Annotated in this window: 55 protein-coding genes and 2 pseudogenes (1 of these 57 only partly in view); 22 read left to right on the top strand and 35 right to left on the bottom strand. The window is 74.9% G+C overall.

Annotated features, from left to right (window positions below; genetic code table 11):
• A protein-coding gene (locus AMK13_RS38910) for a hypothetical protein (protein WP_074006287.1) crosses the window boundary here: on the top strand, positions 1 to 609 show its 3' portion. Its footprint begins 336 nt before the window's first position; only the last 609 of its 945 coding nucleotides appear in the window; the start codon falls outside the window, past its left edge; its stop codon occupies positions 607 to 609.
• A 28-nt stretch (positions 610 to 637) separates the two neighbouring features.
• On the opposite strand, the gene AMK13_RS38905 is transcribed toward AMK13_RS38910, so the two are convergent.
• The 5 genes from AMK13_RS38905 to AMK13_RS38885 form a co-directional block, all read right to left on the bottom strand.
• Positions 638 to 1207 (bottom strand): GNAT family N-acetyltransferase, encoded by a 570-nt coding sequence (locus AMK13_RS38905; protein WP_074006286.1) that lies wholly within the window; start codon positions 1205 to 1207, stop codon positions 638 to 640.
• A 23-nt stretch (positions 1208 to 1230) separates the two neighbouring features.
• The gene (locus tag AMK13_RS38900; protein WP_074006285.1) at positions 1231 to 1542 is read right to left on the bottom strand and encodes a hypothetical protein; all 312 of its coding nucleotides are present in this window, start codon (positions 1540 to 1542) and stop codon (positions 1231 to 1233) included.
• A 100-nt stretch (positions 1543 to 1642) separates the two neighbouring features.
• Positions 1643 to 2518 carry an ABC transporter permease gene (locus tag AMK13_RS38895; protein WP_074006284.1) on the bottom strand — a complete coding sequence of 292 codons (876 nt, stop codon included), beginning with the start codon at positions 2516 to 2518 and terminating at the stop codon, positions 1643 to 1645.
• Entirely contained in the window at positions 2478 to 3365 is an 888-nt protein-coding gene (locus AMK13_RS38890; RefSeq protein ID WP_074006283.1) for an ABC transporter ATP-binding protein, read from the bottom strand. The genes AMK13_RS38895 and AMK13_RS38890 overlap by 41 nt, the downstream gene beginning before the upstream one ends.
• On the bottom strand, positions 3362 to 3844 hold the full coding sequence (locus tag AMK13_RS38885; RefSeq protein ID WP_074006282.1) for a MarR family winged helix-turn-helix transcriptional regulator: 483 nt from the start codon (positions 3842 to 3844) through the stop codon (positions 3362 to 3364). The genes AMK13_RS38890 and AMK13_RS38885 overlap by 4 nt, the downstream gene beginning before the upstream one ends.
• Positions 3845 to 4138: 294 nt before the next feature.
• Here AMK13_RS38885 and AMK13_RS38880 point away from each other — a divergent pair, with 294 nt between their 5' ends.
• The 6 genes from AMK13_RS38880 to AMK13_RS38855 all read left to right on the top strand — a co-directional run bounded on the left by AMK13_RS38880 (position 4139) and on the right by AMK13_RS38855 (position 8262).
• Positions 4139 to 4636 (top strand): hypothetical protein, encoded by a 498-nt coding sequence (locus tag AMK13_RS38880; RefSeq protein ID WP_143204761.1) that lies wholly within the window; start codon positions 4139 to 4141, stop codon positions 4634 to 4636.
• A gap of 75 nt (positions 4637 to 4711) precedes the next feature.
• Entirely contained in the window at positions 4712 to 5038 is a 327-nt protein-coding gene (locus AMK13_RS38875; protein ID WP_074006280.1) for a hypothetical protein, read from the top strand.
• 88 nt (positions 5039 to 5126) lie between these two features.
• Positions 5127 to 5486, top strand: a complete 360-nt coding sequence (locus AMK13_RS38870; RefSeq protein WP_074006279.1) for a hypothetical protein — start codon at positions 5127 to 5129, stop codon at positions 5484 to 5486.
• Between the two features lie 237 nt (positions 5487 to 5723).
• Positions 5724 to 6257 (top strand): pyridoxamine 5'-phosphate oxidase family protein, encoded by a 534-nt coding sequence (locus tag AMK13_RS38865; RefSeq protein WP_074006278.1) that lies wholly within the window; start codon positions 5724 to 5726, stop codon positions 6255 to 6257.
• A gap of 102 nt (positions 6258 to 6359) precedes the next feature.
• Positions 6360 to 7316 carry a helix-turn-helix transcriptional regulator gene (locus AMK13_RS38860; RefSeq protein WP_074006277.1) on the top strand — a complete coding sequence of 319 codons (957 nt, stop codon included), beginning with the start codon at positions 6360 to 6362 and terminating at the stop codon, positions 7314 to 7316.
• A 106-nt stretch (positions 7317 to 7422) separates the two neighbouring features.
• Positions 7423 to 8262: an alpha/beta fold hydrolase gene (locus AMK13_RS38855; protein ID WP_074006276.1), complete on the top strand. Its 840-nt coding sequence runs from the start codon at positions 7423 to 7425 to the stop codon at positions 8260 to 8262.
• A 43-nt stretch (positions 8263 to 8305) separates the two neighbouring features.
• Here the strand turns inward: AMK13_RS38855 and AMK13_RS38850 are convergent, their stop codons facing one another.
• Positions 8306 to 9046 (bottom strand): GbsR/MarR family transcriptional regulator, encoded by a 741-nt coding sequence (locus AMK13_RS38850; protein WP_074006275.1) that lies wholly within the window; start codon positions 9044 to 9046, stop codon positions 8306 to 8308.
• 233 nt (positions 9047 to 9279) lie between these two features.
• Between AMK13_RS38850 and AMK13_RS38845 the strand changes: the two genes are divergently transcribed.
• From AMK13_RS38845 to AMK13_RS38835, 3 genes are all read left to right on the top strand, one after another.
• Entirely contained in the window at positions 9280 to 10488 is a 1209-nt protein-coding gene (locus AMK13_RS38845) for a serine hydrolase domain-containing protein (RefSeq protein WP_074006274.1), read from the top strand.
• 67 nt (positions 10489 to 10555) lie between these two features.
• A complete protein-coding gene (locus AMK13_RS38840) occupies positions 10556 to 11515 on the top strand; it encodes a LysR family transcriptional regulator (RefSeq protein ID WP_198959519.1) in 960 nt (319 codons plus the stop codon).
• 67 nt (positions 11516 to 11582) lie between these two features.
• Complete coding sequence (locus AMK13_RS38835) at positions 11583 to 12812, top strand: MFS transporter (protein ID WP_079272908.1); 1230 nt, start codon at positions 11583 to 11585, stop codon at positions 12810 to 12812.
• Positions 12813 to 12950: 138 nt separating this feature from the next.
• Here the strand turns inward: AMK13_RS38835 and AMK13_RS38830 are convergent, their stop codons facing one another.
• Positions 12951 to 13628 carry an NAD(P)H-binding protein gene (locus tag AMK13_RS38830; protein WP_074006272.1) on the bottom strand — a complete coding sequence of 226 codons (678 nt, stop codon included), beginning with the start codon at positions 13626 to 13628 and terminating at the stop codon, positions 12951 to 12953.
• A gap of 125 nt (positions 13629 to 13753) precedes the next feature.
• On the bottom strand, positions 13754 to 14548 hold the full coding sequence (locus AMK13_RS38825) for an MBL fold metallo-hydrolase (protein ID WP_074006271.1): 795 nt from the start codon (positions 14546 to 14548) through the stop codon (positions 13754 to 13756).
• A 272-nt stretch (positions 14549 to 14820) separates the two neighbouring features.
• Between AMK13_RS38825 and AMK13_RS38820 the strand changes: the two genes are divergently transcribed.
• Complete coding sequence (locus AMK13_RS38820) at positions 14821 to 15315, top strand: hypothetical protein (protein WP_074006270.1); 495 nt, start codon at positions 14821 to 14823, stop codon at positions 15313 to 15315.
• 170 nt (positions 15316 to 15485) lie between these two features.
• On the opposite strand, the gene AMK13_RS38815 is transcribed toward AMK13_RS38820, so the two are convergent.
• The 12 genes from AMK13_RS38815 to AMK13_RS38760 all read right to left on the bottom strand — a co-directional run bounded on the left by AMK13_RS38815 (position 15486) and on the right by AMK13_RS38760 (position 26837).
• A complete protein-coding gene (locus AMK13_RS38815; RefSeq protein ID WP_241853219.1) occupies positions 15486 to 16418 on the bottom strand; it encodes an alpha/beta hydrolase in 933 nt (310 codons plus the stop codon).
• The gene (locus AMK13_RS38810) at positions 16415 to 17116 is read right to left on the bottom strand and encodes an indole-3-glycerol-phosphate synthase (RefSeq protein ID WP_049656707.1); all 702 of its coding nucleotides are present in this window, start codon (positions 17114 to 17116) and stop codon (positions 16415 to 16417) included. Before AMK13_RS38810 ends, AMK13_RS38815 begins: the two co-directional genes overlap by 4 nt.
• Positions 17113 to 17829, bottom strand: coding sequence for a phosphoribosylanthranilate isomerase (locus tag AMK13_RS38805; RefSeq protein ID WP_074006269.1), 717 nt, complete (start codon positions 17827 to 17829; stop codon positions 17113 to 17115). The genes AMK13_RS38810 and AMK13_RS38805 overlap by 4 nt, the downstream gene beginning before the upstream one ends.
• Entirely contained in the window at positions 17826 to 18971 is a 1146-nt protein-coding gene (locus AMK13_RS38800; RefSeq protein WP_049656704.1) for an acyl-CoA dehydrogenase family protein, read from the bottom strand. The genes AMK13_RS38805 and AMK13_RS38800 overlap by 4 nt, the downstream gene beginning before the upstream one ends.
• Before the next feature lie 172 nt (positions 18972 to 19143).
• Entirely contained in the window at positions 19144 to 19518 is a 375-nt protein-coding gene (locus AMK13_RS38795; protein WP_049656703.1) for an ectoine synthase, read from the bottom strand.
• A complete protein-coding gene (gene trpA / locus AMK13_RS38790; protein WP_074006268.1) occupies positions 19512 to 20447 on the bottom strand; it encodes a tryptophan synthase subunit alpha in 936 nt (311 codons plus the stop codon). The genes AMK13_RS38795 and trpA overlap by 7 nt, the downstream gene beginning before the upstream one ends.
• The gene (locus AMK13_RS38785; RefSeq protein ID WP_074006267.1) at positions 20440 to 21468 is read right to left on the bottom strand and encodes a hypothetical protein; all 1029 of its coding nucleotides are present in this window, start codon (positions 21466 to 21468) and stop codon (positions 20440 to 20442) included. The genes trpA and AMK13_RS38785 overlap by 8 nt, the downstream gene beginning before the upstream one ends.
• Before the next feature lie 5 nt (positions 21469 to 21473).
• Positions 21474 to 21770, bottom strand: coding sequence for an acyl carrier protein (locus AMK13_RS38780; protein ID WP_074006266.1), 297 nt, complete (start codon positions 21768 to 21770; stop codon positions 21474 to 21476).
• A 75-nt stretch (positions 21771 to 21845) separates the two neighbouring features.
• On the bottom strand, positions 21846 to 23366 hold the full coding sequence (locus AMK13_RS38775; protein WP_079272907.1) for an AMP-binding protein: 1521 nt from the start codon (positions 23364 to 23366) through the stop codon (positions 21846 to 21848).
• 5 nt (positions 23367 to 23371) lie between these two features.
• On the bottom strand, positions 23372 to 24271 hold the full coding sequence (locus tag AMK13_RS38770) for a MaoC family dehydratase (RefSeq protein ID WP_074006265.1): 900 nt from the start codon (positions 24269 to 24271) through the stop codon (positions 23372 to 23374).
• A complete protein-coding gene (locus AMK13_RS38765) occupies positions 24268 to 25503 on the bottom strand; it encodes a beta-ketoacyl-[acyl-carrier-protein] synthase family protein (protein ID WP_074006264.1) in 1236 nt (411 codons plus the stop codon). The genes AMK13_RS38770 and AMK13_RS38765 overlap by 4 nt, the downstream gene beginning before the upstream one ends.
• A gap of 122 nt (positions 25504 to 25625) precedes the next feature.
• Positions 25626 to 26837, bottom strand: coding sequence for an aminotransferase class I/II-fold pyridoxal phosphate-dependent enzyme (locus AMK13_RS38760; RefSeq protein WP_049659474.1), 1212 nt, complete (start codon positions 26835 to 26837; stop codon positions 25626 to 25628).
• 485 nt (positions 26838 to 27322) lie between these two features.
• On the opposite strand from AMK13_RS38760, the gene AMK13_RS38755 reads away from it, so the two are divergent.
• Both AMK13_RS38755 and AMK13_RS38750 read left to right on the top strand, forming a co-directional pair.
• Positions 27323 to 28195 (top strand): AfsR/SARP family transcriptional regulator, encoded by an 873-nt coding sequence (locus AMK13_RS38755; protein WP_049659476.1) that lies wholly within the window; start codon positions 27323 to 27325, stop codon positions 28193 to 28195.
• Between the two features lie 697 nt (positions 28196 to 28892).
• Positions 28893 to 29192 (top strand): ArsR/SmtB family transcription factor, encoded by a 300-nt coding sequence (locus AMK13_RS38750; protein ID WP_375874208.1) that lies wholly within the window; start codon positions 28893 to 28895, stop codon positions 29190 to 29192.
• Positions 29193 to 29235: 43 nt separating this feature from the next.
• Here AMK13_RS38750 and AMK13_RS38745 read toward each other — a convergent pair whose 3' ends face one another.
• A complete protein-coding gene (locus AMK13_RS38745; RefSeq protein WP_074006263.1) occupies positions 29236 to 30231 on the bottom strand; it encodes a zinc-dependent alcohol dehydrogenase family protein in 996 nt (331 codons plus the stop codon).
• 184 nt (positions 30232 to 30415) lie between these two features.
• Here AMK13_RS38745 and AMK13_RS38740 point away from each other — a divergent pair, with 184 nt between their 5' ends.
• A complete protein-coding gene (locus AMK13_RS38740; RefSeq protein WP_074006262.1) occupies positions 30416 to 31384 on the top strand; it encodes a phosphotransferase family protein in 969 nt (322 codons plus the stop codon).
• 137 nt (positions 31385 to 31521) lie between these two features.
• Here the strand turns inward: AMK13_RS38740 and AMK13_RS38735 are convergent.
• From AMK13_RS38735 to AMK13_RS38715, 6 genes and pseudogenes are all read right to left on the bottom strand, one after another.
• Positions 31522 to 32241 (bottom strand): annotated as a pseudogene (locus tag AMK13_RS38735) (SUKH-3 domain-containing protein); the annotation flags it as partial.
• A 19-nt stretch (positions 32242 to 32260) separates the two neighbouring features.
• Positions 32261 to 32413: a hypothetical protein gene (locus AMK13_RS45620; RefSeq protein ID WP_241853218.1), complete on the bottom strand. Its 153-nt coding sequence runs from the start codon at positions 32411 to 32413 to the stop codon at positions 32261 to 32263.
• 79 nt (positions 32414 to 32492) lie between these two features.
• A pseudogene (locus tag AMK13_RS46505) lies at positions 32493 to 32684 on the bottom strand (YwqJ-related putative deaminase); the annotation flags it as partial.
• Positions 32685 to 32911: 227 nt separating this feature from the next.
• Positions 32912 to 34174 carry an MFS transporter gene (locus tag AMK13_RS38725; RefSeq protein WP_074006259.1) on the bottom strand — a complete coding sequence of 421 codons (1263 nt, stop codon included), beginning with the start codon at positions 34172 to 34174 and terminating at the stop codon, positions 32912 to 32914.
• 101 nt (positions 34175 to 34275) lie between these two features.
• On the bottom strand, positions 34276 to 34593 hold the full coding sequence (locus tag AMK13_RS38720) for an ArsR/SmtB family transcription factor (RefSeq protein WP_198959518.1): 318 nt from the start codon (positions 34591 to 34593) through the stop codon (positions 34276 to 34278).
• 106 nt (positions 34594 to 34699) lie between these two features.
• Complete coding sequence (locus AMK13_RS38715; protein WP_049660971.1) at positions 34700 to 35086, bottom strand: VOC family protein; 387 nt, start codon at positions 35084 to 35086, stop codon at positions 34700 to 34702.
• A gap of 395 nt (positions 35087 to 35481) precedes the next feature.
• Between AMK13_RS38715 and AMK13_RS38710 the strand changes: the two genes are divergently transcribed.
• The gene (locus AMK13_RS38710) at positions 35482 to 35844 is read left to right on the top strand and encodes a hypothetical protein (protein ID WP_049661667.1); all 363 of its coding nucleotides are present in this window, start codon (positions 35482 to 35484) and stop codon (positions 35842 to 35844) included.
• 201 nt (positions 35845 to 36045) lie between these two features.
• On the opposite strand, the gene AMK13_RS38705 is transcribed toward AMK13_RS38710, so the two are convergent.
• Positions 36046 to 36726, bottom strand: coding sequence for a TetR family transcriptional regulator (locus AMK13_RS38705; RefSeq protein WP_074006258.1), 681 nt, complete (start codon positions 36724 to 36726; stop codon positions 36046 to 36048).
• An 82-nt stretch (positions 36727 to 36808) separates the two neighbouring features.
• Between AMK13_RS38705 and AMK13_RS38700 the strand changes: the two genes are divergently transcribed.
• Complete coding sequence (locus AMK13_RS38700; RefSeq protein WP_079272903.1) at positions 36809 to 37792, top strand: oxidoreductase; 984 nt, start codon at positions 36809 to 36811, stop codon at positions 37790 to 37792.
• A gap of 547 nt (positions 37793 to 38339) precedes the next feature.
• A complete protein-coding gene (gene tpx / locus AMK13_RS38695; protein WP_049659074.1) occupies positions 38340 to 38840 on the top strand; it encodes a thiol peroxidase in 501 nt (166 codons plus the stop codon).
• A gap of 239 nt (positions 38841 to 39079) precedes the next feature.
• On the opposite strand, the gene AMK13_RS38690 is transcribed toward tpx, so the two are convergent.
• Positions 39080 to 40132, bottom strand: a complete 1053-nt coding sequence (locus AMK13_RS38690) for an alpha/beta hydrolase (RefSeq protein ID WP_074006257.1) — start codon at positions 40130 to 40132, stop codon at positions 39080 to 39082.
• 122 nt (positions 40133 to 40254) lie between these two features.
• Between AMK13_RS38690 and AMK13_RS38685 the strand changes: the two genes are divergently transcribed.
• Positions 40255 to 40905, top strand: coding sequence for a TetR/AcrR family transcriptional regulator (locus AMK13_RS38685; protein WP_074006330.1), 651 nt, complete (start codon positions 40255 to 40257; stop codon positions 40903 to 40905).
• A 474-nt stretch (positions 40906 to 41379) separates the two neighbouring features.
• Here the strand turns inward: AMK13_RS38685 and AMK13_RS38680 are convergent, their stop codons facing one another.
• The 3 genes from AMK13_RS38680 to AMK13_RS38670 form a co-directional block, all read right to left on the bottom strand.
• Entirely contained in the window at positions 41380 to 41925 is a 546-nt protein-coding gene (locus AMK13_RS38680) for an SMI1/KNR4 family protein (protein ID WP_074006256.1), read from the bottom strand.
• 326 nt (positions 41926 to 42251) lie between these two features.
• A complete protein-coding gene (locus AMK13_RS38675; RefSeq protein ID WP_074006255.1) occupies positions 42252 to 42689 on the bottom strand; it encodes a VOC family protein in 438 nt (145 codons plus the stop codon).
• 259 nt (positions 42690 to 42948) lie between these two features.
• Positions 42949 to 44607 carry an alpha/beta hydrolase gene (locus AMK13_RS38670; RefSeq protein WP_079272902.1) on the bottom strand — a complete coding sequence of 553 codons (1659 nt, stop codon included), beginning with the start codon at positions 44605 to 44607 and terminating at the stop codon, positions 42949 to 42951.
• Positions 44608 to 44876: 269 nt separating this feature from the next.
• Between AMK13_RS38670 and AMK13_RS38665 the strand changes: the two genes are divergently transcribed.
• Positions 44877 to 45278 carry an Imm7 family immunity protein gene (locus tag AMK13_RS38665; protein WP_074006254.1) on the top strand — a complete coding sequence of 134 codons (402 nt, stop codon included), beginning with the start codon at positions 44877 to 44879 and terminating at the stop codon, positions 45276 to 45278.
• Positions 45279 to 45643: 365 nt separating this feature from the next.
• On the opposite strand, the gene AMK13_RS38660 is transcribed toward AMK13_RS38665, so the two are convergent.
• The 3 genes from AMK13_RS38660 to AMK13_RS38650 are packed head-to-tail and all read right to left on the bottom strand — an operon-like array spanning position 45644 to position 47684.
• The gene (locus tag AMK13_RS38660; protein WP_049656301.1) at positions 45644 to 46399 is read right to left on the bottom strand and encodes an SDR family NAD(P)-dependent oxidoreductase; all 756 of its coding nucleotides are present in this window, start codon (positions 46397 to 46399) and stop codon (positions 45644 to 45646) included.
• Positions 46396 to 47382, bottom strand: coding sequence for a 3-oxoacyl-ACP synthase III family protein (locus AMK13_RS38655; protein WP_049656304.1), 987 nt, complete (start codon positions 47380 to 47382; stop codon positions 46396 to 46398). The genes AMK13_RS38660 and AMK13_RS38655 overlap by 4 nt, the downstream gene beginning before the upstream one ends.
• 41 nt (positions 47383 to 47423) lie before the next feature.
• The gene (locus AMK13_RS38650; protein ID WP_049656300.1) at positions 47424 to 47684 is read right to left on the bottom strand and encodes a hypothetical protein; all 261 of its coding nucleotides are present in this window, start codon (positions 47682 to 47684) and stop codon (positions 47424 to 47426) included.
• A gap of 1388 nt (positions 47685 to 49072) precedes the next feature.
• Here AMK13_RS38650 and AMK13_RS38645 point away from each other — a divergent pair.
• The 3 genes from AMK13_RS38645 to AMK13_RS38635 all read left to right on the top strand — a co-directional run bounded on the left by AMK13_RS38645 (position 49073) and on the right by AMK13_RS38635 (position 55011).
• Complete coding sequence (locus tag AMK13_RS38645; protein WP_074006253.1) at positions 49073 to 49966, top strand: class I SAM-dependent methyltransferase; 894 nt, start codon at positions 49073 to 49075, stop codon at positions 49964 to 49966.
• A gap of 44 nt (positions 49967 to 50010) precedes the next feature.
• Entirely contained in the window at positions 50011 to 51885 is a 1875-nt protein-coding gene (locus tag AMK13_RS38640) for a flavin-containing monooxygenase (RefSeq protein ID WP_107418978.1), read from the top strand.
• Between the two features lie 1650 nt (positions 51886 to 53535).
• Positions 53536 to 55011, top strand: coding sequence for an FAD-binding protein (locus AMK13_RS38635; protein ID WP_074006252.1), 1476 nt, complete (start codon positions 53536 to 53538; stop codon positions 55009 to 55011).
• The last annotated feature ends 12 nt before the right edge of the window (positions 55012 to 55023 follow it).

Raw genomic sequence — 55023 nt, 5'->3', positions numbered from 1 at the left:
GCGGGCCGCGACCGGCCGGACCAGTGGGTCGCCGTGGACGCCGCGAGCGGGGCGGTCCTCGCCCGGGCCGACCTGGAGACGGTCGGGCACGGCGGCGTGCAGCTGACGCACCCGGCGAGCGGCGGGATGCTCCTCAACGTGGGCGAGGGGCAGGACGGCACCGCCGTCTACCGCGCGTCACTGGCCGGCGGCCGGCTGGAACTCCTCCGCTACCCGTGGGACGACCGCTGCCTCATCGACCTGTCCCCCGACGGGCACCGCTTCCTGACCGTCGACCACGCCCAGAGGGACCTCGCCGTCCACGCCTTCCCCGGCGGCGAGACGGTGTTCACCCTCACCGTCGACGACTTCGGCCACGACCCGGACACGGTCTTCCTGGAGTGGAGCGGCGGCCACCTCACCCCGGACACCCTCGTGGCCACTCTCGTCGGCGAGACCGAGGACGAGGAGGACTGGTTCCGCCACTACCGCGTCGACGCCCGCACCGGCCGCGTCCACGGCGAGTTCGACGCCCACGCGGCGGACCCGTACGACCTGCGGCCGCTCGGCGACGGCTCCTGGCTCACCACCGGCCCCGGCGGCCACCCGGTGCGCCGCACCGCCTCCTGACGGCCTGCCCCTGGGCCCGGGTCCAGGGTCAGGCCGTCGGCGACGACCCCAGGTCGGCGGGGACGAGGGAGTACAGGACGAGGTCGGTGCGGCCGTGGTGGGTGAAGCCGGCGTTGCGCAGCACGCCCTCCTCGCGCAGGCCGGCGTTCAGGGCGGTGCGGCGGGAGGCGGTGTTGGCGGTGGCGGCCTTGAGCTCCAGGCGTTCGAAGGCCTGCGCGGTGAGCAGCCAGTGCGCCAGGGCGCGGGTGGCTTCGGCGGCGATGCCCCGGCCGCGGGCCCAGGGCGCGACCCAGTAGCCGGCTTCGGAGCTGCGGGAGCGCCAGTCGGTCTTCTTCAGGCCGACGGTGGCGGCCAGGCGCCCGTTCGTGCGCTCGGTGACGGCGAAGTGGATGCCGTCGCCGGTGGTGCGCAGGTCGTGGGCGGTGCGGGTGCACCAGGTGTGGGCGTCCTCGCGGGTGTAGGGGCGGGGCAGCGGCAGCCAGTGCTGGGTGAGGTCGTCGGCGCAGGCGGCGCGGGTGTCGTCGGTGTCGTCGGCGGTGAAGGGGCGCAGGGTCAGGCGCGGGGTGTGGAGCACCGTCTGGGGGAAGGCGTGGGTCATGGGGTCGTGTCGTTCCTTCCCGGTCAGGCGGCGGACAGGTGCGGGGTGAGGGGTGGGCCGGGGGTGGCGGGTGTCCAGCCGTTCGCCCGTGCGGTGCGGATGCCCGCGGCGACTTCGCGTGGCAGGACGAGGTCCGTCGCCACCGCCCCGGGGGTGCGGAGGGTGGGGCGGCCGGTGTCCACGACGAGTGTCGTTCCGGGGTGCGCGGCGTGCTCGGCGGCGTAGCCGAGGGTGGTGCCCTCGTAGTCGCAGCACCAGTGTTGGCGGGTCACGCGCCAGCGGTACTCCTCGCCGTCGACGACGATGCGCCGCGCGCCCTTCCTCGCCAGTGCCACTGGTACCCCGCCCTCCGGCCGTCGGCTTGCTGGAAGGCAGTCTCCCGGGGCGGCGCCCCGCCTGTCACCGCGTTTTTCCGCAGGGCGGTGGCGGCGTCGGCTAGCGCGCCAGGCGCCTGAGCAGGGCGGAGGCGGCGGCGATGCCGGCCACGGTGGCGAGGGCGAGGACGGCGAAGTCCAGGGGCAGGTGGGAGGGGGTGCCGATGAGCAGGCCGCGCAGGGCGTCGACCTGGTAGCTGAGCGGGTTGGCCTTGCTGACGGCCTGGAGCCAGCCGGGCATCAGGTCGACGGGGTAGAGGGCGTTGGAGCCGAAGAACAGCGGCATGGTGATGGCCTGGCCGATGCCCATCAGGCGGTCGCGGGTGAGGACGATGCCGGCGATGGCCATCGACAGGCAGGAGAAGAACGCCGAGCCGAGCAGGACGACGGCCACGACGCCGAGCAGTCGCAGCGGGTTCCAGGTCATGGCGACACCGAGGGCGGCGGCGATCAGTACGACCACGACGGCCTGCAGGAGTGCCTTCACCCCGGCGGCGAAGGCCTTGCCGGTGACGAGGGCGGCGCGCGGGGTGGGGGTGACGAGCAGTTTGGTGAGGACGCCGGAGTCCCGCTCCCAGATGATCATGATGCCGTAGAAGATCGCGATGAACATCGCGGACTGGGCGATGATGCCGGGCGCGAGGTAGTCCAGGTACGGGATGCCGCCGGTGGGGATGGCCTTGAGGCGGGTGAAGGTCTCGCCGAAGATCAGCAGCCACAGGGCGGGCTGGACGGCCCGGGTGTAGAGCTCGGTGCGGTCGTGGCGCAGCTTCTGCAGTTCGACGGCGCACATCGCGCCGATGCGGGCGGGCACCAGGCGCCAGCCGGTGCGGGCGCGCGGGGGCACCAGCAGCAGGGAGAGGTCGGGGCCGCCCGCGGGGCGGTGGGCGGGGGGTTCAGCCGACGCGGCCTGCGGTGCGGCGGGTACGGCGGACATCGCTGAAGTCTCCTTCGGTGGCGTCGGCCAGCTGCCGGCCGGCGAAGTGGCGGAAGACGTCGTCGAGGCTGGGCGCGGCCCGGGCCGGGTCGGTGCGCCGTACCTGGTCCTTGAGTTCGGCGGGTGTGCCGAGCGCGCGGACGCGGCCGCGGTCCATGAGGGCGATGCGGTCGCAGTGGCGGTCGGCCTCGTCCATGTAGTGGGTGGTGACCAGGACGGTCATGCCGGTGGCGGCGCGTACGGCGTCGACGCGTTCCCACACGCCGGTGCGGGCGATCGGGTCCAGGCCGATGGTGGGTTCGTCCAGGACGAGCAGGCGCGGGGCGCTGACCAGGGCCTGGGCGAGTTCGAGGCGGCGCACCATGCCGCCGGAGTAGGTGGCGGCCATGCGTTCGGCGGCCTCGGTGAGGTCGACGGCGGCCAGCGCCTGGTCGACGCGGGCGGCGCGTTCGCGGCGCGGGACGTCGAAGACGCGGGCGAACAGGGCGACGTTCTCGCGTCCGGTCAGCCCGGCGTCGGCGGACAGCTGCTGGGGGACGTAGCCGAGCAGGCGGCGCACCTGCATGGGGTGGCGGGTGGCGTCGTGGCCGAAGACGCGGACCATGCCGGCGCCGACGGGCAGCAGGGTGGTGATCGCGCGGATGGTGGTGGTCTTGCCGGCGCCGTTGGGGCCGAGCAGGCCGAACACCTCGCCGGTGCGGACGGTGAGGTCGATCCGGTCGACGGCCCGGGTGGCCTTCCCGCGGCCGTGGCGGAAGGTGTACTCCAGGCCCCGGCAGGCCACCGCGTTCCCGGTGTCCCGGGTGTCCTCGGCGTTCCCGGTGCCCCGGGGGTCCTCGGTGGTCATCGTTCCTCCTCCCCCGGCGGGGTGCGCAGGCCCTCGGCGACCTGCCGCAGGGCGGGCAGGGCGGCGGCCAGGGCCTCGCGCTCGCGCGGCGGCAGGCCGGCGACGATGTCGCCCATCAGCGCGCGGCGGCGCCGGCGCCAGGCCTCGATGCGTTCGACGGCCTCCGGGGTGGCGTGCAGGAGGGCGGCGCGCCGGTCGGCGGGGTCGCTCTCGCGGCGCAGCAGGTTCCGGGCGACGAGCTGGTTGACGAGGGTGGACACGGAGTTGCCGGCCAGGCACAGCTCCTCGGCGGCCTCGGAGACGCGCAGTCCGGGGCTGTCCATCACCAGGCGCAGCAGTTCGACCTGGGCGCCGCGCAGGCGGGGTTCGTCCGTCGCCTGCCGCAGGCGGCGGCGGACCAGGCGCTGGATGCCGACGAGGAGGGTGGAGAACTCGTCCGCCAGCGCGACGTCGAGCGTTTCGGGCTCTGTCGCGGTCATACCCTCATTTTAGCTCTCAGTAAGAGCTATCCGTCGAGAGCGCGGAGCCCCCTCCGCCCGCGTGCCCCCTTCCTGGGCTGCGCGCCCTGTCTACTGGCTGCGCGCCCCCTGGCCCGCCCCTTTCGGCGGGCCGCCCGCTCCGCCGGCCGGCGGGAGGTGATCGTCCGTCACCGGGGAGATCCGATGGAGGTGTTGCGACCCCGCCGGGAGGGTGTCGTACGGCGCTGGCATGCTGATCGGATCACAACGGTTGTCGCCGGGATGGGGGGGCAGATGTCGGACAGGGTCATGCCGATGCGCACGGCACCGCGCTTGGGCACGGTCAACGGGTTCGGGCGGACGATGCTGGGCAAGACGCGGCCGGACGCCCAGGGGGCCTGCTTCGCCACCCACTGGTTCACCATGCTGATGCTGCCGATCCGGCCGCTGGGACGCTACTACGTCAAGGAGGGCGAGACGGTCGACGTCTCCGGGCGGCACGGCTCCTCGACGAGCACCACGCAGTACGTGTTCCTGGGCCGGGCCGAACTGCGCATGAGCGAGGTGATCCGCACCTACCTGTTCTGCTGGCTGGTGGCGCCCCTCGTCATCGCCGGTCCCGTGACGCTCTTCGGGATCAACAGCGACGCTTTCAGCCACGCGCACCCGATCGTCTTCATCGTGCTGCTGCTCGCGATCCCGATCGTCTGCATGATCGCGCTGGCGTGGATGCTGGTACTCAACGAGAAGTTCCTGGCACCGGAGCGGATACCGCAGTGGGTCGAGGCCGGACCGGCGAACCGGCGGGACTGAACGGACGGGGCCACCCCGCTCAAGGCAGCCCGGGTGGCCCTGGACAGGCCCGGAGGACCGGGGCAGGATCCGGGCATGCCGTCCGACGAGCCGTTGTCCGAGGAAGAGCTGTCCGCGATCGAGCTGCGCGCCGGCGCCGCGACACCGGGCCCGTGGGTCGCCCGGCTGGAGACCCGCCAGGGGATCGGCGGCGCGAGCTTCGTCCAACTGCGCCCCGACGCGCCGCAGGACGACGAGTTCCACCTGACCCGGACCACCGACGGCCGCACCCGGACGGGACCGGACCCCGCGACGGACGCGGACCTCGACTTCATCGCCGCCGCCCGCCAGGACGTGCCACGACTGGTCGCCGAGGTCAGGCGGCTGCGGGAAGCCCTGGAGCGGGCGCAGCCGGCCGGCTGACGGCCACACGGAACAGCCGCCCCGGGGAACCGGGCCTGCGCGTACGGGCTCCGGGGCGGTTGTCGGTGCCGGGTGGCAGGCTGCGCCCATGAGTTACGACCTTGCGGTCTGGGAGGGCGAGCGCCCCGCGGACGACGCCGCGGCGGGCCGGTGCTTCGACGACCTGTACGAGCGGTACCTCGGCACGGACGAGGAGAACCTTCCGCCGACCGAGCGGATCGCGGCCTTCGTGGCCGCGCTGCTGGAGCGGTGGCCCGACCTCGCCGAGGACGAGGACGACACCTCGCCGTGGTCGACCGGCCCGCTGATCGGGGAGGCGAGCGGCCCGCTGATCTATTTTCCGATCCGCTGGAGCATGGTGGAGGAGGCCTGCGTCCACATCGCGAAGGTGGCGTCCGCGATGGGCCTCACCTGCTTCGACCCGCAGTCGCAGTGCCTCTGGCCCTGACCGCCGCACGGCAGGCGGCCGACGGCTGACGGCTGACGGCTGCCACCGCGGAGCCCCGGGAAGTGGGAAGTCGGCCCCGCCGACTTCCCACTCCCCCACCAGCGGCCGGGCGCGTGGAAACCGCAGGACACCGCGGGAAATCACGACAGAAGGTGTCGGGTTTCGCGGGGACAGTAGGGGGCGCCGGTCGGTGTCGTGGTGGCACGGGCCGGGACGACGGACAGACAAGGACCCCCCATGCGCGAAACACCCGACGAGCTCCACCGGCTCCAGGCCCTCCTCGACGCCTCGCTCGCCCGCTCCACCGCGCACCTGCGGTCGATCATCAACAGCGAGCGCTCGCTCACCGCCGACCAGCTCACCGGTGTGCTCACCGGCATGTGCACGCTCGCGCTGTCCACGGTGACGGCGAAGGGCGAGCCGCGGATCAGCGGCGTGGACGGGCACTTCCTGCACGGCATGTGGCACTTCGGCACCGCGCGCGGCGCCGCCAAGGCCCGGCACCTCGCCGCCCGGCCCGCCGTCAGCGCCGCGCACCTGCGCGGGGAGGACCTGGGCGTGTTCACCCACGGCACCGCGGAGGTCCTCAACCCGCACGGCGGCGAGCCGGCCGCCGACTGGCCGGAACTGCTCGCGTACTTCCGGGACTTCTACGGCCCCGACGCCTTCGACTGGGACAACGACGTCGTCTACTACCGGCTGCACCCGCAGTGGATGACCGCGTTCGCCCCCGACCCCGCCAAGCTCGACGCGGCGGCCGACGAGGCCTGACCCCGCCCGCACCGGGCCCGGGCCCGGCGACAATGGAGCCGGGCCACCGCACACACGGGCGGGCCCACCAGGCGACACCAGGCAGGCGACGGAAGGGGCGACGTGCGGGCGAGCCGGGCCATCGCGCTGCTGCTGCTCCTGCAGAACCGGCGGACGATGACCGCCACGGAGCTCTCGGCCGAGCTGGAGGTCTCCGAGCGCACCGTGCAGCGCGACGTCGCCGCGCTGGTGGAGGCCGGGGTGCCGGTGTACGCGGAGCGCGGCCGCAGCGGCGGCTACCGGCTCGTCGACGGCTACCGCACCCGCCTCACCGGCCTCGAACGCGCCGAGGCCGAGGTCCTGCACCTGGCCGGGCTGCCGGGCCCGCTGCGCGACATGGGCCTGGCGGGGCAGGCCCTCGCCGCCCGGCTGAAGGTCGCCGCCGCCCTGGGCGACGCCCCCGCGGCCGCCGCCCGGCGCTTCCACCTCGACGCGCCGGCCTGGTTCCGCGACGCCCCGACCCCCGCGCTGCTCGCCGAGGTGTCGCGCGCCGTGTGGGAGGACCGCGTCCTGCACGCCCGCTACGCGGCGCGCTCCGGCACCCGGGAGCGGCGGCTGGAACCGTACGGCCTGGTCCTGAAGGCCGGGCAGTGGTACCTCGCGGCGCGCGGCCCCTCCGGCCGGGTCGGCTCGTACCGCGTCGACCGCTTCGAGAGCGCCGAGGCCGGCGACGAACGGTTCGAGCGCGACCCGGAGTTCGACCTCGCCGCCTACTGGGCCGCGGCGGCCCGGGAGTTCACCCGCGCCATGCTGCGCGAGCGGGCGGTGGTGCGGCTGAGCCCGTTCGCCGTCGAGAACCTCGCCGCCCTGCTGGAGCCGACCGCCGCCGCCGACGCCCTCGCCACCGCGGGCCCACCGGACGCCGACGGCTGGGTCACCGCGACCCTGCCGGTCGAGAGCTGGGACATCGGCTACCTCGAACTGCTGCGCCTGGGCCCGGAGGCCGAGGTCCTCCACCCGCCCGAGCTGCGCGCCCGCCTGGCCGAGGCGACCCGCCGCGCCGCCGCCCTCTACACCTGACCGCCCCGCCCCCGACCGGCCCCGGAGCGGGCCCGCCGCCGTCCGCGCCGCCCGGGATAGGTTTCCCCTGCCGCACACGGCACTTCGCGAGAAGGGGGCGTACGGGATGACGGACGGACCCGCGGACCGGCCCGCCGAGTCGTTCGTCCGGCTCGGCGGACGCCGGTTCGCCTACCTGGACTTCGGCGGCCCCGGGCCGGCCGTGCTCGCCCTGCACGGGCACTTCGGGCGGGGCCGGATCTTCGCGCCGCTGGCCGCCGCGCTCGCCGGCCGCTACCGGGTCCTCGCCCTCGACCAGCGCGGGCACGGACTGTCCGACAACGGGGGCGAGTTCACCCCGGACGCCTACGCGGCCGACGCGGCGGCGTTCCTGGAGGCGCTCGGCCCGGTACCGGCCGCCGTGCTGGGGCACTCGATGGGCGGCGCGGTCGCCTTCCATCTCGCCCGCCGGCGCCCCGACCTCGTGGCGGCGCTCGTGGTCGCCGACATGACGACCCTCAACCGGGAGCCCGAGACCCGCCCCGTCCTGGACGTGTCCGGCTGGCCCCGCCGGGCCCCGACCCGCCGCGCCCTGGCCCGGGCGCTGGCGGAACGCGGCGTCCCGGCCGGCTACTTCATGGACAGCGCCGCCGAGTTCCCCGACGGCTGGGGATTCCTCTTCGACACCGCCGACATGACGGCCTCCCAGGCCGCCCTCACCGGCGACTTCACGGCCGTCTGGAACGCCTCCGCCCAGCCCGCCCTGCTCCTGCGGGCCGCCGACAGCTTCCTCCTCACCCCCGCCACCGCACGCCGGATGGCCCGCGAACGCCCGAACACCCGCCTGGTGGAGGTCCCGGACAGCGGGCACTGGCTCTACGCGGACGCCCCCGACGCCTTCGCCCACCAGGTCCGCGCCTTCCTCGACCACGCCCACCCGGCGGCCCCCGCGACCGCGGCCGGATGACCCGCACCACCCGGCCGCTCCCCGGCCGGGGCCGGGAGACCGCTCACGGCGGGGAGGCCGCCCCGGCGTTCTCCCGGCCGCGTCGGCTCTCCTCGTGCCACTGCCGGATGCCGCGGACGATGTCCTGGCCGATGCGGTCCAGCAGCGCGGCCGCGCCGTCCATCCGGGCCCCGGCCGCGGTGGCCGGGCCGAGCAGTTCGGCGCCGTGGCGGGTGATCCCGGCGAGCACCGCGTTGCGCTCGGCACTGGCCAGCAGCGCGCGGTGCCAGACGTCGTCGTCGATGACGTACCGCTCGCGGCGGTTGCGCCCGTCGCGCTCCCGGCGGACCAGGGCCTGCACCTCCAGGTAGCCGACCGCCTTCGAGACGGACGCCGGACTGACCCGCAGGCGCCGCACCAGCTCACCCGCCGTCAGGGCGCCGTCCTCGGTGAGCTGGAGGCAGACCAGCACCCGCGCCGTCATCCGGGGCATGCCGCCGAGCGCCAGGAACTCGGCCAGCCGGTCACCGAACTGGCGGACCTCCTCCGTGTCGCGCCCGGGCACCGCCGGCTCCGGCACCGCCTCCCGGCCGGCCGCCGCCCGCCCGCGCCGGGAGCGCTGGACGGTGGCCCGCTGCGCCCGGTCGGCGCGGTAGCCGGACGGACCGCCGTTGCGGGCGATCTCCCGGGTGACGGTCGACGTCGGCCGCCCGAGCTGCCGGGCGATCTCGCCGTACCCCCACCCCTCGGCCAGCCCGGTGGCGATCCGGTGGCGATCCTGCTGGGTCAGTCTGGCTCCGGGCATCCGTCCCCGCCCCTCCTCGGTCGGACTCGGTCGGCCCAGTATCGGCCGACCCCGGCGACTGTTGCAATGGAACGCGGGCAGCTGTTGCATTCGTCGGCACGACCATTGCAAGGATGTCCCCGCTCCCACCTGCACAGACCGTGCACGGCAATGGAGTTGACGTTGACCCGACCGTGAAGCGGCTCCTAGTTTCTTCCCAGGCCACGAACACCACGCCGAGGGGGAACACCAGCATGGGAATCACCAGGCGCGCCACCGCGCTGACCGCCACCGCCCTGACCACCGCCCTGACCACCGCCCTGGTCGCGGGCGGCACCGCCACCGCCGCGCCGGCGCCCGCGACCCCGGACGCCCGGAACGGGCACCCCGGCGTCCAGCGGGTCCTGGAGCGCGCCGTGACCGAGGGCGGCGTGCCCGGCATCGTCGCCGAGGTCCGCGACGGGCACCGCGCCTGGTTCGGCACCGCGGGCGTCGCCGACCTGGCCACCGGGCGCCCCCGCCACGCCCAGGAGCGGTTCCGCATCGGCAGCACCACCAAGACCTTCGTCGCCACCGTCGTCCTCCAACTCGCCGCCGAGGGCCGGCTGGACCTGGACGACAGCGTGGAGCGGTGGCTGCCCGGCCTCGTCGACGGGCCCGGCTACGAGCCCGACCGGATCACCGTCCGGCAGCTGCTCGGCATGACGAGCGGGGTCTACAACTACGCGATGGACGCGAAGGTCCGCGCCGAGAACGAGGGCACCGGCTTCCTGCTCCACCGCTTCGACACCTACACGCCCGAACAGCTCGTCCGCACCGGCACCGCCAACCGCCCGGACTTCGCCCCCGGCGCCGGCTGGACGTACTCCGACACCGGCTACGTCCTCGCCGGGCTGATCGTCGAACGGGCCACCGGGACCAGCCTGGCCGAACAGGTCGACCAGCGCGTCATCACCCCGCTCGGCCTGAGCGGCACCTACACCCCCGACCCCGACGACACCGCCCTGCGCGGCCCGCACGCACGCGCCTACTCCCGCCTGGGCGACCCCTCCCCCACCGCCCCCGTCCACGACGTGACCGAGCTCAGCCCCTCCTGGGGCTACGCCGCCGGCGACATGGTCTCCACCGCCCGCGACCTCGACACCTTCTTCGCCGCGCTGCTGGGCGGACGGCTGCTGCCGCCCGCCCAGCAGCGGGAGTTGCTCACGACGGTCCCCACACCGCCCGGCGCGTGGATCCCGAACGCCGCGTACGGCCTCGGCGTCGGCTCCGTCACCCTGGACTGCGGACCGACCCTCTGGGGCATGGGCGGCGCCATCAACGGCTCCTGGACCTACACCTTCGGCACCCGCGACGGCGGCCACCTGCTCACCACCAACATCAACGGCGACTGGACCAACGGCAGTTGGCCGATCGCGGTGTTCACCTCCGAGCTGGAGGCCGAGTTCTGCCCCCGGCCCTGACCCGGCCCGGGCCCCCGGCCGGTACGACCCAGGGGGACGGCCGGGGGCCGGGCGTAGCATCGGGCGGGTGTGGGAGCGACTGGAGATCGAGGGTTTCGTGGTCCTGGCCGAGGAGTTGCACTTCGGGCGGACGGCCGAGCGGCTGGGGGTCTCCAGGGCGCGGGTGAGCCAGACGATCCAGCGGCTGGAGCGCCGGGTGGGCGCGCCGCTGTTCGAGCGGACCAGCCGGCGGGTGCGGCTGACGGAGCTGGGGCGGCGGCTGCTGGAGGACGTCGGGCCGGCGTACCGGTGCATCGGGGACGGGCTGGAGCGGGCGCGGGCCGCGGCCCGGGGCGTCGAGGGGGTGCTCACGGTCGGCTACCTCGGCGGTGCGGCCGGGGAGTTCGTGATGGAGGTGATCGGCGCCTTCGCCCGCCGGCACCCGGGCATCGACGTGCGCATCCACGAGACGCAGGTGGCGTCCATGTTCGAGCCGCTGCGCGGCGGCGGGGCGCAGGTGCTGGTCACCCAGTTCCCGGTGGAGGAGGAGGACCTCGTGCGGGGCCCGGTGGTGCTGCGGGTGCCGCGGATGCTGGCGGTGCCGGCCAACCACGTGCTGGCCAGGCGGGAGTCGGTCGGGGTGGAGGACCTGGCGCGGGACCGGGTGTTCGCCTGTACGGGGCACGTCCCCGGGTACTGGCAGGAGTGGTTGGCGCCGTCCGTGACGCCCGGGGGGCGGGTGGTGGAGCGCGGGCGGTCGGCGGCGACGCTGGCGGAGACCCTGGCGATGGTCGGGGCGGGGCAGGGCATCTCGCCGGTGGGGGCGGACGTGGCGGCGCACTCGGCGCCGCCGGGGGTGGTGTTCGTGCCGTTCGTGGACGCCGAGCCGCTCGAGTACGGGCTGGTGTGGCGGGCGGGCGGGGACAGTGCGCGGGTGCGGGCGTTCGCGGCGGTCGCGGTGGAGCGGGCCCGGGGGTGGAACCGGGAGTGGGCGGAGCCCCCGGCGGCGGCGGTGGGGGCGGTGGGGGCGGCGGGCCGGGACCGGTAAGCCTGGCTTACCGGTCGTTGCGCGTTCGGGGGCTGATCCGCGGGGCGGCGGCGGCCAGGCTGGTGCCATGACCAGCGATCTCTCGGCGCGCCGCGCCCCCTGCCCCGCGTCCGCCCCCTCCCCCACCAACGCCCGTGCGCCTGAACTTCCGGCCGGTGCCGCCCTGTTCGCGCTCGCCCTCGGCGCGTTCGCGGTGGGCTCCGCCGAGGTGGTGGTCGCCGGGCTGCTGCCGCGGATCGCCGAGGACACGGGGGTGTCCCTGCCGACGGCGGGGGTGCTGGTGTCCGGGTACGCGGTGGGCATGGTCGTGGGGGCTCCCCTGCTGACCGCGCTCGGGGTCCGCGTCGCCCGCCGGCGGATGCTGCTGTACCTGGTCGGCCTGTTCATCGCGGCCGGCCTGGTCACCGCGCTCGCGCCGGGCTTCGGCGCGCTGCTGGCGGGGCGGGTGCTGTCCGCGCTGGCCGGCGGGGCGTACGTGGGGATCGCCTCCGCGGTGGCGACCTCGCTGGTGCCCGCGCGGCGCAGGGCCGGCGCGATCGCCGCCGTGTTCACGGGGCTCGGCCTCGCCAACGTGCTCGGGGTGCCCGGCGGTACCGCGCTCGGGCAGGCGCTGGGCTGGCGGGCCACGTTCTGGGCGGTGACCGCGCTGGGCGTGGTGCTGCTGGTCGCGCTGGCCGTCCTGCTGCCGCACGGGCCGGCGGCCCCGCGGGCCGGGCTGCGGGCCGAGCTGCGGGTGTTCCGGCGTGCGGGGGTGTGGCTGGCCCTGGCGGCGACGGCCTTCGGCTGGGCGCCCTTCCTGACCGTCCTCACCTACGTCTCGCCGCTGCTGACCGAGGTCACGGGCTTCGGGTCCGGCGCGGTGCCGGTGGTGCTGATGCTGGTCGGCGTGGGCATGGTGGTCGGCACCCCGCTGGCGGGCCGGCTGGCGGACCGGGCGCCGGCGGCCGCGCTGTACGCGGCGCTGGCCGGGGTGACGGCCGTTCCGCTGCTGCTGCTCGCCGCCGTGCACAGCCGGGCCGCCGTGGCCGCCGTCTTCCTGCTGTTCGGCCTGGCCGGCGGGGCGGTCATCCCGCCCTTGCAGGCCCGGGTGCTGGCGCGGGCGAGCGGCGCGGACAACCTCGCCTCGGCCGCGAACATCTCCGCCTTCAACATCGGCAACGCGGGCGGCCCCCTGCTGGCGGGCGCGGCCCTGTCCGCCGGGGCCGGGTACACCGCGCCGCTGGGGATCGCCGCCGCGCTCGGCGCGGTGGGGCTGGCGCTGGCCTGGGCGGCGCAGCGCAGCGACCGGCGCGGGTAGCGCCCGGAGCGGCGGGCGGACCGGCCCCGGTCCCGGGGTGTGATGCGACCGGTGGGCCCGAGCGGTCGCGTCACGCCGCCGCGCGTGCCCGACACCGGCGCCGTCGATCGCGGACCGGCGGGCTCAGTGGTCGGGGGTTCAGTGGTCGGCGACGAGGCGCAGGGCGGTGCGTGCGACGGCCTCGTGGACGGGGACGGTGCCGGAGACGAGTTCCAGGACGCGCGGGGCCGTGGCGGGTGTGGTGAGCAGGTCCGCGAGGACGGCCGCGACGTCGGCCCGGTCGATCTCGCCGGGGCCGGTGTGTTCGGCGAGGTGGACCCGGCCGGTGCCGGGCCCGTCGCGGAACCAGGCGGGGCGCAGCACGGTGCAGTCGAGGGCGGGGCGGGAGAGCAGGTCCTGGTCGGCTCTGCCCTTGGCCTGGAGGAAGGTCTCGACGAGGGGGTCGGGCGGGTAGTGGATGGCGGGGTCGGCGCCCATGGTGGAGAGCATGACGAAGCGTCGTACTCCGGCGAGTTGGGTGGCGTCGGCGAGGGTGAGGGCGGCGTCGTGGTCGACGGGGTCGGCCTGTCCGGGGGCGTTGCCGCGGCCGGCGCCGGCGGCGAAGAGCACCGCCTGGGCGCCGGTGAGCAGGTGTGCGAGGTGGTGGGGGGTGGCGTGGGCCAGGTCGGTGACGGCGGGTTGGGCGCCGGCGGCGCGTACGGTGGCGGCTTGTTCGGGGCGCCGGATGATTCCGGTGACCGGTAGGCCCCGGGTGGTGAGGAGACGGGTCGTCAGGAGTGCGACCCTGCCGTGGCCGCCCGCGATCACAACCGACATGCGGGTACCTTACGGGGCCGGTGCCCGCCCGGCCGCGACCGGCGCGCGTCTCGGGGCGGGCGAGGCGCGGCGGCGGCGCGCGGGGCGGGCGGAGCGCAACGGCGGCGGGCGGGGCGGGTGGTGTGTCAGACGGCGACGAAGCAGCGGTGGCCGTCGGCGGTGAGGATGCGGCCGAAGCGCATGCCGGGGAAGTGGGCGGCGACGAGGAGGTCGTCGGTGTCGGCGGCTTCGTCGGCGATGCGGTTGCGCGCCGCGGAGGCGGCCTGCGGGTCGATGTCCCAGATCACCTGCCAGTCGCGTTCGCTGAACTGGACGACGGAGTGGGCGATGTCGCCGAGCAGCAGTGCGCGGCGGCCACCGGAGGACAGGACGTAGGCGGTGGTGCCGGGGGTGTGGCCGGGCAGGTGGAGGGCGTCGATGCCGGGGGCGAGGGTGAAGTCGGTGTCGAAGAGCTCGAGTCGGTCTTCGACGGGGGTGAGTTTGGCGACGGCTTCGGGGGTGGCGGCGGGGCCGGTGACGAAGTGCTGCCAGTCGGCGCGGTGGGCGCGGTAGACGGCGTTCGGGAAGACGGGGCGGTCCTGGACGGCGGCCCAGCCGACGTGGTCGAAGTGCAGGTGGGTGAAGAGCACGTCGGTGACGTCGGCGGGTGTGACGCCGTGGGCGGCGAGGGAGTCGAGCAGGGCGCCGCCGTGGTAGCGGCCGACGTCGTGGGGTCCGACTCCGGCGTCGACCAGGACGGTCCGCTCCCCGCTGCGGACCAGGAAGCCGCCGAGGGGCAGGTGGAGGGTGCCGTCGGGGTCGCGGTGGTGCTGGTGGCAGGCCCAGGGGTCGTCGGTGCCGGGGCGGGTGAGGATCTCGGCGGCGGTCTCGGTGCCTTCTCCGTCCATGACCGCCAGGACCTCGATGTCGCCGATCCTCATGTGCTGCCCCTCTCGTGACGGTGCGTCGTGGGCCCGGGTGGAACGGGGGTCCGTTCGTGGGCCATCGGTGGCAACCGTGCCGGGGGGCCGGGGATTCCCGCCGGAAGGGGGCGAGGGCCGGGTGCGGCAGGTGTGGCCGGGCCCGGGCGGGCGGGGCCGGGCGGGCGGGGCCGGGCGGGCGGGCGGCCGGATCCGGGCCGCTTCGCGCGGTCCCGGCGGGCGGCCGGTGAAATCGGTTGTCTTCCCGGGCCCGGGCTGGAAAAGTCCCGTCGGTGAGTGACGAATCCCAAGACCTGGTACTCGAAGGCGGTCTGACCTGGGCGGAGGCGGTGGAGCTCCGGGGTCTGCTCGACGACATGTTCGCGATGATGCTGTCGGTGACGGTGGAGGCCGACGTGCCCGTCCCCGGCCTGGCGGAGCAGCTGGCCCTGCTGGTCCGGACGGGGATCGGCGAGCCGCACTGCCGGATCCAGCTGAGCGAGGACGGCCTGTCCGCCGCCATCGGCCCCACCGGGCTGGACGCCGAACTCCCCCTGGCCGCTCTCGCGGCTGCCGCCGGCGCGCTCGGCGGCACGTGGGAGGACCCGGTGGTCACCGGCACCGCCATGGGTCCGGTGGCCGGTACCGCGCGGGACGCGCAGGAGCTCCCCGGTGGGGGCGGCGCCGTCAAGGTTCATATGTGGGCGGGGGTCGCCTACGCCTTCGTCGCGTACGCGCGGGAGGCGGCCCCGGTCCCCGGAGCGTGCTCGGGCGAGCCTGCCCGGTGACCGTCCGGGGGCGGCCGTGCCTGGTCCTGGCCGCGGCCTACCCGGCTGCTTGCGTTCCGGCGGGCTCCGGGTAGGCGTCCGTCCCCGGCGCGGTTCGGCCGGGCCCCGCCGCCCCTTGCCCGAGGGGGCGGCGGGGCCCTTCCACCCGCGCCAGATGGTCTGTGGGGCCGTCAGACGGCCGCGAGGAGGGGCCCGGGGGCCGCGGCGGCGGGTGCGGCGGCGGGTGCGGCCGCGCCGGGGGCGGGGGCGGGGCGGGTGAGGCAGTCGTCGGTGAAGGCGAGGGCCCGCAGGTGGTAGGGGCGGGCGGCGTGGCCCAGGGAGAGGTTGTGGCCGGCGCGGCGGGCGGTGGCCAGGTGGGCGAGGCCGTCGGGGAAGGCGGCGGTCAGGGCGGCGCGGTGGGCCGCGTCCAGGCGCCACCAGTGCTCGTGGTCGGCGAGGGTGAGGCGTACGGGGACGCGTACGCGGGCGGCGAGGGCGTTGTAGCGGGCGGGCCAGGTGGCCAGTTCGCGGGATTCGAGGGCGGGGACGGGGGTGAGCAGGGTGCGGGCGGCGTGGAAGGTGCCGGGCGGGTAGAGGTGGAGGGGGCCCCAGTTGAGGCGGCCGCCGCCGGCGAGGTCGTCGGGGCGGTCCCAGGCGCCGGGGGCGTAGTGCTGGGCGAGGCCGGAGATGTCGCAGCCGAGCAGGGGCAGGCGGGGGTCGTCGGGCCAGTGGGCGGCGAGTTGGAGGGCTATTTTGCCGCCGAAGGAGTGGGCGAGGAGTTGGACGCCGGCGCCGGTGGGGTGGGCGCGGGCGTAGTCGGTGAGGGCGGCGTGGAGGGTGGCGGCCTGGTCGGCGATGAGCTGGCCGTGCGGCAGGCGGTGGGCGGAGGCGCCGTGGCCGGGGCGGTCGACGGCGAGGACGGTGTAGCCGAGGTCGGCGGCGAGGGTGAGCAGGCTGGTGTCGGGGTGGGCGGGGCCGGCGAAGTAGGCGGCGCGCATGCCGCGGCCGTGGATGGCGAGGACGACGGCCTTGGGGGCGTGGTGTTCGGGTTCGGCGACCAGGGCGGAGACGGGGATGCCGGCGGCGTCCAGGACCAGGGAGCGGGTGCGCAGGTCGTTCTTCACGCGGCGACCCCCGCTCTGGCGGCGTCGAGGTCGGCGAGCCAGCCGGTGAGGTCGCCGGTGCGCATCAGGGAGGTGCCGATGAGCAGGGCGGCGTAGCCGGCGTCGAGGAGGCGGGCGGCGTCGTGGGGGTCGGTGATGGCGGAGGCGGAGACGGGGGCGCGGCAGCCGGCGGCGCGTAGGGCGGGTAGCAGGCGCAGGCTGCGGCCGAGGTCGCCGCGGTCGCGTTCGCGGGTGCGGATGTCCTTGTTGTTGACGGCGACGACGCATTCGGCGATGCGGGGCAGGGTGTCGAGTTCGCGTTCCTCGGTGATCTCGACGAAGGGGGTCAGGCCGAGGTCGAGGGCGGTGGTGACGAGGCGGGTGAGGGAGGTGGCGGGCAGCAGGGCGGCGGTGAGCAGGACGGCGGAGGCGCCGAGGGCTCGGGCGGCTTCGAGTTGGGCGGGGCGGGTGAGGAAGTCCTTCTGGAGGACGGGGAGTTGGGTGGCGGCGGTGACCTCGCGCAGGAGGCGGGGGGTGCCGCCGAACCAGCGGCCGGTGACGACGGACAGGCAGGGGGCGCCGGCCTGTTCGTAGCGGGTGACGAGGTCGGTGACGGTGCGGGGGCCCAGGAGGTCGGCGCCGTGGGGGTCGCGGAGTTTGACCTCCATGACCAGGGGGCGGGGGGCGGCCAGCAGGGCGTCGATGAAGCTCGGGCTCATGCGGGGGTCTCCTGGAGGCGCGGGTGCCAGGCGCGGGTGAGGGCGGTGACGGCTTCGTGGGTGAAGCGGCCGGTGCGGTCGCGGGCGGCGGTGTCGATGTCGGCGCCGGCGTACAGGGGGTGGTCGGTGACGGTGCGGTAGGTGTCGCGGTTGGTGGTGTTGAGGCCGCCGGCGAGGAGGAAGGGGATGGTGAGGCGGGGCAGCAGGGCGTGGACGTGGGCGGGGTCCAGGGCCTGGCCGGTGGAGCCGACGCGGCCGTCGTCGGTGACGGTGTCCAGGAGGAACAGGTCGCAGCCGGCGCGTTCGAAGGCGCCGGTGAAGGCGCGTTCCAGGCAGCGGCCGCGGGAGAGGTGGAGGACTTTGACGAGGACGGCGTACGGGAGCTGTTCGCGCAGGTCGGCGACGAGGGCGGGGCTCTGGTAGGCGTGGAGCTGGATCCAGCGGATGCCGGTGGCGCGGGCGAGGGCGGCGATCTTTCGGGCGTCGTCGAGGAAGGTGACGAGGACGGGTTCCAGGCCCAGGCGGATGGCGGTGGCGGCGAGGTCGGCGAGGCGGTCGGCTTCGAGGTCGGCGGGGCCGCCGGGGACGCCGTGCCACAGGCCCACCAGGGTGGGGCCGGTGTCGGCGAGGAGGGCGAGGTCGGCGCGGGTGCGGGCGCCGCAGACCTTGAGGTGGCCGGCGCGCCGGGGGGCCAGCAGGGCGGGGGCGGTCATTTGCCGAGTCCGAGCATGGCGGCGATGCGGTTGTACTGGATCTCGTTGCTGCCGGAGTAGATGGTGCCGGCGACCGCGTTGCGCACGTCCTTCTCCAGTCCGTACTCGGACATGTAGCCGTTGCCGCCGAAGACCTGGACGGCGGCCAGCGAGGTGGCGAGGTTGGATTCGCTGGTGAGGAGTTTGGCGATGGCCATGTCGACGGTAACGTTGTCGCCGGCCTCCAGGCGCTGGGCGGTGTCGTACAGCCACTTGCGGGCGGTCTCGAGGCGGATCTTGGTGTCGACGATCTTGTTGGCGACCGACTGGTAGGAGCCGATGGGCTTGCCGAAGGACATGCGGGTCTTGGCGTAGTCCAGGCAGCGGGTGAGGCGGTGCTGCATCTCGCCGGTGTTGACGATGAAGGTGTAGAGGATCTCGCGTTTCATGACGTGGTCGAGGACGAGGAAGCCGCCGCCGACGCGGCCCAGGACGCGGTCGGCGGGGACGCGGACGTCGTCGAAGTAGAGCTCGGAGAGCGGGGAGGTGCGCAGGCCCATCTTCTTGATGGGGTTTCCGGTGGTCAGGCCGGGGGTGTCGGCGTCGACGAGGAAGGCGGTGACGCCGAGGGCGCCGCCCTGGGGGTGGGTGCGGGCGTAGACGACGACGACGTCGGCGACGGGGCCGTTGGAGACGAAGGTCTTGGCGCCGTTGAGGACGAAGTGGTCGCCGTCGCGTACGGCGCGGGTGCGCATCTGCATGGCGTCGGAGCCGGATTCGGACTCGGTGATGGCGTGGGCGCCGATGGCCTCGCCGGAGGCGATGCGGGGCAGGTAGGCGTCCTTGAGGGCGGGTGAGCCGAAGGCCTGCAGGGGGACGCCGGTGGAGGCCATGGAGGTGGTGACGGAGAAGTTGAGGCCGCCGTCGCGGCAGGTGTGGCCGAGGCCTTCGAGGACGTACATGGTGGTGAGCAGGGACTGGCCCAGGCCGCCGTAGCGTTCCTCGAAGGGCAGGGAGAGGATGCCGGTCTTCTGGATCATGCGCCACTTGTCGTGGGAGAAGGCGGCCTGTTCGTCGCCTTCGATGTGGCCGGCGCTGAGGTCGTCGCCGAAGCGGGCCAGGCCCTCGCGCAGGGCCGTCTGGTCGGCGTTCCAGCGGATCATGGGATGTGCCGCCTTCCTCCCGGGCCGCCGGTGCGGGGCGCGGGGTGGCAGGCCGGCGCCCGGTGGCGCCGGCTCACGTCGGTTCCTGGGGCCCGTCCCGGGGGCCCGGGCCCCCGGGGGTGCGGGGGCGGCGGGCCCCGGTGGGGGCGCGGGGTGCCTCTGGGCTCGGGGCCTAGTAGGCGGAGGAGGAGTGGGCGTCGAGCTGGTGGACCTCGTCGCCGCGCAGGGCCGGGGAGAAGACGCACACCAGGCGCAGGTCCTCCTCGGGGCTGGCGACGAGGTAGTGGGCGTCGTGCTCGTCGAGGGCGTAGAGGCGTCCGGGGGTGATGGGGTGGGAGGTGCCGTCCATGTCGATGACCTCGCCGGAGCCGGCGATGCAGTAGCAGGCCTCGAGGTGGTTGCGGTACTCCAGGCGGGACTTGGTGCCGGCGTTGACGACGGTGTCGGTGAGGCTGTAGCCGAGGCCGTCGCTCTCCACCAGGAAGCGGCGGGACAGGCCGTTGCCCCACTCGACGGTCTTCACGTCGGCCAGGTCGCGGATCAGCATGCGGGTTGTTCCTCTCGGGTCGTGGTGCCGGCGGGGGTGGTGCGGGTGCCGGTGGTGCCGGGGGTGGTGCCGGTGGTGCCGGGGGTGGTGCCGGTGGTGCGGGGGGTGGTGCGGGGTCCGCCGGGCCGCTCCGGGAGGGCGGGGCGGGGGCGGAGGTCGGTGAGGTAGGCGCGCAACTCGTCGACGGGGTCGAGGCGTTCGGTCAGCGCGTGCTCGACGCGGGCGACGGCGGCGGAGCCGACGATCGCGGCGTCGGCTCCGGCGGCGGCGACGGCGGCCAGGTCGGCGGCGGCCTTGACGCCGAAGCCGACGGCGACGGGGGTCGCGGGGGCGGCGGTGCGCAGCGCGGTGACGGTGTCGGCGAGGGCGCGGTGGCCGTGTGCGGGGGTGGTGCCGGAGCGGCCGTAGTGGGCGACGAGGTAGACGTAGGCGTCGGTGGCGCCGTGGGCGGCGGCGGTGAGGACCTCGGGGGTGGAGGCGGGGTAGCAGGTGGTGACCTGGGGCAGGCCGGTGTGGTGCAGGGCGTGCTGCCAGGCGGGGCGCAGGCGCGGGGGCAGGGCGTGGACGAGCAGGGCGCGGGCTCCGGCGTCGCGGATGGCGGTGGCGGTGGCGGTGGGGTCGCGGTGGCGCAGGCTGTGGCTCCAGTCGGCGAGCAGGGCGACCTTGAGGTGGGTCAGGCGGGGGGTGAGGTCGGCGAGTTCGGCGAGGACGGTGTCCAGGGTGGTGCCGGCCGTCAGGGCGCGGGTGGCGGAGCGGCGGATGACGGGGCCGTCGGTGGGCGAGTCGGGGAAGGGGACGGCGAGTTCGAGGACGTCGACGCGCTGGTCGTCGAGCATGAGCGCGAGGTCGGTGAGGCGGCCGGCGGGGTCGCCGGCGTTGAGGAAGAGCGCCAGGCCCAGGTCGTCGCGGGGGAAGAGGGGTTCAGACACCGGCGGTCTCCCTGGGGCGGGTGGCCAGGCGCGTGGCCAGGGCGTGGGGGGCGCCGTCGGCGAGGGCGTCCAGGGCGGTGGTGTAGGCGGTGTGCCAGCGGGTGTGGCGGCCGGAGGCGAGGGCGAGGGCGGCGGCGTTGAGGGCGATGGTGTGGGTGGCGGTGGTTCCGGCGCGGCCGGCGAGGGCGCGTAGGAAGTGGCCGGTGAGGTCGTGGGGGTGGGGGGCGAGGTCGGCGAGGGTGCCTTCGGCGGGGGCGACGGCGCCGGCGGGCAGGTGGATGTCGCCGTCGGGGGTGTGGAGGGTGTTGTCGGCGAAGGGCAGGAGTTCGTCGGCGCCGGCGCTGTTGTGGGCGAGCCACACGGTGCGGGTGGTGGTGTTGGCGGCCAGGGGGCGCAGGGCGGCGACGGCGGTGGGGGTGGCGGTGCCGGTGAGCTGGGCGGTGACGGGGACGGTGGCGAGCAGGGGGCCGAGGGTGTTGAGGAACGCGCCGAAGGGTTTGAGGGTGAGCGGGTAGAGGGTGCGGGCGAGGCGGGTGAGGGCGGGCGGGTAGACGTGGGGGCCGGCGAAGGCGATGTTGTGGCGGGCGAGGTGGTCGGCGGTGGCGGTGTGGCTGGAGGTGAGGGTGATGCCGAGGCGTTCGAGGAGGTCGACGGAGCCGGCGGCGCTGGTGTAGGCGCGGGAGCCGGTCTTGACGACGGGGATGCCGATGGCGGCGGCGGTGAGGGCGGCGGCGGTGGAGAGGTTGAAGGTGGCGGGTCCGCCGCCGGTGCCGACGATGTTGACGCTGCCGGGGTGGGCGGGGCCGGGGTCGGGGGTGCGTTCGGTGAGCGAGGTGTGCAGGGCGGTGAGGGTGTCGGGGTCGGGCAGGCGGGTGGTGAGGGCGGCCAGCAGGGCCGCTGCCTGGGCCCGGTCGCTGTCGGCCGGGCCCAGGGTGCGGTGTTCGAGCTGGTCCCACCACGAGCGCCAGGCCGCCAGGTCGACGGGGCGGGCGGCGAGGAGCGCGGTGAGGGCCTGGTGCATGGCTGTCAGCCGCCCACGGTGACGCCGGCGGCGGTGGCGGCGGTGGCGGTGGCGGCGGTGGTGCGGCGTTCGGTGATGAAGGCGTCGATGGCGGCCACCGAGCGGAAGTTGTTGGGGTCGAGGTCGGTGTCGTCGACGGGGAGGGTGAAGTGGTCCTCGACCCAGGCGATGAGTTTGAGGACGCCGAGGCTGTCGATGACGCCGTCGGAGAGCAGGTCGTGGTCGTCGGCGAGCTGGTCGGGGGTGATGTCGGGCAGGAACTCGTCGATGAGGAACCGCTTGATCTGGGCGATGTTGCTCATGTCGGCAACTCCCTTGCGTCGGTGGCCTGGTGGCCGCTGGTTTGGGTTGGGTGGCGGTGCGGGTGGTGCGGGGTGTTACGGGGCGGGCAGGACGGCCTTGCGGTCGACCTTGCCGGTGGCGGTCTTGGGCAGGGGGGCGTCGTGGATGGCGAGCTTCTCGGGGACGGCGGCGCGTGGCAGGTTGCGGGCCAGGTGCTCGCGCAGGACGAGGCTGTTGAGGGTGGAGCCGGGGGTGCGCTGGACGGCGGCGTGCAGGCGTTTGCCGGTGAGCGGGTCGCTGGCGGCGGCGACGGCGGCTTCGCGCACGTCGGGGTGGGCGAGCAGGACGCGTTCGATCTCGGCGGTGTTGACGGCGACGCCGCGGACCTTGACCTGGAAGTCGGCGCGGCCGGTGAGGTGGACGCGTCCGGTCTCGTCGCGGGTGACGAGGTCGCCGGTGCGGAACCAGCGGCGGCCTTCGCCGGCGCCTTCGGGCTGGGTGGTGAAGCGTCCGGTGTCGCGGGAGCGGTCGAGGTAGCCGGCGGCCTGGAAGGGGGTGGAGACGTAGAGTTCGCCGCTGCCGGGGCCGTCCAGGGGGGTGCCGTCGGCGGTGGCGACCAGGGTGCGTACGCCGGGCAGCGGGGTGCCGATGGGCACGGGCAGGGCGGCGGCGGCGTCCAGGCGGTCCAGGCGGTGCAGGAAGCTGTCGTTGGTCTCGGTGCAGCCGTAGATGTTGTACAGCTCGGCGCCGGGCAGCAGGGCGGGCAGGGCGGCGAGGGTGCGGGCGTCGATGGCGTCGCCGGTGAACGCGGCGTGCTCGACGCTGTCCAGGACGTGGGCGCCGGCGGCGGCCTGGACGAGCAGGGCGTAGGCGAGGGGGACGGCCTGCAGGACGTGGGGGCGGTGGCGGATGAGCTGGGCGAGCAGGTGGCGGGCGTTGAGGGCGTGGGCGGGGTCGATGAGCAGGCAGGTGCCGCCGGCGGCGAGGGTGGCCCACACGTCGAGCAGGGCGAGGTCGAAGTTGAGGGGCGCGTAGTTGGCGACGGTGCGGCCGGGGCCGAGGTCGAAGGTGTCGTGGGCCCAGGCGGTGAAGCGGTCGACGGCGCCCTGCGCGAGGGGGACGATCTTGGGCAGGTCGGTGGAGCCGGAGGTGGTGAGCATGAAGGAGGTGCCGGCCGCGAGGGTGGGCACCGGGGCGGGGTGGGGCAGGGCGGGCAGCCGGGGGGCGTCCTGGCCCAGGGGGGCGAGCAGGCGCCGCGCGCCGGCCTGGGCGAAGAGGGCGGCCAGCAGGGCGGGGGCGAGCTGCGGGGAGGGCAGCAGGAAGGGGCGGCGCTCCATCAGGCAGGCCAGCACCAGGGCGACCGCGGCGGGTGACTTGACGGCGTACAGGCCCACCGGTTCGCCCGGTGCCAGGTCGAGGGCGTTCAGGCGGGCGCGTTCGGCGTCGGCGGCCTGCGCGAGCTCCCGGTAGCTGACGCTCTGGTCGTGCCAGAGCAGGGCGGGGGCGTCGGGGCGGGTGCGGGCGTGGGCGGTGAACGCGTCGGGCAGGGCGAGCGGCGGCAGCGCGGTGTCCTGGACGGGGCGGCCGAACGGGGCCGTGGTGGGGGTGGTGGTCATGGCGTTCACTCCCCCGCCGGTGCGATGCGCGCCCAGCCGGCCTTGACGGCGGTGCCGGCCTCGGTGGCGATGGTGAAGCGCACCACGGTGCCCCGGTCGTGGGGCTGGAGGGTCAGGCGCAGTTCGGTGCCGGGGCGGGTGGGGGCGGCGAAGCGGGCGCCGAGCGCGGTGACGCGGGCGGGGTCGCCGCCGGCGTGGCGGTCGGTGATCTCCTCGGCGGCCAGCGCCACCAGGTGCATGCCGTGGGCGATGACGCCGGGGAAGCCGGCCGCGCGGGCGGCGTCGTCGTCGAGGTGGATGGGGTTGAGGTCGCCGGAGGCGTGGGCGTAGGCGCGGGTGTCGCCGGCGTCCAGCACATGGGTGAGGACCAGGGGCGGGCCGTCGGGCACGGAGCCGGGGTGGGCGGCCGGCGGCAGGGCGCCGTACGGCTCGGCACCGGTGGCGCCCAGCAGGAGCGCGGCGGTGGCGAGGTCGGCGAGCGGGGCGCCGGTGGCCGCGTCGGTGAGGCGGGTGGTCAGGGCCAGGCGGGTGCCGCGGGCCTCGCGGCGCACGGCGGCGACCTCGACGGCGACGTCGACGTCCCCCGCCGTGAGCGGGGCGTGGGTGCGGATCTCCTGGGCGAGGTGGACCACGCCGGTGAACCCGTGGTCGCCGGCGGTCAGCGCGCCGACGGTGTGCTGGGCGAGGGCGTGGGCGGCGACGAAGGGGTGCGCGGGGCCGGCCCCGGCGCGGGCGGGGGCGCCCAGGCGGGCCCGGGCCGCGGCCCGGTAGGCGGCCAGGTCCCGGTCGGTGACGTGCAGGCGGGTGCGCGACACCGGACCGGCGGGCGCGGTCACGGGCACGGCGGGTACGGCGGGGGCGGCCTGTGCGGCTTGTGCGGCGGGTGTGGTCGTGGGTGCGGTCATAGCGGGGTCACCACCAGGGTCGTGTTGTGGCCGCCGAAGCCGAACGAGTTGGACAGGGCCGCGCCGGCGCGCACCGGGCGCGGCGCGGTGTGCACGACGTCGAGGTCCAGGCCCTCTTCGGTCTTCTCGTGGTTGGCGGTGGGAGGGACGGTGCGGGCGTTCATGGCCTCGATGGCGGCGATCAGCTCGACGGCGCCGGCGGCGCCGATCAGGTGGCCGATGGCGCCCTTGGTGGAGGTGACCGGCACGCCGTGGGGGCCGAACACGGCGCGCAGGGCGGCGGCCTCGGCCCGGTCGTTGTGCACGGTGGAGGTGCCGTGGGCGTTGACGTGGGCGATGTCGCCGGGCGCGAGGGCCGCGTCGGCGAGGGCGGCGCGCATCGCGGCCACCGCGCCGGCGCCGTCGGGGCGCGGGTTGGACAGGTGGTAGGCGTCCGCGCTCGCGCCGTACCCGGCGAGCAGCGCGTACGGGGTGCGGCCGCGGGCCCGGGCGTCGTCCAGGCGTTCCAGGACGAGGAAGCCGGCGCCCTCGCCCATCACGAAGCCGTCGCGGTCGGTGTCGAAGGGCCGTGAGGCGCGCCCGGGTTCGTCGTTGCGCAGGGAGTGCGCGCCGAGGTTGCCGAACGCGGCCAGGGTGACGGGGGTGAGGGTGGCCTCGCAGCCGCCGGCGATCACCACGTCGGCGCGCCCGGTCTCCAGCAGCAGGGCGCCGTGGCCGATCGCGTCCGCACCGGAGGCGCAGGTGGTGGCGATCGTCAGGGCCGGCCCGTTCCAGTGCAGGCGCATCGCGATCTGGGCGGCGGCCGCGTTGGGCATGGTGACCAGCGGCATCAGCGGGGAGACCCGCAGCGGCCCGTGCTCGGTGTACAGCGCGGACTCGCGGTCGCTGGTGGTGCGTCCGCCCACGGCGGTGCCCACCACGATGGCGCTGCGCCCGGGTTCGGGTTCGGGGCGTCCGGCGTCGGCGTGGGCGGCGAGCGCGGCGAGGGTGCCGTAGTGGGCGAACGGGTCCAGGCGGCGGGCGTCCTTGGCGGGGACGAGGTCGTTGTCGGGCAGGTCGGTGACCCTGCAGCCCAGGCGCACCCGGTGGCGGGCCAGGGCGGGGTCGGTGAGGGCGGTGGCGGTGGAGCGCCCGGAGGCGACGGTGCGCCAGAGGTCCTCGACGGTGTGGCCGGCGGGGCTGACCACGCCGAGGCCGGTGACGGCGATCGGCGGCCGGTGGTGGGGGGCCATGGCTTCGTCTCCTTAGCGCGGTCGCGCGGGCGGCCCGGCGGTGGCAGCGGGGGCGGGGCGGGCTGGTCCGGGCCGGCCGGATCAGGCGGGCGGGGCGGGCCGGATCGGTCGGGCCGGGCGGGTCAGATCAGGCCGGTCTGGGCGGCGGCGGTCAGGAACGCCTCGGCGGCGAAGTCGATGTCGGCGGCGGTGTGGCGGGCGGTGACGGCGATGCGCAGCCGGGCGAGGTCGTTGGGCACGGCGGGGGTGACGACGGGCAGGCCGATGACGCCGGCCTTGCGGCAGGCGGTGGCGTAGTCGTAGGCGGCGTCGTCGCTGCCGGCGATGACGGGCAGGACGGCGGTGGTGGAGTCCATGGTGGAGATGCCGGCGTCGTTGAGGCGGGTGCGCAGGCGCTGGGCCTGGGTCTGGGTGTGGGTGACGCGCTCGGGTTCGCGGCGCAGGATGCGCAGGGACTCCAGGGCGGCGCCGGTCTGGGCGGGGCCGAGGGCGGCGGAGAACAGGAACGGGCGGGCGGCGTAGCGCAGGTGGCCGATGAGGTCGTGGCTGCCGGCGATCCAGCCGCCCATGGAGGGGATGGCCTTGGAGAGGGTGCCGAGTTTGACGTCGACGCGGACCTTGTGGTCGAAGTGCTCCTCGATGCCGCCGCCGGTCTTGCCGATGACGCCCAGGGCGTGGGCCTCGTCGACCATGAGGAGGGCGTCGTAGCGGTCGCAGACCTCGCGCAGTTCGGGCAGCGGGGCGATGTCGCCGTCCATGGAGTAGACGCTGTCGACGATGACCAGGCGCACGCCGGTGGGGGCGGCGGCCTTGAGGCGGCGCTCGAGGTGGTCGACGTCGTTGTGGCGGAAGCGGGTGACGGTGGCACCCGACAGGCGGCAGCCGTCGACGATGGAGGCGTGGTCGTACTTGTCGATCAGGACGGTGTCGCCCTGGCCGACGAGGGCGCCGACGGTGCCGACGTTGGCGGCGTAGCCGGAGCCGAAGACCAGGGCGCGTTCGCGGCCGGCGAAGCGGGCGACCTCGGCTTCGAGTTCCTCGTGCAGGGGGATGGTGCCGGCCAGGGCGCGCACGCCGTGGTTGCCGGTGCCGTAGACGTCGACGGCGGCCTTGGCGGCGGCCACGACGCGTTCGTCGCCGGCCAGGCCGAGGTAGCTGTAGCCGGACATCATGAGCAGGCGCTCGCCGTCGAGGTCGCAGTAGGCGCTGTCGCGTTCCATGGTGTAGGCGACGAAGCTGTTGCGCCGGGAGGGGTCGGACTCCAGTGCGGCCACGCGGGCGTTCGTTGCGGCGAGCTTCGGCTCCAGGCGGTCCCATGCTCCGGTGGCGTTCACGGGTTTCTCCTTCACGGCGTCACGGTGTTCACGGCTTTTCACGGTTGTTCGCGGCTGTTTCGCGGTTGCGTGCGGCTGTTTCGCGGTTGTTCGGGGCTTTTCGCGGCTCGGGGTGTTTCTCGAAGCCTTCACGCGGGGTGCTCAAGGATGGCTACATTTCTACGGCAGGATGCGCAAGGCGTCCGCAATAGGCGCTTTCCTGGCCTGCGGGAACGCTCTGACGTGCGGAAACCTTGCGTCCACGACGCATTGACCGGCCGGTGGGTATGTTTCCGCAACCGGTGTTGACACCGCGCGATGCGGCGAATGTATGGTCGAAATCCGCCGAAACCGAACGGCTGGTCGGCGGTTTATTGTTCCGATCCGCAATTTCCCACGCCGACGGCCGGAACGGGCCGTCACTTCCGCTTTGGCTCGAGGGGGTTGGAGCTCGTGTTGAAAGGCTTCAGGGAAGACGGTCCGTCCGGTAGATCGGGGGCCCGCGCATGCTGATCCGCCTGACCGGTCTGGTGGCCGTCGAGCACGAGGACGGCGCCCCGCAGCACCTGTCCAGCGCCCAGGCCCAGGTGGCGTTCGCCCGCCTGGTGCTGGAGCGCTCCAGCGGCACCAGCCGCGACCAGCTGGCCGACACCATCTGGCCCGACGGCCTGCCCGACACCTGGGCCTCCGCGCTGCGCAGCGTGGTGAGCCGGGTGCGGGCGTTCGTCACCGATCCGGGGCAGGGGCCCGGTGCGACCCCGCTGATCTCCCAGGGCGGGCGGTACGTGCTGCGGCTGCCCGCGGACGCGGCGGTGGACCTGGAGGCGGCGGCCTCGGCGGTCGGCGAGGCCGGCGAGGCGCTGGCCGCGGGCGGCCACGCGGTGGCGCAGCAGCTGGCCGCGGGGGCGCTGGCGAACCTGCGCGGGGCGTTCCTGCCCGACCACGAGGGCGAGTGGGCGCAGGGGGTGCGCGAGCACGTGGAGGAGCTGCGCATCAGCGCGTTGGAGACCGCGAGCCTGGCGGCGTCGGCGCTGGGCGAGGAGCACCACGCGCTGCGCTGGGCGGACGAGGCGGTGCGCCGGGCGCCGTTCCGGGAGAGCGCCTACCGCTGCCGGATGGAGGCGCTGGCCGCCTCCGGCAACCGGGCGGAGGCGCTGCGCTGCTACCAGCAGCTGCGCCAGGTGCTGGCCGAGGAGCTGGGCATCGACCCGGCCGCCGAGACCCAGGAGCTCTACCTGGCGATGCTGCGCTCCCCCGTGCCGGCGGCGCCGGCGCCGGCGGCGGTGCGGGCGGTGGACCCGGTGCTGATGGGGATCTTCGAGCCGCTGGCGCTGACCCGCCTGGCCCGGGCGGCGCCGGCCCCGGTGCGCGCGGCCTGAGCCCGGGGCCCCGCGCCTGCGCCCGCGCCTGCCGCTGCCGTTGTGCCGCTGCGGCGTGCCCCGCCGGTCCCCGGTCCGGCGGGGCACGCCGCCTGTCTTCGCGGGCCCTCTCCTTCCGGCCGCCGTCCCGGGCCGCGCGCCGTCGTGCCCGGCGGTCTTCGGCGGTCCCCGGTCGTCCTCGGCGGCCCTTTGCGGGGCCTCTCCCCCGTGCCGCCCGCCACGACGCGCCTCCTCTCTTCCGGCCGTCCTCGGCCGCGCACCGTCGTGCCCGGTGGTGCCCGGGCGGTCCTCGGCGGTCCGTCACGGGGCCCTCCCCGGCGCCGCGTCCCTCCCCCGCCGTGCCGCGCCGCGCATCCCCTCCTTCCCGGCCGTCCTCGGCCGCGCGCCGTCGTGCCCGGCGCTCCCGCGCGGTCCGCGGCCGGCCCCCGTGCCGGGCGGCGGGGCGTGTTGCGCGGGTGTTGCGGTGGGTGTGGGCGGCGGGTGGGGCGCGGGGGCGGTCCGGGGGTCCGGCGCGCCTCCCGGGGGCGGAGGCCGGGGGCCGGGCGATCGTCCCTGGTAGCGTCGTGCTCGTGAAGTCGCGCACACGGCGCGGTTTTTGACTGTCGGACAGACGGGGGTCGAGTGTTGGGAAGGGGTGGTGGGTGTGGGGCGGGCACGCGTGGCGGCGCGGGTGATCGTGCACCCTGGTGTGGAGGACGTGAGCGTCCAGCAGGTGCTGGAGGCGCTCGCTGATCCGGCCCGCAGGACGGTGGTGCGCACGCTCGCGCACTCGGGAGCCGATCTCAGCTGCGGTTCCTTCGACCTGCCGGTGGGGCGTTCGACCTCCAGCCACCACTTCAGCGTGCTGCGCGAGGCGGGGCTGCTGCGCCAGTACTACGTGGGCACCACCAAGATGAACGCGCTGCGCAGCGAGGAGTTGGAGCGGCGGTTCCCGGGGCTGCTGGCGGCGGTGGTGGCCGCCGCCGACGCGGAGGCCCGCCGGGCCCCGGGGGCCTGAGGGCCCGCCGGCCCCCGGCAGGGGGCCGGCCTCCGGTGGCGGTTCAGTCGCCGACGGCCAGGACGATCTTGCCGATCTGGGTGCCGGCCTCCAGGTAGCGGTGGGCCTCGGCGACGGTGTCGAGGCCTTCGAAGACGCGGTCGACGGCGGGGGTGAAGGAGCCGTCGGCCAGGCCGGCGGTGACGAACGCGTGGGCGCGGCGCAGGCGTTCGTCGTCCCGGGTGACCTCGTGCATGGAGAAGAAGCGGCTGGTGACGGGGGCGAAGGTGTCCTGGCCGGGCATCGGGGTGTCGCGGGGGTCGAGGCGGCCGTAGACGGTCAGGCGTCCGCCGGGGGCCAGGGTGCGGGCGAGGGTCAGGACGCCGGGTCCGGCGACGGGGTCGAAGACGGTGCGCACGCCGGATCCGCCGGTGGCCGCGTCGACGCGGGCGAGGAGGTCGTCCTCGCCGGTGACGACGACCTCGGCGGCGCCGGCGTCCAGCAGGTGCCGGGCCTTGGCGCGGGTGCGGGTGGTGGCGATCGGGTGGGCGCCCAGGCGGCGGGCGGTGCGGATGGCGGCCAGGCCCACGCCGGAGGCGGCGGCGGTGATCAGCACGTGGTCGCCGGGGCGCAGGTGGCCGTCCTCGGCGAGGGCGCCGTAGGCGGTGAGGTAGGGCATCCACACGGCGGCGCCCTGGGCGGGGGTGAGGCCGGCGGGGTGGGGGACGGCGGCGCGGGCGGGGACCAGGACGTGGGTGCCGTAGACGCCGTAGTCGTTCTGGGAGAACGCGGGCACGGTATCGACGCGGTCGCCGGGCGCGAAGGCGGTGACGCCCTCGCCGACGGCCTCCACGGTGCCGCTGGCCTCGTAGCCGAGGGTGGCGGGCAGGCGCGGCCGCTCCAGGTAGGTGCCGGCGCGGAAGAGGGCCTCGGCGCGGTTGAGGCCGATCGCGGCCACGCGCAGGCGCAGTTCGCCGGGCCCGGGTTCGGGCAGGGCGCGCTCGCGTACGGCCAGTACCTCCGGTCCTCCGGTGGTCTCGAAGACGACGGTCCTGGGCATGGCGGGCCCCTCCCCCTGGGTGCGGTGCGGATCGGCGTCCAGCCAACCCCGGGCGCGCCCCGCCTGTCAAACTTCGACACCTGTCGGAATAGAGGTCTTCTGTCCCTGGTTGCCCGGGAGTTGACTCTTCGTCAGTCCTGCCCGGGGCGGGTCGGGCGGGGGTGGGGGCGTAGGCTTGCCGTCCATGATCGACGGTGGGGACTGGGGCCAGGGGTGGGACGGCACGCGCCGGTGGGTGGAGGGGCTCCTCGCGCCCGGTGAGCGCGTCACGGCGGTGAGCGCGCTCACCGGCGGGTGGACCTCGCGGATGCGCCGCGTGGACGTGGAGCGCCCGGGTGGCGCGGGCCCGTACGCGCTGGTGCTGCGCTCCTTCGTCAAGCCGTTCTACCGCCGCCACGCCCCGGGGCTGCTGGCCCGCGAGGCGGCGGTGCTGCGCCTGCTGGAGGGCGGCGGCGTCCCGGCGGCGCGCCTGCGCGCGGTGGACGGGTCGGGGGCGGTGTGCGAGCACCCGTCGCTGCTGATGACGCACCTGCCCGGCACCGTGCGGGTGGCCGAGGACGGCGGGGCGGGGCGGCGCGCGGGCCTGCTGGCCGCGCAGCTGGCCGCCGTGCACGCCCTCGACGTCGCCGAGGAGGACCGGCCGCGCGCCTGGCAGGCGTGGACGGCCCCCGAGCGCGTGGAGGTGCCCGGGGGCACCGCCCGCGCCGGGCTGTGGCGGCGGGCGGTGGAGGTGATCGGCGGCGCGGTGCCCGCGCACCGCTCCTGCTTCCTGCACCGCGACTTCCACCCCGGCAACGTGCTGTTCACCGGCGCGGGCGCCGACCTGGCCGTCAGCGGGGTCGTCGACTGGGTGGAGACGTCCTGGGGGCCGGCCGACCTGGACGTCGCCCACTGCTCCACCGCCCTGGCCCTGCTGCACGGCCCCGAGGCGGGCCTGGCCTTCGCCGACCGCTACACCGCCGCCGGCGGCCGCACCCTCGCCGCCGGCCGCGACCACCTGTACTGGCGGCTGCTGGACGCCCTCGCCTTCGCCCCGGACGCCCGGAAGGTCGCCGAGCCCTGGCGCGAGCTGGGACGCGCCGACCTGACGCCCGCCGTGCTGACGGAACGCCTGGAGGACTACCTGCAGGCCCTGTTCGACCGCTACGCCTGAACCCCCGCCCGCGCCCCGGATCCCCGGGTGCCCGGGGCGCGGGATGCCCGGGGCGCGGGGTGCCCGGGGCGCGGGGTGCCCGGGCGAGGTGCCGCGGCGCCGCCGCGACGCGGGCGGCGGGACGTGCCGCCGGCGCGTCAGCGGGCCGGGTACCACGCGCGGTACATGTCCAGGACGCGGTCGGCGGGCAGGGCGGGCATCTGCGTGACGAGGCCGTTGCGGCGGTCCACGACCAGGCAGCCCGCGCCCACGTTCGCGAGCGGGTCCGGGTCGGCGAAGACCGGGAAGGCCGGCCAGCCGAGCTCGAACTCCCGGAGCACGACGTCCACCGCGCCGAGGGGGCCGCCCCGGACGGCGCGGTGGCGGGCCAGGTCGCGGGCCCTGGCCTCGTCCGCCGGTTCGCCGGGGGGAAGCGGGGCCGGCGCGGCCGGGTCGAGGCGCCTCGGGCGCCGGCCCTCGACCAGGGCGACCAGGGCGCCGTCGAAGGAGTCGGCGACCTTCCACAGGTCGCCCCAGAACAGGTGGACGGCGCCCTCGGCGTCCATCGCGAGCCGCCCGCGTCCCAGGTCGTACTCCCCGACGGGCACCAGGTCCGGGCCGTACCTCGCGCCGTGGGCGCGCAGGCTCCGGTCCGCGTGGAGCCCGACCCCGGGATCGATCCGAAACGGCATCCGGGACATGTCCGCACCCGGCCCGTACTGGTGGACGGCCATGCCGCCGAACTCCCGCGGCACGGCCGTCACGGGGGCCGGGAAGTACGCGGCCGGGTCCCCCCACGAGCGCAGCCAGGCCCGCAGTTCGTGCTCGGGCAGGCGGACGCCCTCGTACCAGCCTGCCGCGGTCAGGGCGTGGAGGACGGGGCGGGGAAACGGGACGTCACAGCGCGGGCGCCTCCACGACCCGCACGCCGAGCGCGTCGAGCGCGGGTGCGCACGACGAGCAGGGCGGGATCGGGCGCTCGTGCGCCGGATCGCCGGGCTCGCGCAGCAGGATGCCCGCGATCACCGCCCCGGACAGCAGCAGGCCCATGCGCTCGATGACCCGGTCCGTGCCCTGGGTCGTGGACGCCTTCGGCGACGAGCGCCGCCCGCGCCTCGGCGGCGACCCGCGACAGCAGGACGACCTCCGGGCAGCGCCCGTGGAACAGCGAGCGCATCGCGGGCGCGGTCCGGTCCAGCAGGCTCCGCACGGCCGGGTGCGCGTCCGTCGTGGCGGTGTGCGTGCTGGTCGCCGTCACCGCCTCGGCCCCGGGGCGCAGCAGTGCGGCGCCGACGCCCGGCGGTATGTCGTCGTCGGACATGGTGCGGCATCAACTCGTCTCGTGTCGTGGCCGGGTGCGGCGCGCGGGAGCGCCGCGACGGCCGGTGGCGGGGGCCGGTGACACGGTAGCGGTGGTCCGCGGCGGGCCGCCGGGGTTCCCGCGTGCGGGCCGCGCGGGCGGTGCGGGTACGGCCGGGGGTCGGGGGCCGGCGGGCGGGTGCGCCCCCTGCCCGGGGCGGGGCAGGGGGTGCGGGCCGGCGGGGCCGGTCAGGGGGCCGGGGCGGGCCGGGGCTCCTCGTGCCGCGGCTCGTCCTGCCGCGGCTCGTCGGGCCGCGACTGCTGGTCGGGCTGCGGCTGGTCGGGCTGCCGGGGCGGGTCCAGGCGGCGGCGCAGGAGGACGGCGGCCAGGGCGGCGGCGGCGAGGGCGGCACCGGCCAGGGGCAGGTGGCGGGGGCCGGCGGTGGTGACGACGGCTCCGCCGAGGGTGGTGCCCAGGGTGATGCCGAGGTTGGAGAAGGAGATGAAGAGGCTGTTGCCGAACTCGGGGGCGTCGGTGGCGTCGCGGGCGAGCCAGGCCTGGGCGACGGCGAGGCCGCCGGAGTGGACGGCGCCCCAGAGCAGGACGGCGGCGAGCATGGGCAGGGGGTGGGGGCCGGCGGCGTCGACCAGGAGGTAGAGGGCGAGGTAGAGGAGCGGGTAGGCGGTGACGGTGCGTACGAGGCCGCGTTCCAGCAGGCGGCCGAAGAGGATGTTGCCGGCGGTCATGACGACGCCGAAGGCCATCAGGACGGGGCCGGTGAGGGAGGGGGCGAGGCCGGTGACGCGTCCCAGGTACTCGGCGATGTAGCCGTAGCCGCTGAACATCGCGGCGAACACCAGGGTGACGGCGGCGACGGCCAGCCACAGGCGGGGCCGGCGCAGGATGCCCAGCTGTCCGGCGTAGGTGGGCGGCGCGGTGTCGGGCAGGTCGGGGAAGAAGGCGAGGACGCCGGCGCAGGCGAGGAGGTTGACGGCGCCGGCGGCCCAGAACGCGGCGGGCAGGGAGATGTGCTCGGCGAGGTAGGAGGTGACGGGCACGCCGAACGCGAAGCCGGCGCTGACGCCGGCGAAGACGGTGGTGGCGGCGCGGGCGGCCTTGCCGGGCGCGGCCAGGCGGGTGGCGGCGGTCAGGGCGAGGGCGAAGAAGACGGGGTGGAGCAGCGCGGGCAGGATCCGGAACGCCAGGACGAGCGGGAAGGAGTGGCCGAGCGCGTAGACGGCGTTGGAGACGGCGAAGAGGGCGAGCGCCGCGGCCAGGACGGTCTTGCGGCGCAGCCGGGAGGCGAGCAGGACGCCGACGGGGCCGGTGGCGGCGACGGTGAGGGCGAAGGCGCCGACCAGCCATCCGGCGGCGGCGGGGGTGACGTGCAGGCGTTCGGCCAGGGAGGGCAGGACGCCGACGACGCCCATCTCGGTGGTGATGATGCCGAACACGCCCAGTGCCAGGACCGGGACGGCCAGGGCGTTTCGGGCGGGAGCGGTGCGTGGCACGACAGCCTCCATTGGATACACAAATCTAGATAGTTGGATGCGTTTGGGTCGAAGAAAAGGGGGCGCCGGGCGGGCGCCCCCCGAAGCGGGGTGGGGCGGGGTCAGAGTTCGTCGCGCACGTACGCGGCGAAGGCGGCGATGGTCTCCTCGTCGCGCCGGTAGAACGTCCACTTGCCGACGCGCTCGGACACCAGCAGCCCGGCCTCGCGCAGGATCTGCAGGTAGCCGGAGACCACCGACTGGGACAGCCCCGAGCGCTCCTGGATGTCGGTGACGCACACGCCGATGTGGAAGCCGACGCCGCGCTCGCGGTAGTACGGCTCGTCGAAGTAGCGCTCGGGCGTCTTGAGCCAGCGCAGGAAGTCCGCGCGCGCCGGGTTGGCGAGCGCCTTGTGCACGGCCAGCGGGTCCAGGTCCACCGCACACGCTCCTTCCGCCGTCCGGCCCCTCGGGGACGTATCTAATATTCTGGATACGATCCGGGGTGTCAAGGCGGGGCGCCCTCGGGGGCCGTGCGGGGCGGGGTCAGTGGTACTGGGCGATCTGGAGGAGGTTGCCGCAGGTGTCGTCCAGGACGGCGGTGGTCACCGGCCCCATGGCCAGCGGCGCCTGGGTGAAGCGCACGCCCAGGGCGCGCAGGCGCTCGTACTCGGCGTGCACGTCGTCCACGGCGAAGGAGGTGGCGGGGATGCCGTCGGCGGCCAGGGCCGCGACGTAGGCCCTGGCGGCGGGGTGCCGGTCGGGCTCCAGGAGCAGCTCGGTGCCGTCGGGCTGTTCGGGCGACACGACGGTGAGCCAGCTGTGGTCGCCGAGCGGGACGTCGGCCTTCTTCACGAACCCCAGCACGTCGGTATAGAAGCGCAGGGCCTTGTCCTGGTCGTCGACGAAGACGCTGGCCAGGTTGATCCTCACGGGGGACTCCCTCGGGTGGCTCGGGCCCGGGTGGTCCGGGCCCGGGCGGGCGGCTGGGCGGCGGTGCGCGCGGGCGGGCGGGGCCGCGCGGCGCGTTTCGCACTCCACCGTCGGCCACCGCCCGGCCGCGGGCAAGCCGCGCGGGACGCGGGGCGGGGTGGGACGGGCCGCGGACTGACGGGTCGCCAGCCGGCGGGCGGTGCGCGCCGGGCGACAGGCGGGTGGCGGGCGGTGCGCGCCGGGCGGCGCGCGGCCCGGGGCCGCGGTGGCGCGGGTGGCACGGCGACGCGCCGGTGGTTCACTCGCACGAGTGATTGTGACGCTGCGCACAACGGCGGACACTCTGGGTATCCGGAGGGCTCGTGGGGGGCTCTCCCGGCGCAGGGAGTGCCGCCATGGCCGCAGTCGAACCTTCCGCCTCCGAGGTCCCGCAGATCACGCACAGCTCGCTGCCCGCCGGCCGGGACGAGGGCCTCGCGGCCATCGGCGGCAACGTCGGCTCCGTGAACCGGGCCTGGTGGACGTGGAGCCCGGGCAACGGGACCTTCAACCTCCAGCTGTCCTGGAACGTCATCGGGATCGACTCGACGGTCGTCATCACGGCCTCCGAGATCGACTCCAACGGCAACCGGTTCGTCGGCGCCGCGGCCTTCCAGGTCTCGAGCATCGCCCCGGGCAACGGCGTGGTGACCTTCAAGATCAGCATCGGGTGGAACAGCCCGCTGCCGATGCGCACCGACGTCGTGGTCTTCAACTGAACCGGCCGCCCGGACCGGCGCCCGCACCCGTACGGTGACGGCCCGTCCGGCAGGCGCCCGCCCCGTGGCACCCGCGGACCCCTCCGCGGGCACCGCGGGGCGGGCGCCTTGCCGGGTGCCCCGGAGCGTCCGGGCGGACGGCGGCCGCGCGAGTCCCCCGTCGGGGCCGGAGCGGCCGGGGGCCGCCCGGCGCCGCAGGAGTCAGGCCGTGGCGGGGGCGCCGCCGGGGGCGGGGGTGCGCACGACGGCGTCCAGGGCCGGGGCGATGACGGCGAAGCAGCTCCCGGTCAGCGCGGCGGGGTCCACCGCCGCGCCGCCGCCGCCACCGGAGGCGCCACCGGCAGCGCCGTCGTCGGCGCTCCAGCGCTGGAGCACCGTGTGGAAGGCCGCCAGCGCCATGTCCGCGGCCAGCCGCGGGTACAGCTCGCGCCCGGCGTCCAGGCCGAGGCGGGCGGCGAGCTCCTCGGCGAGGTCGTCGCGCCACTGCGCCTGGCGCTCCAGGAAGCGCGCGAGCAGGGCGGGGGTGGACAGGACCAGCCGCACCACCTGGCGGGCGCGCTCCTCGTGGCCGGCGCAGTCCTCGACACTGCGCCACACCGCGTGCCGCAGCGCCACCGAGGGCGCCTCCCCCGCCGGGCGGCGGGCCAGCTCCTCGCGCATCGCCGCGCCGAGCGCGCCCAGGAACCGGACGACCACGTCCTCCTTGGACGCGAAGTAGCGGAAGAACGTCCGCTTGGACACCCCCGCGGCGGTGGCGATCTCGTCCACCGTGACGGCGTCGAACCCGCCGCCCGCCAGCAGCTCCAGCGCCGCCCGCGTCAGCTCGTCGGCCACGAGCTGGCGTTTGCGCTGGGCCAGGGTGGCGGCGGGTCGGGAGGTCACCGCCCCATCCTAGCCCCCACGCCACACACGACGCCCAATGCCCACCTTGACACTTGGTGACAGGAAGGGCACCTTGAGCCGTATGAGTCGTACGCCCCGAAGCAACCACACCCCCGACCACAGCCCCGCCCCCGCGCCGGGCCCCGGCCCGGAGCCGCAACCGGACCTGGACGGGCGGGTGTTCGTCGTCACCGGCGCCACGAGCGGCCTGGGCCTGGCCACCACCGACGCCCTCGCCCGCCGCGGCGCCCGCGTCGTACTCGCCGTACGCGACGAGGACAAGGGCCGGCGCGCCGCGGCCCGCGTGAGCGCCGCCCACCCCGCCGCCCGCCTGGAGGTACGCCGCCTGGACCTCGGCGACCCCCACTCCGTGCACGCCTTCGCCACCCGCCTGCGCGCCGACGGCCCCCACCCCGACGTCCTGGTCAACAACGCCGGCGTCATGGCACCCCCGCGCACCCTCACCCCGCACGGCCACGAGCTCCAGTTCGCCGTCAACCACCTCGGCCACTTCGCCCTCACCGCCCACCTGATCGACCTGCTCGCCCAGGGCCGCGACCCCCGCGTCGTCACCGTCACCTCCGCCAACCACCGCCGCGCCCGCATCGACTTCGACGACCTCACCGGCGAACGCGCCTACTCCCCCATGGGCCACTACAACCAGTCCAAACTCGCCAACGCCCTCTTCGCCCTCGAACTCCACCGCCGCCTGAGCGCCGCCCGCAGCCCCGTGCGCAGCGTGCTCGCCCACCCCGGCTACGCCGCCACCGCCCTGCCCCGCGCCGGCGCCGTCGCACCGGTACGGCTGCTGTTCGGGCACCTGCTGCGCCCGCTCGCGCAGACACCCGCCCGCGGGGCGCTGGCGCAGCTGCACGCGGCGACCGCCCCCGGGGTGCGCGGCGGGGAGCTGTACGGGCCGGGCGGACCGGGCGAACTGCGCGGGGCCCCGGCGCTGACCTCGCCCGCCCCTCGCGCCCAGGACCCGCGGGCGGGCCGGCGGCTGTGGGAGGTGTCGCAGGAACTGACCGGGCTGCGGTTCACCGTGCCCGCGGCGGACGGCGCCTGACCCCGGGGCGGGAGGGGGTGAGGGGAGGTCACCGCCCGCGCGGCACGGCGGGCGGTGGGGCGCAGCGGGGCACGGGGGGACTGCGCTACGGCAGCGGACACGGCCCGACGGCGGCGGCGGCCGGGGCCGCGGCGGCAGGCGCGCCCGCGGGTGCCGCCTCCCCCGCGACCGCGCGGCAGGTCCCGGCCCACCCGTCGCCCCGCCCTCGTCCACCGGGAACGCCGGACCGGTCCCGGCAAGGGGGGCGGCCGGACACCACCGGCGCAGAGCGCGGCCGTACGGCGGGCGGGGACGGGCGCGGCCGTGCGGCGGGCGGGGGCGTGTGGTGGGCGGGTTGACGGTCTGTGCGGCGGGGCCCGCGGGGTGGGCCCCGTGCGGTCCGGTTCGCCGCTTCCCTGTCCGGGGCCCTGTTCCCGCTTCCCGCTGCCGTTTCCCGTTCCGGCTGGTCGGGGTGTCCGGTATTGGTGGTCGCCCCGGGCGGGGGTGGGGGCGGGCAGTAGGATCGGCGGCGTTGCATCCCGTACACACTGCTGGTAGGAGGCTTTTCATGGCTCAGGTCACGCTGAAGGGGAACCCGGTGCAGGTCGGTGGCGCGCTGCCGGCCGCCGGCAGCCAGGCGCCGTCGTTCACGCTGGTCGGCGAGGGGCTCGCGGACGTGTCGCTGAAGGACTTCGCGGGTCGGCGCAAGGTCCTGAACATCTTCCCCAGCATCGACACCCCGACCTGCGCGACCTCGGTGCGCACGTTCAACGCCAAGGCGGGTTCGCTGGAGAACACCGTGGTGCTGTGCGTGTCGGCGGACCTGCCGTTCGCGCAGGCCCGGTTCTGCGGCGCGGAGGGCCTGGAGAACGTCAAGACGCTGTCCACCCTGCGCGGGCGGGACTTCCACGACGTCTACGGTGTGGCGATCGCCGACGGTCCGCTGGCCGGGCTGACGGCGCGCGCGGTCGTCGTCCTGGACGAGAACGACACCGTCCTGCACACCGAGCTGGTCGCGGAGATCGCCGACGAGCCGAACTACGAGGCCGCGCTCGCCGCCCTCGTCTGACCGGCCGGCACCGCGCCCGCGGTGCCGACCCCTTGTGTGGTGCGGCGGCCCGCCCCCCGCGTCCCGCCCGTCCCCGCTCCAGCGGGACGGGCAGGACGGGGGGCGGGCCGCCGTCGCTTTTGCCCGTCCCGGACGCGCCGGGCGGAGGACGACCGCCGTGGCGGGCGTCCCGCGGCGGGCGTCCCGCGGCGGGCGTCTCGTGGCGGGCGTCCCGTGGCGGGGCGCCAGGGGCAGCCGGTTCAGGCGGCCAGGGTGTCCTTCAGCCAGGGGGCGATCAGGGCCATCGCCTCGCCGAAGCGGGAGACGGCGCAGTGGCCGGTGTCCGGGATCAGTTCGACGCGGGTGTCGCGGCGGCCCTCGAACACCAGGGTGTCGGCCTGGGGGACGTGAACGTCCTCGGTGCCGTTGACGACCAGCATCGGCCCGTTGGCGTCCCGGTCCAGCAGCGGGCGCAGGTCGAATCCGGCGAAGGCCACGTCGAGTTCGGCCCTGGTCGGCGCGGTGTCGAAGCCCAGGGCGTTGCCGACGATGCCGTCCATGCCGAAGGCGAAGCCGCGGCCGGGGGCGAAGGCGCGCTCGACCGGGCCGCCGAGCACCACGGAGGCGTCCACCGCCCCGGTCAGTCCGGTGCGGGCGGAGTAGTAGCCGCCCATCGAGATGCCGAAGTGGCCGACCCTCCCGTTGCCGGCCGCGCGGGCGAAGGCGACCAGTGCGGCGACCACCTCGTCCCCGCCGTGCGGGGTCATCGGCAGGTGGGCGCTCTCGCCGGTGCCGGGGAGGTCGAACAGCAGCAGCCGCGCCGGCAGGGCGAACGCGAGCTGCTCCCACATGCCGTGCAGGTCGGTCTTCCAGGAGTCCACGCCGCCGCTGGCCAGGACGAGGGGCGCGTCGGCGGGCAGGCCGGGGGCGGCCATCAGGTGGACCGGCACGGCGGCCTCGCCACCGCGGTGGGGGACGGCGAGGACGCGGCGCTCGAACTCCACCGGGAAGCCGGGGGCCGCGAGGACGTACTGCTCGACCTGGCGGGCGAGCGCGGTGCGCTTGGGCCCGTCGGCGAGGGAGGGGAACTTGGCCCAGCCGTACGCCTGCGCGGCCTCGCGGTGGCGCCCGGCGGCGGCGTGGCGGGCGGCGAGGGCGGACCACTCGTACACCCAGCCGCCGGGCCGGTCGGGCCACATCACGGTGACGGCGGCGCGGACCGCGTCCACCTCGCCGGCGGGCAGGCCGAGGGTCATCTGCGGGTAGCGCTCGACGAACAGGTCCCGCGGGTCCAGGGGCCAGGTGAAGGACATGGTGGTGCCTCCTGTCGCACTCAAGCTTCTTAAAGCCAGAACACTTGTGTTAACGACTATGCGCCCGCACCGGCGCCTAACGCAAGCGGCCCTGCGTTAGTGTGGTGGCCGAGGTGATCGACATGACCGAACACGAGCCGCACCCGGAGTCGGAGCCGCAGCCGCAGCCGGTGCGCCGCCGCCCGGGCGGGCGCGCCGCGCGTGTGCGCCAGGCCGTCCTGGACGCCGCCGCGCAGGTACTGGCCGAGGAGGGCGTCGACCGGCTCACCGTCGCCGGGGTCGCGGCCCGCGCCGGCGTCAACGAGACCACTGTGTACCGGCGTTGGGGCACCCGGGAGAAACTCGTCCTGGACGCCATGCTCACCGGCAGCAACGAGGGCGTCCCCGTCCCCGACACCGGGGCCGTCCGCACCGACCTGGCCGCCTTCGCCCGCGCCCTGGCCCGCTACCTCGCCACCCCCACCGGCCGCTCCGTCGCCCGGGCCGCCGCCCTCAGCGCCGACGACCCCGACCTCGCCGAGGCCTGGCAGACCTTCTGGCACTCCCGCCTCGACCAGGCCGGCGCCATCATCGCCCGGGCCGTGGACCGCGGGGAACTCCCCCCGGACACCGACACCGCCCTGGCACTGGAACTGCTCTGCGCCCCCCTCCAGACCCGCTGCCTGCTCGGCCACCGCCCCGACGAACCGGACCTGCCCGAACGCCTGACGGACCTGGTCCTCGACGGCCTGACGGGCGGGAACCGGGCCACCGCCCCCCGGCAGCGCCCCTGACACCGGCCGCCCCTCCCCCGGCCCCGGCCCGGCGAAGGGGGCGCCGTCGGCCCGACGGCATGCCCGCGCACGCCGGGCCTTACGACCACTCCCCCGGAACCGGACGAGCGGCCCCGGAACAAGGTCCTGGCCCACGTTCTGCGACCGGTGACGGTACGCAACGGGTCACGTGTCCCCACCGGGCCCGTAGCGGGTTCCGGGCGGCCAACAGCCGGCGGCCGCGACGCAACCACGCTCCCTGTTCAGGGAGTTGCCGTTCCCGTCGGCGCCGGAGGCGACGGTCGCCGGGGGTGGGACCGGACGTCGGGAGGCGGCGGGCGCGGTGAGCGGGATGCGGCGGCCGGCCCCGATCGTGGCCGCCCGCCGCCGAGCGGACCCGGGAAAGCCAACGGGGCCGGGAGGAAGGACCGTTGACCACCGGCAGCCCCGCTCAGGCCGCCGGCAGCCGGTGGCCGCGTGCGGACGCCGTGCGGGTCACAGCGGCCGGCGCCAGTGGCGGTAGGCGTGCGGGGTCCTGGTGAAGCCGCTGTCGCCGAAGGGGTTCGGCAGCGTGCCGTCGAGGGTTCCGGCCAGGAAGTCGCCGAAGCCCGCCGCGAAGCGGACCCAGCGTTCCTCCCGGTATGCGGGCTGGCGCTTGAAGACGACGACGTCCCAGCCGTCCGGGTCGCGGGTGTCGCAGAGCCAGAAGACCACGTCGCCATTGGCGCTGCCCGCGAAGGGCAGGAGCCTGCCCTGCTCCAGGTCCTCCGGGGCGGTGCCGGTGGGGGCGGCCGGCTCCTGCCGGGGGTCGAAGTCCAGTGCGTCGAGGAGGTCGCCGTACGGGGAGCCGTCCACCGGCGGCGTGCTGACGCCGAGGTACTCGTCCAGCTCGCCGCCGCCGTAGAGCGCGACGAAGTCGCGGTAGTCGGCGGGCAGGCGCAGGCCCGTGGTGCGGGCCAGTTCGTCCCAGTCGACGCTGTCGCCCGGGGTTCCCGGCTCCCCGATCAGGGCCGAGAGGCGGGTGACGGCCGGGTGGACCATGGCGGTGTCCCCTTTCGTGGGTGGCGGGTTCCGGTCGGTCACCGTACTGCCCGGCGTCCCGCCCGGTGAAGGTCGAGCGGGCTGTCGGACCAGCGCCCCTCCCGCCGGGCCCCGACCGCCCAGGGCAGCGGAGCGGCGGACTTCCGGGCACCCGCAGGGCGTCATACCGCGCGTCGTGAACCGCGAAGACCTGATCGCCGCCCTCGAACGACACGGGACCGACGGCGCCGGCCGTGCCGCCCGGCCGGGTGGACCGGATCGGCCGGGACGGCACCCGGGATCCCGGCTTCCGGGAACCGCGGCCGCCGGGAGGGGAATGTCCGTTGTCAGACCACGCAGAACTCGTTGCCCTCCGGATCGGCCATCACCACGTGGTCGGGCCTGCCCCGCAGCTCCTCCTCACGGACCGCCGTCGCGCCCGCGGCGGTCAGCCGCTCCACCGCCTCGACCACGCGCGGCCACCGCACCTCCCACGGCGTCTCACGGCCGCCGCCGGCCTGCACGTCCACGTGCACCCGGTTCTTCACCGCCTTCGGCTCCGGCACCTTCAGGAAGGACAGGGCGGGACCCGTCCCCTCGGGATCGCAGAGGTACGCGCCGTCGTCCCACTCCTCCCGCGGGACCTCGTGGTAGGAGAGCCACTCCTCCCAGCTCCCGAACCCCGCCGGCGCGGGCCTGTGCACGTAGCCCAGCGCCAGCGCCCAGAACCCGGCCGGCCTCGCCGGGTGCGCGCAGTCGATCGTCAGGCTCCACCCGGTCGCCATGCGGCCCTCCTCGCTCGGATGCGGCGACCGTACCGCCCGCCGCCGACACCACCGCCGACACCACGGCCACCACCGCCGGCGGGCGCCCCGCACGACGCGGACCGCGACCCGCAACGACCCGCCCGGGCCCCGGAACCGACCCGCCCTCGGCAGGGGGCGGGCCCGCGCCGCGCAAAGGAGGGGAACGGGCACCGCCCCGACCGCGACGGCGGCGGTGGCGGCTGCACGGGCCGCCGCCACCGCCGCCGTCCCCGGAGCGCTACGCGAACGGCCGGCGGTCCGGCGCGCAGACCGTCCCGGGCGCCGGCAGCCGCCCCTCCACCAGGTAGCGCTCCTGCGCCCCGGCCGCGCAGGCGCTCGGGTTGCCCAGGACGGTGTGCCCGTAGCCGTCGACGGTCAGCAGGCGGGCCCCGGCGAGGGTGTCGGCCATCGCGCGGGAGCCCTCGTAGGGCCAGGCCGGGTCACCGGTGTTCGCGACGACCAGCACGGGCGCGGCGGTGCGGCGGTCCCACGGCCCGTCGTAGCGGTCCCGGGCGGCCTGGGAGGGCCAGGACGCGCAGCGCTGGGTCTGCCACACCCAGTACGGGCCGACGGCGCCGGAGCGCGTCTCGGCGAGGGCGGCCAGGGCCGGGTAGTCGGCGCCGGCGGGCGGGTTGGCGGTGTCCGCGCACAGGGTGCCCAGGGTCTGCGCCTGCCCCGACAGCGCGCCCGGCGCCGGTGCCGGGGCGGGGGTGGGGGCCTTCGGTGCGTCGGGGGCGGTCCACAGCTGCTGCAGCCACGCGCCCAGGGCCGCCCAGCCGCTGTCGGGGACGCCCGGCAGCGGCGCGGCCGTGTACAGCATCGACGCGACGGTGGACACCGCGGAGGCGTAGGTCACCTCCCGCGCCGGCGTGCCGGGCGCGAGCGGCCCGCGCCGCAGCCGCTCCAGGAGGGCGTCGAACCTGGCGCGGGTCGCGTCCGCGTCGCCCGCCGCGAACGCGCACGCCGCGGGGCCGGCCGCGGCGCAGCGGTCGAGGAAGGCGTCCAGGGTGCGGGCGGAGGCGAGGTCGCTGCCGGTGCGCAGGAACGGGGGCAGGGCGCGCTGCCGGGGGGTGCGGCCGGTGGACCAGGCGCGCGGGTCCAGGGCGCTGTCCAGGACCATCGCGCGTACCCGGTCGGGGAAGAGGTTGGCGTAGACGGCGCCGAGCAGGGTCCCGTACGAGGTGCCCCAGTAGGTGAGGCGCCGGTCGCCGACGGCCTGGCGCAGCACGTCGAGGTCGCGGGCGGTGTCGGCGGTGGACAGGTGGGCCAGCAGGCCGGTGGTGTCGTTGTCGGCGCAGTGGCGGGCGAGGCCGGTGTAGGCGCGGGTCCAGGCCGCCTGCTGGTCGGCGGCGGTCGGGAAGCCGGCGGGCAGGCCGTCGAGGAGGGCCTGTTCGGCGGCGGGGTCGGGGAAGCAGTGGAGGGTGGTGGAGGCGCCGGTGCCGCGCGGGTCGAAGCTGACGATGTCGAAGCGTCGGCGGACCTGTTCGGGGAAGAGGCCGTAGACGGCGGGCAGGGCCGCGGTGCCGGGGATGCCCGGGCCGCCGGGGTTGAAGAACAGCGAGCCGATGCGGTGGGCCGGGTCGGTGGCGCGGTGGCGGATCAGGGCCAGGTCCAGGGGTGTTCCCCGCGGGTCGCGGTAGTCCGTCGGCACGGCGGCGGTGGCGCACTCGAAGCCCTGGGCGCAGGGCCCGTCCCAGTGCAGGCGCGGCACGGGCGCAGCGGACGCGGCGGTGTCAGCGGGCCCGGCGGTGTCGGCGGTCGCGGCGGTGTCGGCGGTCGCGGTGTGGGCCGGGGCCAGGGCCGCCAGCACGAGCACGGCGGTGGCGGCACGGAACGCGGTACGCGAAGCGGTACGGAAGGCGGTGCGGAAGGCGGTGGCGGGCCGGGGTCGGGGCACGGGCGGCTCCCTCGTCGTCGTGTGTTCCTGATCGGGCGTCACCGAGTCTTGCGTCGACCGCTGTCGGCACACCGGCAGGACGCTGTCCCGCCACCGACACACCACCGTCACCACCGGCACCACCCACGGCACGGGCGGCGGGCGGGGACGGCGGGCGGCCGCGGGTGCGGACCTGCGCTCCTCACGCGGCTGACGGCTGGACACCGCGGGCCCCCGGGTGGACGGGAATCGAGTGGGGCGCCGGTCGACCGCTCAGTAGGCTTCGGCCCATGTTCGAGTACCACGGCTGGATCAAGGTTCTGGAGAGCGCCGGCGCCGACGACGAGGAGTACGACGACGACCGTCTCCACCTGATCGTCGGGGGTATCGAGGAGCGCATCCGGGAGATCGGCAGCCCGTACCTGCTCGATCTGCGGTGGATGAACGGGGAGGTGTTCGTCCACTTCGGCGGCTTCTCGAACCACCGTGACGCGCGGATCCCGGCGTTCTTCCGCGAGGTCGGTGAACGGGCGCCGGGCTCCTACGGCCTGCTGCACGTACGCGACGACGAGGACCCCGGCCGTGAGAACGAGGTCCTCGTCCACAGGATGGCCCGCGGACGGGTGAGCGAGCACGCGGATCCGCTGCTGTCACCCTGCGTCCCCGTCCTGGAGGACCCGTTCCGGGGGTAGGACGCGACGCCGGCCGGACCCGCCGCGAGGGAAACGACGCCGCCGGCCGCGGGACGGCCAGGCGGGCGGGCGGCTTCCGGGACGGCCGACGGTACCTGATCGGGGCGGGGCGGGGCTGCCGCTGCCGCGTGCCCAGCCGGGGCCTGCCGCGACACCCCCGAGCGGGAACGCGGGTGCGCCCCCTCGGCCCCCTGTCCGGCACGGGGCCGGACAGGGGGCCGAGAGGGCGCGGCGCGAGGCGACCCGCGGACCGGGAACCGGCCTACCGGCCACCGGCCCGGAGCGGACCCGGGCGGACGGACCCGGCCGCCCCGGACGGACGGGTCCGGCGGCCCGGCCCCGGCGGACACGCCCGGGGCGGCCGGTCAGGTGATGGAGGCTCCCGAGTCGATGCTGATGACCTGGCCGGTCATGCAGTCCTGGTCGAGGAACAGCGTGATCGAGCGGGCGACCTCGCGCGGGGTGACGAACCGGGGCACCGGGACCTTCTCCCGCATGCCCGCCACCACGTGCTCGGGCAGGGTGTCCGTCATGCCGGTGATCATGAAGCCGGGTGACAGGGCGTTGACGGTCACCCCCCGGCGGCCGCACTCCGCCGCGAGCGTGCGGGTCAGCCCGATCAGGCCGGCCTTGGACGCCGAGTAGGCGGTCTGCCCGGCGGTGGCGATCAGCGCCGACGGGGAGACGATGTTCACCACCCGCCCCCAGCGGGCGCGCAGCATCGCCGGCACGCACGCCCTGGCGGTGTGGAAGGAGCCGACGAGGTTCGTGTCGATCACCTGCCGCCACTCCGCGGGGTTCTGCATCGCCATCAGCGCGTCCTTGCGGACCGCCCCGTTGTTGACGAGCACGTCCACCGGCCCCAGCGCGGCCTTGACCTGCTCGTACATCGCGGTGACCGCGTCCCAGTCGGCGACCGAGCCGCTCACCAGCACGTGGTCGTTGACCAGCTGGGCGGCGACCTTCTCCGCCCCGGCCCGGGAGCTGTTGTAGTGCACCGCGACCCGGCAGCCCGCCGCGTCCAGCGCCAGCGCCAGCTCGCTGCCCAGCCCCCCGGAGGCGCCGGTGACCAGCGCCACCGGGGAGTCGGGCCTGGCGCCGAAGGCGTCCTTGCCGCTCACCGCGCCACCCCTCCCCACGTCAGCAGGACCGAGCCCCACGTCATGCCCGCGCCGAACCCGGCCAAAAGCACCGTGTCGCCGTCCTTGACCCGACCCGAGTCCAGGGCCTCCGCCAGCGCGATCGGGATCGACGCCGACGCGGTGTTCCCGTAGCGCTCCAGGTTCGTCACCAGCCGGTCCGCGGGGATCCCCGTGTGGGAGAGCACCGAGTTGATGATCCGGATGTTCGCCTGGTGCGGGATGACGTGGTCGACGTCCTGCGGTGTGATCTTCGCCTGCTCCAGCGTCTCGCGGATCGTGCGCACCGTGTAGCGCACCGCGTTCAGGTAGATCTCGTTGCCGTTGATCTGCGCGTAGTGCAGGCCCTCGGCGACGGTCCGCTCGGTGGTGGGCATCCGCGAGCCCCCGGCCAGGACCTTCAGGCTGTTCTTGCACGAGCCGTCCGCGCCCAGGTTCCACGCCCGGATGCGGTCCACCGCGCCCGGCCGCAGGACCACCGCGCCCGCGCCGTCGCCGACCAGGATCGACAGGTCCCGGTCCCGCGGGTTCGCGGTCAGCGTGTGGGTGTCCGAGCCGATCAGCAGGATCGGGCGCGGGTCCATGCGCAGCAGACCCGCCGCGGTCACCAGCCCGTACACGAAGCCGGCGCACTCGGAGTTCACGTCGTGGGCGCTGCCCGCGATGCCCAGCTCGTCGTGGACGAACGCCGACGTCGCCGGCGAGGGCTGCTCCGGGGTCGCCGTCGCCACGATCAGGTGCGCGATGTCCGCGCCCGTCAGGCCCGCGCGTTCCAGGGCCCGGCGCCCGGCCTCCACGGCCATCGACGCCGTGGTCTGCCCCGGGCCCACCGCCCTGCGCTCACGGATCCCGCACCGCGAGACGATCCAGTGCTCGTCCACGCCGAAACGCTCCGCGAGCTCGGCACTGGTCACCACCCGTTCGGGCACCGACATGCCCCAGCCGGTGACGTCGAAACCGCTCACCACCCGACCCCTCTCCTCGTCCGCCCGCCCGCGCCGGGTTCTCAGTTGGCCTCGGCCGGCACGAGCGCCAGGATCCGCTCGTGGACCACCCGCAGCGTCGTCGTGTCGTCGATGTCCGCGAACAGCGACTCGTCCGCCGGGATGTGCGGGTACTGGTTCTGGAAGCCGTACAGCCACTCCATCAGGTCCAGCGAGTCGACGTCCGCGATGTGCTGCAGCGCGGCGTCCGCGTCGATCTCCTGCGCACCGGAGACCGCCTGGAGCTGCTGGGCCAGGTCCTCGATCGTGGGAATCTGAGACATCAGTGATCGTTCCTCTCCTCGCCCACCCCCGTTTCCCGGGTGATGGGCACGTCAACGCGTCGAATGAACATGCCGGGAACAACCGCCGCCACCCCGCCCCGCACCCGTACCCCGACCACCCCACCCACCGGCCGGCCGACAAACGCGGACGGGCGGGCAGGCGGACTGGCGGACGAACGGACACGAGCGGGCCGGCAGACGGGCAGACGGAACCGGGTGCCTCGGCGACACCCCGCACAGGGCCCGGGCGAACCCGTACAGGGCTCGGGCGAACCCGTACAGGGCCCGGGCGAACCCGTACCCGCGGACCCGCACCGCACCGCTCCGGAGCACCCTCCCGGCCACCCGCACCACCCCACCGCCACCCGCACCACCACCCGCCCCCGGCCGGCCGGCCCCCGGACACGCGCCCCCGCACCCCGCCCCCGGGAACACACCACACACGGCACCGAGGGGACGGACGAACGAGCGGACACACGGCCACAAGGAACGGACGGACGGACAACAAGCAGGCGGAACAGGCGGAACGACGGGCGGAACTGGTGGGACAGCCGGCGGGAGAACCCTCCGGAACAACACGGCACGACCCCCCGGGAACAGCGGTCGACACCACCCGGGAACCGAAGCACCCCCCGCGACAGGCCGTGGGGGCCGCGTGTCTTGCCGAAACCGCATGAAACCCGCCCCCACGCAACCGGCCCGCAACCCACCCACCCCCCGCCCCCTTGCGCACCGCTTGCGAGACACACGCTTACCTGACCCACAACACACCGCACCCGCACGCACACCACCCCGCCGTACCGGCCCGCACGGCGACCACCGCGCAACACCGGCCCGGCACCGCACCAGGCACCACCGACCACCCGGCCGGACACCGCACCCGCCCGCCCCGGACGACACCAACCACCCGGGAACGCAGCCGAGTTCAGCAAGACCACCCGGGCGTCACCCAGCCGCCCGACACGGCAGACACCGAAGAACCGCGAACGGCCGCACCGCCCGCCCCGGACGGCACCAACCACCCGGGGACGCGGCCGAGTTCAGCCGGAACCACCGCCGCACACCGGACGGCACCCAGCCGCCCTGAACGACGGCCGGCCCAGCACCACACCACGCGGCACCGAACGGCCCGACCGTTCTCCCGGACGGCACCAACCACCCGGGACAGCGGCCGAGTTCAGCAAGACCACCGTCGGACACCGGACGGCACCCAGCCGCCCACCGCAGGCACCAGGACAGCGGCCGGACCTGCCACCCCGGCCCGCACCGGGCCGACCACCACGGAAACGGCCCGACCGGGCCGCCCACCCGCCCACCCCGCACCGGCCGACCCACCGCCGTCCGACAACCCCACACACCCACAACCGTCAACCGAGGGGCCCCATCCCATGACCACCGTCGAAGCCCGCACCATCAACCCCGACGTCGAGGCCATCCGCCACCACTACGAGGTCCCCAACGAGCTCTACCGGCTCATCCTCGGCCCCACCATGATGTACTCCGGCGGCTACTGGGAGGACGGCGAGGACCTCGTCGCCGTCCTCGACGAGGCCCAGGAACGCAAACTCGACGCCTTCACCGACCTCGCCCGCGCCGCCCACACCGACACCGTCCTGGACATCGGCTGCGGCTGGGGCACCATGCTCAACCGCCTCACCACCGTCCACGGCGTCAAGAAGGCCGTCGGCGTCACCCTCTCCCGCACCCAGGCCGACTTCGTCGACGCCCTGAACAACCCCGCCATCGAAGCCCGCGTCGAAAGCTGGGAAGACCACCGCCTCGCCGACGGCCAGGCCCCCTACGACGCCGCGTTCTGCATCAACGCCCTCGAACACTTCGTCCTGTCCTCCCTCACCCCCAAAGAGCGCACCCAGCGCTACCGCGTCTTCTTCAAGCAGGTCCACTCCCTCCTCAAGCCCGGCGCCCGCTTCGTCCTGCACACCATGACCGTCGAGAACCCCCCACTGCGCCGCCAGCTCCTCGACGACCTCAAATTCCTCCAGCGCGAAGAGTTCGAAGGCTGCCACATCCCCCGCCTGCCCGAACTCGCCGCCGGCCTCGACGGCCTCTTCGAGGTCACCGAGATCCGCAACGAACCCGAGTCCTTCGCCCGCGCCTGCCGCGCCTGGCTCCAACTCCTCGCCGCCCGCCGCGACGAAGCCGTCACCATGACCGACGAGACCACCGTCGCCCGCTTCGAGCGCTACCTCGACATCTTCGCCTACACCCTCGAAGACCACATCTTCAACAACTTCCGCGTCACCCTCACCCGCCGCGCCTGACCCCCGGGCCCACCCAGGACACCCGAGACAAGGACACCGACGCCATGACCACCACCCCCGCCCCCAACCGCACCACCAACACCACCACCACCGGCACCGGCACACCCACCGACGCCAGCACCGGCACAGCCCCGGCGGCGGGGGTGGCCCCCACCCCCACCACCAACACCACGGGCACCAACACCGCCAACACCGGCACGGCCGGCACCGGTACGGGCACGGCCACCGGTACGGCCACCGGCACGGGAACCAGCACGGGCACGACCGGCGGCACGTCCGCCTCCGGCACGGCCGCCACCACGACCGCACCCCGCACCCCGCCCCGCACCACCGGCACGGGCACCCGTACGGCCACCGCCGCGGCCATCACCGTCGCCGCCACCGCCACCACCGCCGGCACCGAGCACGCCACCGCCCCCCACCCCACCGGCGACCTCGCCGTCCGCCACCTCAAAGTCGCCGTCATCGGCGCCGGCATCTCCGGCCTCGGCACCGCCATCGGCCTCCTCAAAGCCGGCATCGACGACTTCCTCGTCTTCGAACGCGCCACCGACCTCGGCGGCACCTGGCGCGACAACACCTACCCCGGCTGCGCCTGCGACGTCCAGGCCCACCTCTACTCCTACTCCTTCGCCCGCAACCCCGACTGGAAATCCACCTTCGCCACCCAGGCCGAAGTCCACGCCTACCTCAAGGACTGCGCCACCCGACACGGCGTCGACCCCCACCTGCGCTACGACCACGAACTCCTCGACGCCACCTGGAACGACACCCACCACCACTGGGACATCCGCACCAAACACGGCCGCTACACCGCCCAAGCCCTCATCACCGGCACCGGCTACCTCTCCGACCCCGCCATCCCCAACATCCCCGGCCTCGACACCTTCACCGGAACCGTCTTCCACTCCTCACGCTGGAACCACGACCACGACCTGACCGGCCGCAACGTCGCCGTCATCGGCACCGGCGCCTCCGCCATCCAGTTCGTCCCCGCCATCCAACCCGACGTCAACCGCCTCGACCTCTACCAGCGCACACCCCCCTGGGTCGCCGCCAAACCCGACAAACCCAACACCCCCCGCCACACCTGGATGCTCCGCCACCTCCCCGGCTACCAGCGCTTCCGCCGCACCTTCAACAAACACGGCCGCGAAATCGTCGCGTTCTTCATGTCCCGCCCCTCCCGCACCACCGGCATGAAGAACATGGCCGCCGGCCACCTCAAAAAATCCGTCACCGACCCCGCCCTGCGCAAGCGCCTCACCCCCGACTACACCGTCGGCTGCAAACGCCTCCTCTTCTCCAACACCTGGTACCCCGCCATCCAACAACCCAACGTCGACATCGTCTCCGACACCATCACCCGCATCGGCCCCACCCACATCACCACCACCGACGGCACCACCCGCCACATCGACACCATCATCCTCGCCACCGGCTTCACCGCCACCGACCGCCCCGTCGCCCACCTCATCCACGGCCGAAACGGCCACACCCTCGCCGACACCTGGAACCGCGACGGCATGACCGCCCACCGCGGCACCACCATCCACGGCTTCCCCAACCTCTTCATGCTCCTCGGCCCCAACACCACCCTCGGCCACTCCTCCCAAACCGTCATGATCGAAGCCCAGATCACCTACATCCTCGCCGCCCTCAAAACCCTCCACACCCACCACCTCACCACCCTCGACGTCCACCCCCACGCCCAGACCACCTACAACAACACCCTCCAAAACCGCCTCAAAAACACCGTCTGGAACACCGGCGGCTGCACCAGCTGGTACACCGACACCAAAGGCAACAACCCCTCCATCTGGCCCACCTACACCTGGCGCTTCCGCCACCAAACCCGCACCTTCGACCTCACCAACTACCAAACCACCACCCACACCAACCACACCCCCAACCCCTAACCCACCCCCACACCCACGCACGGCACCCACCGCCGCCACGGCCGCACGCACGCCAACGGCCACCCGCGCCCACACCCGCACGCACGCGCCCACGGCCTCAACAAGGACGAGGACACACCAACAAGGCCAACAGGCACCGGGACACGGACAAGGCCAACGGACAACGGGGCAAGGACACGCGGACAGGGACAACCGGCACCGGGAACAAGAACAACGGGCAAGGGACAACGAGCAAGGGGACAACGGACAGGCCGGCCCACACCACGGACCGGCCACCCACCCCACAGCAACAACACACAGCCCACGGCGCGGGCACCGGGCACCGGGCACCAGGCAGCGGCAAAAGCCAGCACGGCCAGGACCAACGAAGCCAAATGCGGTGAGACCCGAAGACCGGCAGGAACACCCAACACCGCCGGCACGGCAAGACCGAGAAGGCCGATGCGCTCGGAACGACGGGACCGGCAGGAACCACCGGCGACACCCGCAAAACCAGGACACCAGAACCAGTACCGACAGCAGGAACAGCCGGCAAGGACCAGAACGCTGGAAGCGGTCGGCACGGGCCAGCAGGAACGGCCCAGCAGGAGAGCCGGTACAGCCACTACGGCCGGACCAACAAGACCGGCCGGCGCGACCAGCTGAAGCAGAACAGCAAGAGAACCAGCCCCGCACCACCACAACCAGTACCACCAGCGAACAGGCAGCGCCGGAACGACCGGGCCAGCAGAGCCACCCGGGCAGCCGCCAGGACCGGGCCGGTGAGGCCGACAGGGCCGGCAGGGCCGGCAGCACCAGCAGGAGCCAGCACGGACGGACGTACTCGCACCACGGCACGACCGAGAAGGGCCGGTCCACCTGGGCGACGGGACCGGCAGGAACCACCGGCGATACCCGCAAAACCAGAGCACCAGGACCAGTACCGACAGCAGGAACAGTCGGCAAGGACCAGAGCGCTGGAAGCGGTCGGCACGGGCCAGCAGGAACGGCCCGCAAGGCCACGACGATCAGATCAACAGGGCACCGGCCGGCAGAACCCGAAGACCAGCACGGCCCGAACCGACGAAGCCCGTGCACTGGCAACAACGACGCCAGTAGAAGCAGTCGACAGGAACAACCGGTACGACCACTGCGGTGAAACCGGCAGAAGCGGCCAGTACGACCGGCTGGAGCAGGACAGCAAGAGCGAAACGGCAGAGCCAGCGGGGCCGGCAGCCCCAGCAGGAACCAGTACGGACGGACGCCGTCGCAGTACAGCAACACCGGAGAAACCGACAGGGGGCCGGACAGGACCGGCAGGCAGGCAAGACCGAGGTCCCATACCAGCATCAACAAGCCCGAAACGAACGGGACTTCACTTCGCCGACCGGCCCCATGGCCCGGTCGGTCACCCCTCTCCCGCACCACCCCGGACCAACAGGGCCGCCGCGACCCGCCCGCCCAAGGACACCACCCAGCGCACCCGGACACCGCCACCCGGCCGCCCGGCCAGGACGCCACCACCACCGGCCCGGACACCGCCCACAACCACCCCGGCGCTAAAGAGACTTAACACCCTCCAGGGCGCCGGCCCCGCGAACACCGCACCAACCAGGCCCGCCCACCACCCCCCACCACCAACCACCCACACCACCAAGGAGACCACCCCGCATGACCCACCCCGACCTCACCCGACGCACCCTCCTCACCGCGGCAGCCGCCACCATCATCGGCTTCAACACCACCACCCGCACCTGGGCCACCACCAACACCCCCACACCCACCGGCCACATCGCCCCCCTACCACCCCTCCAAGGCACCCTCACCACCAACCCCACCACCACCACCGCCCACTCCCACGACTTCGGCCGCCTCACCACCACCACCCCCTACGCCGTCCTCAACCCCGCCGGCCCCCACGACATCGCCAACATCATCAACTACGCCCGCCACAACGGCCTCAAAGTCGCCATGAACGGCCAAAGCGGCACCGGCAACGACCTCGAATCACACTCCAACTACGGCCAAGCCGGCGCCGCCGGCGGCATCAGCATCAACGCCCGCGCCCTCAACCGCATCCACACCATCACCCCCACCAACGCCACCGTCGACGCCGGCGTCACCTGGGCCCAACTCACCGACGCCGCCCTCGCCCAAAACCTCACACCCCCCTGCCTCACCGACTACCTCCACCTCTCCATCGGCGGCACCATCAGCATCGGCGGCATCGGCTCCACCGTCCACAAACACGGCCTCCAAGCCGACACCGTCGAATCCATCGAAATCGTCACCGGCACCGGCCGCATCCTCACCGCCACCCCCACCCGCAACCCCGACCTCTTCCACACCGCCCTCGCCGGCGCCGGCCAAGTCGGCATCATCACCCGCGCCACCGTCAAACTCATCCCCGCCCCCACACGCGCCCTCGTCCTCACCCTCACCTACAACGACCAACACACCTTCCTCACCGACCAACAAACCATCCTCAACGACGGCCGCTTCCCCTCCCAAGTCGGCGAAATCCTCATCCAACCCAACGGACAACCCCCCCGCTACAAAATCGAAGCCGTCGCCCACTACAACACCACACCCCCCAACCCCCAAACCCTCCTCACCGGACTCAACCCCACCACCACCGAAACCAACGACACCACCTACCGCGACTACACCTACCGCGCCGACACCTTCGCCGACACCATCAAAAACCTCGGCTACTGGAACGCCCCCAAACCCTGGCTCTCCCTCTTCCTCCCCGCCACCACCACCCCCACCTTCCTCAACCAAGCCCTCCCCCACATCACCCCCGACGACATCGGCGCCGGCCTCCTCCTCTGCTACCCCTTCCACACCAACAAACTCACCCACCCCCTCGCCATCACCCCAAACGAACCCACCACCTACCTCTTCGACTTCCTCGCCTTCCCCCACCCCAACACCAACCCCCAACCCGCCCTCACCCGCAACCGCACCCTCTACAACACCGCCACCCAACTCGGCGCCAAACGCTACCTCGTCGGCGCCATCCCCAACATGACCCAAACCGACTGGCAAAACCACTACGGCCCCCACTGGACCACCCTCACCAACGCCAAAAACACCTACGACCCCACCCACACCCTCACCCCCGGCCAAAACATCTTCCCCTAACACACAAAAAAC

It is taken from the genome of Streptomyces sp. CB02056 (genome assembly GCF_001905545.1).
Lineage (GTDB): Bacteria > Actinomycetota > Actinomycetes > Streptomycetales > Streptomycetaceae > Kitasatospora.
The sequence above is the reverse complement of the archived record's forward strand: the minus strand, read 5'-3'. Positions and strand labels throughout refer to the sequence as shown.

Coding starts and splice junctions, on each gene's coding strand:
- AMK13_RS38905 (WP_074006286.1), bottom strand. CDS start 1,207: ATGACCCACGCCTTCCCCCAGACGGTGCTCCACACCCCGCGCCTGACC.
- AMK13_RS38895 (WP_074006284.1), bottom strand. CDS start 2,518: ATGTCCGCCGTACCCGCCGCACCGCAGGCCGCGTCGGCTGAACCCCCC.
- AMK13_RS38890 (WP_074006283.1), bottom strand. CDS start 3,365: ATGACCACCGAGGACCCCCGGGGCACCGGGAACGCCGAGGACACCCGG.
- AMK13_RS38885 (WP_074006282.1), bottom strand. CDS start 3,844: ATGACCGCGACAGAGCCCGAAACGCTCGACGTCGCGCTGGCGGACGAG.
- AMK13_RS38880 (WP_143204761.1), top strand. CDS start 4,139: ATGCGCACGGCACCGCGCTTGGGCACGGTCAACGGGTTCGGGCGGACG.
- AMK13_RS38875 (WP_074006280.1), top strand. CDS start 4,712: ATGCCGTCCGACGAGCCGTTGTCCGAGGAAGAGCTGTCCGCGATCGAG.
- AMK13_RS38870 (WP_074006279.1), top strand. CDS start 5,127: ATGAGTTACGACCTTGCGGTCTGGGAGGGCGAGCGCCCCGCGGACGAC.
- AMK13_RS38865 (WP_074006278.1), top strand. CDS start 5,724: ATGCGCGAAACACCCGACGAGCTCCACCGGCTCCAGGCCCTCCTCGAC.
- AMK13_RS38855 (WP_074006276.1), top strand. CDS start 7,423: ATGACGGACGGACCCGCGGACCGGCCCGCCGAGTCGTTCGTCCGGCTC.
- AMK13_RS38850 (WP_074006275.1), bottom strand. CDS start 9,046: ATGCCCGGAGCCAGACTGACCCAGCAGGATCGCCACCGGATCGCCACC.
- AMK13_RS38845 (WP_074006274.1), top strand. CDS start 9,280: ATGGGAATCACCAGGCGCGCCACCGCGCTGACCGCCACCGCCCTGACC.
- AMK13_RS38835 (WP_079272908.1), top strand. CDS start 11,583: ATGACCAGCGATCTCTCGGCGCGCCGCGCCCCCTGCCCCGCGTCCGCC.
- AMK13_RS38830 (WP_074006272.1), bottom strand. CDS start 13,628: ATGTCGGTTGTGATCGCGGGCGGCCACGGCAGGGTCGCACTCCTGACG.
- AMK13_RS38825 (WP_074006271.1), bottom strand. CDS start 14,548: ATGAGGATCGGCGACATCGAGGTCCTGGCGGTCATGGACGGAGAAGGC.
- AMK13_RS38810 (WP_049656707.1), bottom strand. CDS start 17,116: ATGAGCCCGAGCTTCATCGACGCCCTGCTGGCCGCCCCCCGCCCCCTG.
- AMK13_RS38805 (WP_074006269.1), bottom strand. CDS start 17,829: ATGACCGCCCCCGCCCTGCTGGCCCCCCGGCGCGCCGGCCACCTCAAG.
- AMK13_RS38800 (WP_049656704.1), bottom strand. CDS start 18,971: ATGATCCGCTGGAACGCCGACCAGACGGCCCTGCGCGAGGGCCTGGCC.
- AMK13_RS38795 (WP_049656703.1), bottom strand. CDS start 19,518: ATGCTGATCCGCGACCTGGCCGACGTGAAGACCGTCGAGTGGGGCAAC.
- AMK13_RS38785 (WP_074006267.1), bottom strand. CDS start 21,468: ATGCACCAGGCCCTCACCGCGCTCCTCGCCGCCCGCCCCGTCGACCTG.
- AMK13_RS38780 (WP_074006266.1), bottom strand. CDS start 21,770: ATGAGCAACATCGCCCAGATCAAGCGGTTCCTCATCGACGAGTTCCTG.
- AMK13_RS38775 (WP_079272907.1), bottom strand. CDS start 23,366: ATGACCACCACCCCCACCACGGCCCCGTTCGGCCGCCCCGTCCAGGAC.
- AMK13_RS38770 (WP_074006265.1), bottom strand. CDS start 24,271: ATGACCGCACCCACGACCACACCCGCCGCACAAGCCGCACAGGCCGCC.
- AMK13_RS38765 (WP_074006264.1), bottom strand. CDS start 25,503: ATGGCCCCCCACCACCGGCCGCCGATCGCCGTCACCGGCCTCGGCGTG.
- AMK13_RS38755 (WP_049659476.1), top strand. CDS start 27,323: ATGCTGATCCGCCTGACCGGTCTGGTGGCCGTCGAGCACGAGGACGGC.
- AMK13_RS38745 (WP_074006263.1), bottom strand. CDS start 30,231: ATGCCCAGGACCGTCGTCTTCGAGACCACCGGAGGACCGGAGGTACTG.
- AMK13_RS38740 (WP_074006262.1), top strand. CDS start 30,416: ATGATCGACGGTGGGGACTGGGGCCAGGGGTGGGACGGCACGCGCCGG.
- AMK13_RS45620 (WP_241853218.1), bottom strand. CDS start 32,413: ATGGGCCTGCTGCTGTCCGGGGCGGTGATCGCGGGCATCCTGCTGCGC.
- AMK13_RS38710 (WP_049661667.1), top strand. CDS start 35,482: ATGGCCGCAGTCGAACCTTCCGCCTCCGAGGTCCCGCAGATCACGCAC.
- AMK13_RS38700 (WP_079272903.1), top strand. CDS start 36,809: ATGAGTCGTACGCCCCGAAGCAACCACACCCCCGACCACAGCCCCGCC.
- tpx (WP_049659074.1), top strand. CDS start 38,340: ATGGCTCAGGTCACGCTGAAGGGGAACCCGGTGCAGGTCGGTGGCGCG.
- AMK13_RS38690 (WP_074006257.1), bottom strand. CDS start 40,132: ATGTCCTTCACCTGGCCCCTGGACCCGCGGGACCTGTTCGTCGAGCGC.
- AMK13_RS38685 (WP_074006330.1), top strand. CDS start 40,255: ATGACCGAACACGAGCCGCACCCGGAGTCGGAGCCGCAGCCGCAGCCG.
- AMK13_RS38680 (WP_074006256.1), bottom strand. CDS start 41,925: ATGGTCCACCCGGCCGTCACCCGCCTCTCGGCCCTGATCGGGGAGCCG.
- AMK13_RS38675 (WP_074006255.1), bottom strand. CDS start 42,689: ATGGCGACCGGGTGGAGCCTGACGATCGACTGCGCGCACCCGGCGAGG.
- AMK13_RS38665 (WP_074006254.1), top strand. CDS start 44,877: ATGTTCGAGTACCACGGCTGGATCAAGGTTCTGGAGAGCGCCGGCGCC.
- AMK13_RS38650 (WP_049656300.1), bottom strand. CDS start 47,684: ATGTCTCAGATTCCCACGATCGAGGACCTGGCCCAGCAGCTCCAGGCG.
- AMK13_RS38645 (WP_074006253.1), top strand. CDS start 49,073: ATGACCACCGTCGAAGCCCGCACCATCAACCCCGACGTCGAGGCCATC.
- AMK13_RS38640 (WP_107418978.1), top strand. CDS start 50,011: ATGACCACCACCCCCGCCCCCAACCGCACCACCAACACCACCACCACC.
- AMK13_RS38635 (WP_074006252.1), top strand. CDS start 53,536: ATGACCCACCCCGACCTCACCCGACGCACCCTCCTCACCGCGGCAGCC.